We start from the raw sequence: 56,644 nt of genomic DNA, 5'->3' as shown, positions 1-56,644 counted from the left end.
GGTGACCCTCCAGCAGTGGGGCGGCACCCCGAGCTCGACGCGGTCGCGGGACACCGCCGCGTCGCGGCCACCGCTGGGCACCGCCGAGCTGCTGGCGATCGCGAACGACCCCGCCTGGCGCTTCTGACCCGGCTGGATCGCCCGGCGCCGCGCGCCCCGGTTCGCACGCAGGCCCGCAGCCGGTCGCCCGACTGCGGGCCGCGTCGGACTGAGCGGCCGGGCGCGTCGGGCCGGGCGGCCGGGCGGCGTGTTCAGCGGTTCGCCCGGCCTTCCAGGTACGCGAGTACGGCGAGCACCCGCCGGTGCACCGTGCCGTCGTCCGGTTCCAGACCGAGCTTGGCGAAGATCGAGCCGATGTGCTTGCTCACCGCCCTCTCCGTGACGACGAGTTCGGCGGCGATGGTGCCGTTCGCCTTGCCCTGGGCCATCAGTTCCAGCACCTCGCGTTCGCGCGGGGTGAGACTCTGCAGCGGTTCGGCGGACGACCTGCGGGTCAGCAACTGGGTCACGACCTCCGGGTCGAGGGCCGTGCCGCCCGCCGCCACCCGGTCGAGGGCCTCCAGGAACTGGTCGACCCGGCCCACCCGGTCCTTGAGGAGGTAGCCGATGCCCTGGGCGCCCTGGGCGAGCAGCTCGGCGGCGTAGGTCTCCTCGACGTACTGGGACAGGACGAGGATCGGCAGCTCGGGCAGCTCCGCGCGGGCCGCGACGGCGGCGCGCAGGCCCTCGTCCCGGAACGTCGGCGGCAGCCGTACGTCGAGGACGGCGGCGTCCGGCCGGTGCTTCAGCAGGGCGGGAAGGATCTCGGGCCCGGTGGCCGCGTCGGCCACCACCTCGTGGCCCGAACTGGTGAGCAGCAGGATCAGGCCCTCCCGCAGCAGGGCGTTGTCCTCGGCGATCACGATCCGCACGGCAGCTCCACTTCGATGTCCGTCGGCCCTCCGGTGGGGCTGCTGATGCGGGTGGTGCCGTCCAGCGCGGCGACCCGCCGCCTGATCCCCACCAGGCCGCTGCCGGCGCGTTCGTCCGCGCCGCCGTGTCCATCGTCCCCGATGACCACACGCAAGGTGTCGGGGCCCCGGCCGATCCGGACCGTGGCGGCCGTCGCGCCACTGTGCTTGCTGATGTTGGTGAGCGACTCGGCGACCACGAAGTACGCGGCCGCCTCGATGGCGGCCGGGAGCCGCCGCCCGTCCTCGACACCGTCGAGGTCCGCGGTGACGGGTACGGCGACATCGGCGGCCAGCGCCCGTACCGCACCCGCCAGTCCACGGTCCGTCAGGACGGGCGGATGGATGCCGCGGACCACGTGCCGCAGCTCCGCGAGGGCTGCCTCCGCGCCGTCCTGGGCCTCGTCGAGGCGGAGCCGGGCGGCGGCGGGGTCGCGGTCGAGGAGTTGCTTGGCGAGCCCGATGCGCATCGACAGGGCGACGATCCTGGCCTGGGCTCCGTCGTGCAGATCCCTTTCGATCCGGCGCAGTTCGGCGCCGTGCGCCTCGACGGCACCGGCCCGGCTCTCCGTCAGCTGCGCGATCCGGTCGCCGAGTTCGGCGGAGTGCGACGAGGTCAGCAGCGAATGGGACCAGCTCGCCGCGAGGTCCGCGAGCACGGGATGCCAGCGCAGTACCCAGCCCTGCCGCTCGGGAAGCGGTGTGCCGTACTCGTCGGCGGTGCGCCGGTCCAGGGCGTGGACGACGGTCAGTGCGGCCCCGTCCACGAAAAGACCGACCGGCCACAGGATCATGGTGAGATAGGCGAGTACGTTGCCGAGGAGCGCCTGGGCCGGCAGCCAGAGCGCGTCGCGCCAGGTCGCGGGGTCGGTGAGGACTCGGCGGACCCGCTCGGACAGTTCCCCGCCGTCCAGCGGAAGATACTGCGCCGGGCTGAACGGCACCCCGAGCCGCGCGGCGGACCGGCGGCGCTCGAAGTCCGCGAAGCGCCGCAGCAGTTTGGCGGCCTCCGGCAGGGCGGGCAGTCCGATGATCACGGCGGCGAACATCAGGACGGCGGCCACCAGGAACACGCACAGATAGGCGAGCAGTGCCACCGGAACGCCGATGAACAGATAGCGCGAGGCATCCCACGAACGCCGGATGGCGACTGTCAGCGGGGCGGGATCGGTGCTCATGTCAGATCACGTTACGGGGGGCCCGCCCGGCTGCGGAGTGGGGCCCGTCCCCGGCTCGTGGTGGAGCTGGCTGTACCCCCGTTCCGGGAGCGCGCACTCTCCCCCGCATCCCCGCTCGCTCCTAACGTTTATGCAGGTCAGGCGGTACGTCAGCAACAGCGGAGGTAACCAACGGTGGACACGGTCACGGCAGTGCGGGCGACAGCGCTGAGCCTGGAGTCGGTGAGCCGGCGCTACGGGCGGCGCGGCCGCGCCCGGGAGGTGGTGGCGCTCGACGCGGTTTGCGCGGTCCCGGCCGGGAGCTTCACCGCGGTGGTCGGCCCTTCCGGGTCCGGCAAGAGCACGTTCCTGCAGTGCGCGGCGGGGCTGGACCGTCCCACCTCGGGAACGGTACGGATCGGTGGCACCGACCTGGGGTCGCTGAGCGAGGCGGCACTGACCCGGCTCCGCCGGGACCGGGTGGGCTTCGTCTTCCAGTCGCACGCACTGAACCTGGTGCCGTCGCTGTCCATCGAGGAGAACGTCGTTCTGCCGCTGGTGCTCGCGGGAGCGGATCCGGGCGATGCCGGGGTGCTGGCCCGGGGGCAGGATCTGCTGGCGCGCGTGGGTCTTGCGGGGCGCGGCGCGGAGAGTCCGACCACGCTCTCGGGCGGCCAGCAGCAGCGGGTCGCGGTGGCCCGCGCGCTGGTGACCGAACCCGCGGTGATCTTCGCGGACGAGCCGACGGCTTCCCTGGACCCGGAGTCGGCGGCGCTGGTCCTCGGTCTGCTGCGGGACGCGGTCCGGATCGACGGCCGTACGGTCGTCATGGTCACCCATGATCCGGTGGCGGCGAGCTGGGCGGACACCGTGCTGACGATGGACGGCGGGCGGCTGCGATGAGCGCGAGGATCCGCAAGGCGGAGACCGTGCGGGCGCGATCCGGGGCGCGGCGCGCGTCGGCGTTCCTGGCCGGGCGCTCGGTGACGGCGCACCGGCGGGCCTGGGCCGCGGTGTTCGCGACGGCGGCGGCCACAGCGGCGCTGATCGGTGCATTCGCGCTGGTGCTCGGCTCGCTGCTGCTGGCGCGGCCGCCGGTGGAGCGGTACGCGGGCGCGGACGCGGTGGTGGCGGCCGACCAGAAGGTGTCGTACACCGCGAAGCCGTGGGGCAGTGAGCCGACGACGGTGACGGCATATCTGTCGGAACGGGCCCGGCTGGACCGGGCCGTGGTGGCGAAGGCCGCGGCGGCCGACGGGGTGGCGAAGGCGGTCGCGGACGACTCGGTGCCGCTGACGCTGGGTGGTGGCGCCGGTGCGGTCGGCCGTTCCTGGCCGTCGGCGGTGCTCACCGGGTACGAGCTGACCTCCGGCCGGGCGCCGCGGAGTGCGGACGAGGTGGTCGTCGACCGGGCGCTGGCAGCCGCCGGGGCCGAGGTCGGCTCGACCGTGAAACTCCAGGTGGAAGGCGCCGCGCGCCCGTACACCGTCAGCGGTGTCGCGGACGCGGGCAGTCGGGGCGAGGGAACCCCCGCCGTCTTCTTCACCGAAGCGCGGCTGACCGCGCTGGCCGGACACCCGGGCACGGTCGACGCGGTCGGGATCGTCGCGCGGGACGGCGTCTCCTCGGACGCGTTGCGGGACTCGTTGGCCGACGCGTTGCCCGACCGTACGGACACCGGGCGCGGCATCCGGGTCCTCACCGGCCCCGCACGCGGAGAGGCCGAGCACCTGGACGCGCTGGGCGGCCGCGGTGACCTGCTGGCGCTGCTCGGCTCGATCGCGGGCACGGTCCTCATGGTGGCGCTTCTCGTTCTTTCCACGACCGTCTCCCAGGCGGTCCACCAGCGCTCCGGTGAGCTGGCGCTGCTGCGGGCGGTCGGCGCGACGCCGCGGCAGCTCAGGTCGGCGGTCGGCCGGGAGGTGAGCCGGGTGGCCGGTGCGGCGGTGGTGCTCGGCGGGGCCGGGGCCGTACCGCTGGGGCTGCTGATGCGGTCGCTGCTGACGACGGATCCGCTGCCGCTGCCCGCGCCGCTGTGGCTGCCGCTCGCGGCAGCCGTGGCCGCCGCGGTGGTTGTCGCCGGGGCCGCGCGTCCGGTCTCGCTGCTCGCCGCCCGGTCGATCACCGGGATGCGGCCCGCCGCCGCGCTGAGTGCGGCGCGCGCCCCCGAGCCGGGTGAGCCGGGCCGGCTGCGGACCGGTGCGGGCGGGCTGCTGGCCGTGTCCGGGGTCGGCTCGGCGGTCGCGGCCATGGCGCAGGGCGGTCAGGCGGCCGCGGTGGCCGCGTCGGGTGCGGCGACGTCGCTGGTCATCGCGGTGGCGCTGCTCGGGCCGTGGATCGCACGGGCGTCGACGCGGGTGCTGGGTGCGCCGCTGCGACGTGCGGGCGGTGTCTCCGGGTTCCTGGCGGCGAAGTCGGCCGCCGCGCACAACCGGCGGCTGGGCGCGGCGATCACGCCGATCGTGCTGGTGGTCGCGTTCGTCTGCGTCCAGCTGACGGCGGGGGCGACGCTGGAACGGGCCGCCGACCGGCAGTCGGCGGCCGCGCTGCGGGCGGACTTGGTGGTGACGGCTCCGGCGGGACTGCCCGGGGACGCGGCTGCCGCGGTGCGCGGGGCGCCGGGTGTGGCGGCTGCGACAGGTGTGCTGCGGTCGTCGGTCATGCTCGCGCACCACGAGATGGGCGATCCGAAGCTGGACCGCTACCCGGTGCTGGGTGTGACGGCGGACGAGCTGTCCGGCACGGTCGATCCGGGCGTCGCATCGGGTGACCTGGCCGCCCTGACGGGGCGCTCCACGGTCGCCGTCGGCAGGGACCGGGCGGACGAGCTCGGCGTCGGCGTCGGCGACCGGGTGCGGCTGCGGCTCGGTGACGGTGCACAGACACGGCTGCGGGTGGTGGCGGTGTACGAACGGGCCCTGGGGCTCGGCGAGTTCATACTGCCCCGCGAGGCGCTGACCGGCCATGTGTCGGCGGCGCGCGATGCCCGGATCCTGGTCCGCTCGGAGGAAGGGTCGGCTGCGGCGTCGGTGCGCCGCGCGGTCGCCCCGTACGCCGGTGCGCAGGTCCGGGCCGCGACGGCGGACGACGTACGGATCGCGCCGTCGTCGTCGGAGGAGGACGACGCGCTGATCGTCATCGGGGTCGGGGTGATCGGCGGGTTCGCGCTGCTGGCGGTGGTGAGCACGCTGGCCCTGATCACGGTGGGCCGCCGCCGGGAGTTCCGCCTGCTGCGGCTGGTGGGTGCGGGGCGCAGGCAGGTGACGCGGATGCTGTTCCTGGAGACGGGGCTGGTGGCCGTGGCGGGCCTGACGATCGGCACGGCGGTGGCGGCGATCCCTCTGACGGCGTTCGCGGTGTCGGCGGCAGGGACGGCCCCGTACCTGGAGCCGGTGCGGTACGGGGTGCTGGCGGGGGCAGTGCTGGTGGCTGCGGTGGCGGGCGTCGTGATCCCGGGGGCGTCCGGTGGCCGCGTCAGGAGGCAATGAGGGTGCGGTGGGCGGCCCGGGGCCGCTGTGACCTCCTCTCAAGCGCCGGACGGGCTGAAGGATGTCCTCCACGGCTGGACGGGCTTGGTCTCAAGCCCGTCCAGCCATTGGGACGCCGCCGCCGCATGGCTACAGCACCCGCCCCGCCGCCCCCCGCAACGCGTCGAGGACCGGACGGATCAGGGGATGCCCCTCCGCCCCCTGCCGTACCGCGGCGAACACCCGCCGGGTCGGCGCGCTGCCCTCCACCGGGCGTACCACCACTCCCGCGAGTTCCATCCCCCGCAGCGCCGACCTGGGCACCAGTGCCACCCCGGCCCCCGCTCCGGCAAGTGCCACCACCGCGCGGAAGTCGTCCGAGGAGTGCTCCAGTCTCGGCTGGAAACCGGCGAATTCGCAGGAGAGCACAACCACGTCGTGGCACGGGTTGCCGGGGTACGGGCCGATCCACGGGTCCTTCTCCAGGTCCGCGATCGCCACCTGGTCCTGGCCGGCCAGCCGGTGCCCCACCGGCAGCACAGCGTCGAACGGCTCCGAGTACAGCGGCACCCGGGTCAGCCGCCGGTCGTCGTCACCGGGCGCGCCCCGGTATTCGACGGCGACCGCCACATCGACCTGCCGGTCGAGCACCATCGGCACGCTCGCGTCGCCCTCCGCGTCCTGCACCCGGACCCGGATGCCGGGCGCGGTAAGCGTCAGTTCAGCGATGGCGGGGGCGAGCACGAGCCCGATGCCGGTGGCGAACGCGGCGACCGTGACCGCACCGGCGTCTCCCGCCCCGTACGCGGCGAGCTCCGCCTCGGCCCGTTCCAGCTGGGCCAGCACCGCATTGGTGTGGGTCAGCAGGATCTCGCCGGCCGATGTGAGCCGTGCGCCACGGGCGCTGCGGTCGACCAGCCGGTGGCCGGTCTCCTGTTCCAGGGCGGCGAGCTGCTGGGAGACGGCGGACGGCGTCAGATAGAGCGCGGCGGCTGCCGCAGTCACGGTGCGGTGGTCGGCCACCGCACGGAGAATACGCAGCCGCCGTGCATCGATCATGTGATCCATTGTCCCAGGCCCCGAGGGGTGTACGGGACCTGGGACCGCTCCGCTCGGGGAGCTACTCGCCGAGCGCGGCCCGCGCCTCGACGAACGCGTCCACCGCACGGTTCACGTCGTCCGTGGAGTGCGCGGCCGACAGCTGGACGCGGATGCGCGCCGCGCCCTGCGGGACGACCGGGTAGGAGAACCCGATCACATACACACCGCGCTCCAGGAGCAGCTCCGCCATCCGGCCTGCCTTCGCCGCGTCCCCGATCATCACGGGGGCGATGGCGTGGTCGCCGGGCAGGATGTCGAAGCCTTCCTCGGTCATCCGCTTGCGGAAGAGCGCGGTGTTGGCGTTCAGCCGCTCGCGCAGGTCACCGGCGGACTCCAGCAGGTCGATGACCTTGAGCGAGGCCGCCGCGATGACCGGGGCGAGGGAGTTGGAGAAGAGGTACGGGCGGGACCGCTGGCGCAGCAGTGCGACGATCTCGGCGCGCGCCGCGACGTAGCCGCCGGAGGCACCGCCGAGCGCCTTGCCGAGCGTGCCGGTGATGATGTCGACGCGGTCCATGACGTCGTGCAGTTCGGGCGTGCCGCGGCCGCCGGGGCCCACGAAGCCGACGGCGTGCGAGTCGTCGACCATGACCATGGCGTCGTACCGGTCGGCCAGGTCGCAGATCTCGCGGAGCGGGGCGACGTACCCGTCCATGGAGAACACGCCGTCGGTGACGATGAGCCGGCGCCGCGCCCCGGACGCCTCCTTGAGCTGCTGCTCCAGGTCGTCCATGTCGCGGTTGGCGTAGCGGAACCGCTTGGCCTTGGAGAGGCGGATGCCGTCGATGATGGAAGCGTGGTTGAGGGCGTCGGAGATGACCGCGTCCTCCGGGCCGAGGACGGTCTCGAACACGCCGCCGTTGGCGTCGAAGCAGGAGGAGTAGAGGATCGTGTCCTCCTGGCCGAGGAACGACGAGAGCCGCTGCTCCAGCTCCTTGTGGACCTCCTGCGTGCCGCAGATGAAGCGGACCGAGGCCATCCCGTAGCCCCAGCGGTCCAGCGCCTCGTGGGCGGCGCTGATCACCTCGGGGTGGTCGGCGAGCCCCAGGTAGTTGTTGGCGCAGAAGTTGAGCACCTCACCGGGGCGGCCACCGGCGGTGACGGCGACGGACGCGGACTGCGGGGTGCCGATCACACGCTCGGGCTTGTGAAGTCCGGCGGCCTTGATCTCGTCGAGGGTCGTGCGCATGTCGTCGCGTACGGAGTCGAACATGAGGGGTGTCTCCTGGTGTGTACGGGCCGGTACGAGGTCGGTACGAGGTCGGTCAGACGGTCCAGTCGAGGATGATCTTGCCGCCGCGTCCGCTCGCCGCGTCGTCGAAGGCCGCCTCGAAGTCGCGGTAGCCGTACCGTCCGGTGACCACGGGGGCGAGGTCGAGGCCGCCCTCCAGCAGGACGGACATGGCGTACCAGGTCTCGTACATCTCGCGGCCGTAGATGCCCTTGATCGTGATCATCGAGGTGACGACGCTGGACCAGTCGACCGCGAACTCCTCGGACGGCAGTCCGAGCATGGCGATCCGTCCACCGTGCGTCATGTTCGCGATCATGTCGCGCATGGCCTCGGGGCGGCCGGACATCTCCAGGCCGATGTCGAAGCCCTCGCGCAGGCCGAGGTGGCGCTGGCCGTCGGCGATGGTCTCCTCGGCAACGTTGAGGGCGAGGCTGACGCCGACCTTCCGCGCGAGATCGAGCCGGGCCTCGCTGACGTCGGTGATGACGACGTTGCGGGCGCCCGCGTGCTTGGCGACGGCCGCGGCCATGATGCCGATCGGGCCGGCGCCGGTGATCAGGACGTCCTCGCCGACCAGCGGGAAGGACAGCGCGGTGTGCACGGCGTTGCCGAACGGGTCGAAGATCGCGGCGATGTCGAGGTCGACGGGGACCCGGTGCACCCACACGTTGGAGGCGGGCAGCGCGACGTACTCGGCGAACGCCCCGTCCCGGCCGACGCCGAGCCCGACGGTGGAGCGGCAGAGGTGGCGGCGTCCGGCCAGACAGTTGCGGCACTTCCCGCAGACCAGGTGGCCTTCGCCGCTGACCAGGTCGCCGACGGTGATGTCGACGACGTCGGCGCCGATCGCGGCGACCTCGCCGACGAACTCGTGGCCGAGGACGAGCGGCGTCTTCACGGCCTGCTGCGCCCAGCCGTCGTAGTTGCGGATGTGCAGGTCGGTTCCGCAGATGCCGGTGCGGAGGACCTTGATCAGCACGTCCGAGGGGCCGATCTCCGGCTCGGGAACGTCCATCAGCCAGAGTCCGGGCTCGGCCTTCTGCTTCACAAGTGCCTTCACGGCTGTGGCTCCCTGTACGTGGTGCGAGGTGAACGCCCCGGGCCGGGGCAGCCTCGAAGGCAGCCTGCGGCCCGGGGAAGATGAGAGGGACGACATGGGGGGCAGCACGCACGGTGACCGGCTGCCGCGCACCATCCTCCGCCGTCACGGAGAAATCTGCCGTACCCCGCGCCCCAGGTCCATCGAGGTTTCCTTAAGCGCAGCCGCAGCTCCGCTTCATGCCCGCCCCTGCAAAAGGGGCCGGCCGCCCTTCGGTACGGGCGACCGGCCCCTTGGAACCGCGGGTGCGATCAGTCGCCGATCTCCTGCGGCAGGGTGTCCCGGCCCGGCACCTCCTGGGGCGCGAGGACCCGGTCTTGGGCGCGAGGATCCGGTCGCCCCCCGGGTACGGCTTGGTCCATCCGGTGGACGCGTACCAGGTGATCCGGTTCAGCTGCGCCGGATTCACCTGGTCCTCGCGCGGGTGCGAGCCGCCCGTGGTCTCCGCCCGGATCGCGCTCCACGCCTCCCACTGCGCGGCGATCTCACGCAGATGCGCGGGCACCTGCGGCTGCTGTGCCCCGCTGTCGGCCGTCTTCGCGGCAGCCGCCGAGACCGGCTTCTTCAGCCCGTAGTCCAGCGGGATCCGGTTGGGCAAGGTGGTGTACGGGCTGAGGTCGGGCTTCTCCGTGAACAGGTCGGTCATGGGCTCGGCGGCCCGGTAGACCTGGTTCATCGGCTGCGCGCCGAGGATCTGCTCGATGGTCTTCACGACGTTGATCTGCGTGCAGTACGTGGAGGTGACGGCGCCCCGCTTGGCGTACGGGCTGATCACCCAGAGCGGTGCGCGTCCCCGCATCGGCAGAGGCCTGTCTGCGCACCGGCGGCACGCGCGGGGACGCGCACCGCGAGGCAGGATCGATGCCCGGCCCCGCCACCCGGCTGATGAGAGGTCATCTCATTTGGCACGCTGAGTGGGCTGTTGACCGCGATGGGGGTGGTTGAGCGGCCGGTGCCGGACGAGCTGTGGGAACTGTTCCAGCAGGTCGCGCCGCCTGGCGCCGACCCGGTCGGCGCCAGGCGGCCACCCTCGAGCAGCCCGCCCCCTTGCGCAGGATGTAGACGGTGCCGGCCAGCGTGACGCCGTCCGACGCCGGAAGCCGTACGGGATGGCGATGGCGTCGGCAGGCTGAGGCCAAGCAGACGATCACTTGAGGTCACGGCATGGACGATAGCCAGCGCCGCTGGCACGCAGGGCCCACCGCGAACAGCGGGCCCGTGGCCTGCCCGTGGGCGCGGCTGCAGTAGATGACGGACTCCGCGTCCGCTACGAATGCGGCGCCGCCAACCTCCGTTCGGACCTGGTCGAATTCGCCCGCGGCATCATCTGTACCCGAAGTCATTCCGAAGCCATCAGTTATTGGTTGTCGAGTTGTAGCGGCGGGTTCGGATCGGTGTCGTCGCTCATGAAGTCCTTCATGCCCTGCCACAGCGAGCGGGCCCGGTGGATGGTGACCCCCTGGACACCGGCCAGGACCTCCGCGCGCTCACCGAAGCCGACCGGGAGCGGCGGGAGGCCCAGCGTGGCCAGGGTGCGGATCAGGAGCTCCGACGGCTCGCCCGGGTCGCGCAGCAGCCGTGCCACCTCGCGGGCGTCGCCGCTGCCGGCCGCCGTAACGAACAGCTCCGCGTGCTGTTGCGCGATCTCCTGCGACGGCGTCGTTCTGGGCCCCGCCCATCGGTGCCGGGCGGCCGTTCTGCCCTCGCGGACGACGGTGAGGGCCCGGGAGTCGCTCCCTTCGCAGTGGGCGACCAGGGTGGTCAGTTGAGGAGCGCTGAACGCGGCCTCTGCGACCTTTGTCAGCCCGTCGAGGCGCAGCAGTGTCGCGCGGCGTCCGCGCTTGCCTGGCGTCTCCTGAGATGGGGCCGCCTCCATCAGTGTCCACCGTCCGGCCGGAGCGAGCCGGACGGTGGCCCCGCACAGCAGCAGCTCCTGCGAGGCGCGCTGCGGCGAGGTGGGCACGTACGCGATCTCTTGTGCCGCCTGTGGCTCTGCGGACTCCGGCAGCGGCACCGTAGGGGCGGGGACGGTGCCGTTGCGGGGGATGGAGGCGGCGAGCTGGGACCGGGCGTGGTCCCGGAAGTGCAGAAACGCTTGCAGGGGACTGACTGTGTAGTGCCAGGGGGACGAGGTGGCGTACCGCCCGATGGAGCGGTAGACGTCCAGAGATTCGGCCCAGCGTTCTTGCCGGTTCAGTTCCCACACCAGGTGGTTACGGATCAGGCGGGCATCGCGGTCCTCGGGCAGGCGGGATGTGGAGTACGCCAGCGCGGTGGCGATGATCTTGTCGATCCGTTCGGCGTCGAGAGGTTTCTCGCTGCCGTTCTTGCGTGGGCGTCTCTCCCTCCTGTCCGTCTCGATGTCGACTTCCGTGAGCGCCACGATCTCTAGGGCGCGAACGGGGGAATCCTGCGGGGCGTCGGCGGCGGCGCGGGATGCGTAGTCGAGCATCTCCTTGTGGCTGCCGTACCACTTGGCTGCGAGGAACTGCACGGCTTGGAGGTGGGTGGGCAAGTGGTGGGGCCCGCAGGTGAGCGCATGGACCAGGCAGTCGTCGAAGACATTGCGCGGCGCCTGGGTGCCCATGCAGTGGGTCAGGGCTGCGGACCACGGCACCGGGTCGCCGGGGCTGGCTGCGACGGCCGCTTCGATGGCTGGCAGTGCGTCGTTCAGCAGCGCGAGGAAGGCGCGGAACTGGTCCGGGGCCACGTCTTTCGCGTACGCGCTCGTGCGGACCTTCCATGCCTCGGCGATCCGGCGGAAGGCCTCGATGACGAGGGCGTCAGGGTCGTCGGGCGACTCGGCCTGCCAGGCGTTCAGCCACGCCGCGTCGTCGACGGCGATCTCGGCGAGGGCACGCACGAACTCGTCCCGCAGGATCCAGTTGGCCTTTTCGCGTGTGGCGGCGAGGAGTGCGCGGGCTGGCGCGTACGCGCCACGGCGTGCGGCGGTCAGGGCGCCGGTGGCGTGTGCGTCCGGTGCGTCGACCGCGACTGTGTGGTCCGGCGGCAGCCCGACTCCTGTCGCCTCCAGGTGCCGGACCATGCGTGCTGCCTTACCGAACATGTGCACCCCTCCATAGAACCCGCGTGTGCCCTTCATGATCGTTTCCGTGTCGCGCTCTTGGCAGGATCGGACGTCGACTCGTGTCCATAACGCCGTCGTGACGTGACCGCTACGGCGCTATGTCACGAAGTGTCATGCACCGGCGGCCTGTTCACGGGGTTGTCGGCCCTCTTCCGGGACGGATATGCGGGTGAGTCCTGGTGCGGGCATTCCCGGCGCCCTCTTCTCGGTCTTGCTGGTCACTCCACCAGGGTTCTGTTTCGACTGCCGGAGACCGCCGGGAACCTTCACCCGCCAGCTGGGCGCCGCTGCCAGCATGTCCATGAACGGGTGACGATCCGCGGGGTAGAGAGGGCGCCGGTCCCGACGGCCAGGTCGACCCGGTCCAGGGCCGTCGTGGACCCGAACCGCTTACTCAGCCCCCGCCCCACGACAGCCGCCGTGCCCGAGCCGTCCAACAGCCCTCACCTCATCCGCCGCCACCGTCATCGGGCGGCAACTTACGGACTGTCAACAACGGCGAGGAGACGCCCGGGCGAAGAACGCTCGTTCAGAGCTTCCGCAGAAACGCCCTGATGGCTGACGCGAGCTGCTGCGGCTGGTCCTCCGGGATGAGCGTGCGGCTGTCGGGGATCTCGATGAGCTCGCCCTTGGGGAGCAACTCGGCGAGCCTGCGTCCGTGCTCGGGCGGCATGACCTTGTCCTCGGCCGCCCAGACGACGAGCGCGGGCCGGTCGAAGTCACGCAACTTCTCGGCCCACCACAGCAGTTCGGTCCTGGGCGGCACCCCGAGCACGTATCTGCGCAGATCGCGGCGGATCTCCGCCGACGTCCACAGCGGCCGGAACCACGCGTCCATCACACGGTCCGGCACGGGCCGCTTGCTCATCCGTCCCCAGGTCATCGGCAGCCGCCGCATCGGCTTGAATCTGAGCAGGGCGAATGCGAGATTCAGCCCGCCCGGCACCTTGGCGGAGGCGTACAGCTGAGAGCCGGGCAGACCGGGCGGGAAGTTGTCGAACGCCTCGCAGGAGGTGATGACGAGCTTCCCGATCCGCTGATCACGCCCGTCGGCGACGAGAGCCTGAGCCCCGCCCCAGTCGTTCATGACGAGGGTGACATCGGTGAGGTCGAGCGCATCGAGGAACTCCGCGACCAGCCGGGCAACCCCGAGGACCGACAGGTCGGCGTCCGGCTTCATGGGTCTGCGGTGACCGCCGAGCGGCAGGGTCGGAACCACACACCGGTAGTCGGGGCGCAGATCGGCGACGACGTGCCGCCACAGCGAACCGTCCATGGCGACGCCATGCAGCAGGACGACGACGGGGCCGTCCCCGCCGGTGTCCTGGTACGCCACCGGACCTGCGGAGAGCTGGACTTCCGAGACGAGTGGCGGCGGCGCTGCATGGGTGTGTTCGGTCACGGGGTGTGCACTCTCCTCGGTTGCCTGCGGGCAGGGGGCGGCGCGCAGTCGACCCTACGCCGGTGGGATCGGTCAGTAGAGCAGGTCCAGCTCGGCACGGACCGATTTCCCCGGCGGTACGCGGTCCACCACCGCCCACCGGTCGGCCAGCGCCTCGACCAGGATCAGCCCGTGCCCGCTGCCGGAACCGGGCGGCGGCGCCACCAGCTCCCCCGGCCCCGGCGGGCGCAGCTCGCCCCGGGTGTCCGTGACCTCGATCCGCAGAACGCCCAGCGTGCGCCGGTCGCCCGGAGCGTGGACGAGCCTCAACTCGAAGTCCCGGCCCGGCACCCGGCCGTGCGTCACCGCGTTCGCCGCCAGCTCGGCGACGATCAGCGCAGTCGTCTCGGACGCGTCACCGCCGTAGGGGATGCCCCACTCGTTCAGTTGGTGCAGAGCAAGCTGCCGCGCGAGCCGGGCTCCTCGGGGCGTGGAACTGAGCCGCTGCGCAAACACACGTACGGTGAAAGGCGCTTGGGAGGTGGCGAGTGCTTCCATGCGCCCACCGTGACGGCCGGGAGGACGGTCCCACCAGGTCAAGAACTCGTACGCTGAGTCAGCGTACGAGTGCAGAGTGTGGACAGTACGCGTAACAGTCCGTGACCATGGGCGCGTTGTGGACCGGTACGGGCGGGCACGGGAGGTGGCCGGACATGATGGACGGCGCGGGTGGCACAGTCGGCACGACGGGCGCGGACGGGGAGCCGGAGCCCTCGGACACCCTGAAGGCGTTCGGCGAGGTGGTCAAGGTCTTCCGCAAACGGGCACGGCTCACGCAGGAGGAGTTCGCCCCGAGGGTGCGGTACTCGGTGCCGACGGTCGCCTCGATCGAACAGGGGCGCCGGTTCCCACCGCCCGCGTTCGTGGACCGGGCGGAGGAGGTGCTGGACGCGTTCGGCGTGATCACGGCTGCGGCGAAGCACTTGTCGCGGCGGCAGGGGCTGGCGAAATGGTTCCACCACTGGGCACAGCTTGAGGCGGATGCAGCCATTCTGTACACGTACGAATGCCGGTTGATTCCTGGTCTGCTGCAGACCGAGGCATACGCAAGAGCTCTGTTCAGGGACCAGCTTCCGCCGCTGGGTGACGAACAGATCGAGGCTCGGATGATTGCCCGGGTCGAACGGATGGCCCTTCTGACGGAGCGGCCAAACACCGCGTACAGCTTCATCCTCGAAGAGCACCTGTTCCTGCGCCGTGCAGGCGGAGTCGAGGTCACCCGAGAGCTCATCGACCACATTCTCCTGCTGGCTCAACTCCGCAACATCGAGGTGCAGATCATGCCGCTCGTGCAGGAGAGTCACGCGGGACTGCACGGACCTATGCAGCTCTTGGAGACCCCGGAACACAAGTGGTTCGGCTATGGCGAGGGACAGGAGAGCGGCCACTTCCATACCGATCCGGCAGTCGTCAGCACGCTCCAGATGCGATATGCCAGGATGCGTTCACAGGCTCTCTCCCTGGAGGACTCCATGGGCCTGTTGGAGCGGATGCGAGGAGCAGCATGAGCACCACAGACCTGGCATGGTTCAAGAGCAGTTACAGCAGCGGGTCGGGCGACTCCTGCGTAGAGGTCGCCACCTGCCCCGACACCGTCCACGTCCGGGACTCCAAGGTCGAAGAGAGCCCCCAGCTCGCCCTCTCCCCCGCCGCCTGGACCGGCTTCATCGCGTACGCCGTCCAGCGCTGATCGCGTACCGGAGTTGAGGGTGCCCGTCCGGCCGAAACGGAAGGCACTGCCGGACTGAACGCTTCCGTGGCCGTTGCCCAGATCACGTTTCGGCAGCGTGCCTGCGGGAGCGGCGCACCTTGATAGCGTCGCTCCCGCGATTGCGGACCGCTCCCCGCCGGGGTCGTCGCCGCGCCCGTACGGCCGGTCCATGACGGACGGCCGACGAGGGCGAGGCGGGCTGAGGCACGGGGACGTACGCGGCAAGGACGAAGAGGGCCGACGCATGAGCCTCGCGCAGTTGCATTACACCTCTGCCTCTGCGGGGGACGACGGGGTCGGCGCACGGTTCACTGCGATCGGCGGCGGCATACCCACGCCGGTGCTGACCGAGGCAGAAAAGCTGCTCGGTTACGAGCCTCCGGCCGGGGCGCCGTATCGTCCCACGAACGTCGAACTCCGTTCGTTTCCCGAGACGTTCAGCTTCAGCGAGCTCTCCGACGGCAGCCATCTGCTGAGTCGCACCGTGGCGCTCGGGGGTTCCGGCGCTGGTCACTTCCACGCGCACGCGGTGCATCTGCCAGCCGGCACGCGCCTGCCCGGCGACGCGCTGCCGATCACGGCGTGGCGGTCGCCGCGCTGGGCTTCGACCACGCCGGACAGCGGCACACCGGACCGCATATCCGCCCTGCCCGCGTCCGCCGCCTTCGGGCAGGAGGCGCTCAACGACTTCGCGGTCTCCCGCAGCCCCTGGCTCGCGACGGTCTTCGCCGATCTGCGCCGCGTGAGCGAGAAACCGTCGTCGGCGCAGCTCGTCCTCGTGGAGCGGCAGAGCGCGGACGTGGCCCGGTGGATCGCGCTGGCCGGAGCCGTACTCCCGCCGGAGCACGCCCAGCGGCTGACGTTCACCACGTACACCCGCCGCCCGGCGCACTCGCCGCACCAGGTCATCGGCGTGCTGCCGGACGACGCACCCGCGCTGACCGACCCGGGCTATCGCGTGCACACGTGCTCCGGCCGCGCTCCGGATGGTCCGGTGGACGACGCCTGGGCGGAGACCGTCGCCCGGGTCTGGCGCAGCCGCGCACCGGAACTGTTCCGGGCGGCGGCCGCGCTGCCGGGCGAACCCTTCGCCGCCGGACCACTCGCCTTCACCGCACTGCACGCAGGCATCGCACTCGGCCCGAACGGGCGTGCCGCAGCAGCCGATTGGGCCGGCGAGCGGCCGTACGCACTGAACGAACAGCAGATGCACCGGCTGACCACCGCGCTCACGGCACCGGCCGACGACCGCAGCGCCTCCGAATCGGCGTCCGTGGCCCGGCTGCTGGCAGCGCTCGAAGGACGGGCCCCTGCCGCCACCACGGCGCCGCTCGCCGCACTGCTGGTGACGGAGGCGGTACGGCGCAACGACGCCGCGCTGGCACTCCCGCCGCGCTCGGCGTTCGCCGAACCCGCCACGGTGAAGCTGCTGGCCGACGGACTCGGCCCGGACCTGCTCGCCGAACTCACCTCGGGAGCAACGGAGTCCACGGACGCGGTGACCATCGGGCGCCTGGTGCAGCTGCTCCGGATCGCCCGACTGCTCGACATGGACCTCACCGACCAACTCCCGTCTGTTGCACGGCACATGGCCGCGACGCTACTCGCGGCCCCAGCATCGGACAGTGTCCCCGCACTGCTCGACCTCCTGGACGAACAGTTCGACGTCCGCACGGCGCTCCTCGGCGAACTCGATCAACTCGCCCTGACCGCCCCCTCCGCCGCCGAGGAACTCCTCACTCGCGTCGCCCTCCCCTTCACCGGCGCGCAGGCACTGCCGCATCTGCGGATGTGCGCCGAGGCGCCCCGCGCGAAGAAGCAGGGTTCCGACCGCATCATGGCGCTGCACACGGTTCTGCGCGCCGCCGGGTTCTCGCCGTTCGCGGAGCCGCTGGTCCTGCGCACCGCCGTCGGGCTGATCTGGGGCGACGCCACCCCGACAGCGGGCGAAGCCCGGCTTCTGCTCGGCGAGTCCGGCTCGGACTCGCACCGGACGGCCGGTACGTGGTCCCACCTCGTCGACGCGGCACTCCACGCCCCCTCCGACGACGAGGAGGCGGCGGAACTCGCCCACGATCTGCTGCGCTGCTTCCCTCAGGAGATCGGCATACGGGTCCGCGGTGCGCTGCAACTACTGGAGTTCGCCCGCGACGTCAGGTCCGGCAAGTCGGCGTCCGGCTGGCCCGACCGTGCAAAGGCTCTGCGCGCCCGCGCCGAACCGGTGGAGCCCACTGTGCTGGAGCACGCCTACGGCGCCCTTGCCCACAGCCTGCTCGCGCGGGACCGGCCCGACGCGGAGCTGTACGCATTCGTGCACAGCGACGACGCGAACCTGATCGCCGCCTACGGCCGGGCAGCCCGCCACGTCGACATTCTGGCGCGGCTGCGCTCCGACCCGGCATACGTGGCCGACTGTTTCACCGTCTGGAGCGCCCACCCGCACGCGGGCCGGGCGTGGAGCGATACCCGGGCCGCACTGCTGGAGGAGGTGCTGCGTCCGGTGGTGCGCGGCCTGGCCGGCAGCGAGATCGCGGCAGTGGAGCGGGCTGTCGAGCACACCGGGAGCAGCCGCACGGCAGAGGCGTTCCGGGCCTGGAACCGGCCGGGCACGTTCGGAAGACGGCTGGGCAGCCGGCTGACGGCGCGGGTGCGGCGGTCCTAGGGATCAGGCAACGTTTGCCCTGTTGTGATGTGACGCGCCGTCCGGGGTCCTTCTCTGGACGGCAGGCGGCGGTCACCGTGTGCGGGTGGCGGAACGAGTACGCGTACGCGAACCGCGACTGCCTTCACGGTCGTAGAAGTCGAACGCCTGATGAACGTCTGGGCAGGCGCAGAATCCTAGCGAAGGGAGCGGAAGCTGGTGCGGAGCTCTTCTGTGAAGAGGCGGGGCTGCTCCCAGGCCGCGAAGTGGCCTCCCTTGGGCAGTCTGTTGTAGTGGATGAGGTTGGGGTATGCCTTCTCTGTCCAGCTCTTCGGGGCCTGGTAGATCTCGTCGGGGAAGACGCTCACGGCGACCGGGAGGGAGACGCCCTTGACGCCGAAGAAGGATGCCTTGTTCTCCCAGTAGAGACGGGCCGCGGAAATCGGCGTGCTCGTCAGCCAGTAGAGGGTGGTGTTGTCGAGGACGTCGTCCCGCGACAGGCCTTCGGTGTGCCCGGCGAAGACCCGGGAGATCAGCTTCAAGCTGGGTGTGTCGTGGTCGATCAGGAAGGCTGCCAAACCGACGGGCGAATCCGTCAGTCCGGTCAGCGTCTGGGGGCGCGTCCCCATCATCTGGGCGTAGGCGACATGATGCCTGTAGAAGGATTCCAGTTGCTCAATCGCGCACTTTTCCTCCGCTGAGCGACCGGACGGCACCGGGTTGCCGGCCTGGATCGCCTTGTCGACGGCGGGCGGAACCACGCCAGGCATGTTGGTGTGAATGCCGATCAGTCCCGCAGGCCTCTGCGCAGCCATGAAGTCTGAGATGAGTGCGCCCCAGTCGCCGCCCTGCGCCACATACCGCTTGTATCCGAGGCGCTTCATCAGTTCTGCCCAGGCACGTGCGATGCGCTGAGGGTTCCAGCCGGTCGTGGTCGGCTTGCCGGAGAATCCATATCCCGGCATCGACGGAATCACCAGGTGAAAGGCGTCCGATGCCTTCCCGCCATGTGCCGTGGGATTGGTGAGCGGCTCGATGATCTTCATCTGCTCGATGATCGAGCCGGGCCATCCGTGCGTGACGATCATCGGCAGAGCGTTCTTGTGCTGCGAGCGGACGTGGATGAAATGAATGTCCAGCCCGTCGATCTTGGTGATGAAGTTCGGCACGGCGTTCAGCTTCGCCTCGGCCTTGCGCCAGTCATAGTCCGATGCCCAGTAGCGCGCGAGCGCCTGAACCGTCGCGAGCTGCGTGCCCTGCGACTGGTCCGCGACGGTCTCCTTCTCAGGCCAGCGCGTGGCCAGGATGCGCCGGCGGAGTTCGACCAGATCCTTCTCCGGGAAATGGACAGCGAAGGGACGGATGGTCCCGTCCGGTGACGGAGTGGTGTTACCTCCCGCGGGGTCACCTCCCCTGTCGGCTGTCTGAGCCCAGGGGGTGAACACGCCGAAGGATCCGGCGACCGCTCCAGCCGTCACGGCGGCCGAGACGGAGAGGAATTTCCGCCGAGAGTGAGGCGAAACTATTTCTGACATGGTGAGCCTTCCGGGGTGTTCGACTTCCACCATGTACATGCGAGAAGCCGACGGTGAGAGTGCGATCTGGACGCTGCTGCCGGGGCCGATTGAGCAGGAAGGAGATCAGCGCCTGTCGGACCGGATTACGGCGTAATTGCTGAACGACATCTCGGAGGCGGGCGCTCCGCTCGGCAGAAACCATTTATTTCCGCCTCGCGCACTCATGTGTTTGCCGCGTCGCTGGACGAGGGCCTGTGCCGTCGGTCGGACTCGGTCATGCCTCGGAAATCTCGACCTTGAGCAGGCGGAGCGCCGGTTCTTCGGAAGCGACGGACATGTGGGGCCTCCTTGCCGCGCGAACGGGGAGGCGGGTTTCAGTACCGGGTTCACCTGCGCTTCTTCGCAGGTGAACGGGTCGCCCGACGAAGACTTGCCGCCCGTTCGTTCTACCAACGCCTTCATCATGGGGCCGGGCTGCTACCTCGGCAATCCGATACATGACCCAGAGTTACCGAAGGCGAGACGTCGAATTCCGAGCCTCGCCGTTTCAGCCGGGATGAGGCGCGGCGCGAAACGAACTTAACCTCACCATTTGAGGCGCAGGACACGAGAAGGTGTGGGCCGCCTGACTGCGGCGGTGTACCCGCCGTCCGTCGTGTCCTGGCTGATGGTGAAGCTGCGGGCCAATTCAGTTGGCAACAGTGCGCCCATGTCGTGAACTTGATCCCATGACATTCACAACTCAGGTGCCCCGCACAGCCATTGTCACCGGCGCAGCACGCGGCATCGGCGCCGCGGTGGCCAGGCAGCTGGCTCGCGACGGCCTCGCGGTCGGTGTGATCGACCTGGACGAGGCGGACTGCGCCGGCACCGTGCAGACCATCAAGGACGACGGCGGGTCGGCGACGGCGGTCGCCGCCGACGTCGCAGACGAAGCGGCGGTTACTGCCGCCGTCGCCCGGGTCGCCGCCGAGCTGGGCCCCCCGACGGTCCTGGTCAACAACGCCGGAGTCGGTCCCCGTGCCGACCTCGTGGAGATGACCACGGAGCAGTGGGACACGGTCCTGGGGGTCAATCTGCGCGGCCCGTTCCTCGCCACCCGGGCCGTCGCTCCGCACATGATCGCGGCCGGCTGGGGGCGGATCGTCACCATGTCGAGCATCTCCGCGGTCGGTGACGCCGCCCGTGTCGACTACGGCAGCGCGAAGGCAGGTCTGCTCGGCTTCACCAAATCGCTCGCCCTGCAGCTCGGCCGGCACGGCATCACCGCCAACGCGATCGCCCCGGGCTTCGTGGTGAGCGACATGACCAGGACCTCGGCCCGCCGACTGGGCCTCGGCTTCGAGGAGTTCCAGCACAACGCGGCGCAGTCCATTCCGGTCGGAAGAGTGGGTCAGCCGGAGGACATCGCCCATACGGCGTCCTACCTGGTGAGCCCCGGGGCGGGGTTCGTCTCCGGCCAGGTCATCTATGTGGCGGGCGGGCCGGTGGACTGAGCTCCTCTTAACCTCCGGTGTTCTGTGACGTCGAACCTGGACCACCTGCCATCGAAGTGGAGACCGGCTGAGATGTTGTCGGGGTGTTCATGCTTCTATGCGCAGCCAGGTGTTGCCTGCGCGGAGCCAGAGGAAACCGTCGCGGCCTTGGCCGCAGCGCAGGACGACTCGACCGGGCATCCGCAGCCGACGGCGGCTGGTTACTGCCCAGGTGGTGCCGTTGAGCTCGGCACGTACGAGTTCGACGGACCGCTTGTTGTGGTCTCGGCGGGTGAGTACTGCCCGGTTGCCGCGGACCGCGAATCCGTCCGGGTCGGGGACGGGGCTGCGGTAGCTGGCGACGTCGCCGGTGGACGGAGTGATCCGTGTCAGGAAGGTGCCGCCTCTGCTGCTGCCGGAGTACCAGACGAGCCACACCTGTTCGTTCTCGGTCGCGGCGGTGCAGCCTTCCAGTGGGTGGTCGGGCAGCCGGCCCTCGGGAGCCCAGGAGGTCTGGCCCTGGGTGTCCCAGCCCGCCAGGCCCGCTCCTGACTCGGGGTGGCCGCCGTAGATGCCCTCGTCGCCGTAAGCCGTCCAGATGCCTCCGTGGACGTCGGTGGTCAGGGCGGGAATGTCATCACCGACGCAGAACTCGGCCTCAGGTGTACCTGACGGGGAGAACACCACAGCGTTGGGTGCCCAGGGGCCCTCGGTCTCGTTCCGGAACGTACGGCCGCTGACCAGAAGGAATCGGGAATCCGGGAGGAGGGCCAGGTGGCTGGGCCGAATCCGAATGTCCTTCACGGGGGTGCGCCGTTCCTCCTGCGCTGTGACGGTGATCAATTCACCGGTGAACGGGATGTCCGGCCTCTGCCCGATCCACCCCTTGAGGTAACGGTTGCGATCAAGGTAGCGCCGGTGGACCAACAGGACCGCAAGCTGCCCGGCGGGCCCGACGCTCCACCAGAGGGCTCGGTGCCCCCGCACGGCATCGGCAACGGGAAGCCGCCACACGTGGTGTATCGCGGTATCGGAACGAGCAGTCATGGGGCGGAGATTCATTGACAGTCGCCTCTGGGACTCCGGGAGCTGAGCCGCCCGAAGACCGCTACCTTACCGACCCTCGGGCATTCTCCGGATGCCGAGGCGGCCTTTGCCTGATCATGTGCTCCGGCCAAGGTGCACTGATCAAGACGAAGGCCGTGAAGGTGGGTCTGCTGCCTGAAGCTGTCCCGGGGGAAGCGTTCGCGGAGGCCGGCTCCGGGAGGCCGTCATCCCGAAGGTTCGGCGGTGCGGCGGGCGGGCCGTGTGGCCCGCCCGTCCGTCCGATGAACCGTCAGGCGAGGGTGACCTCGACCGGGAGCTTCTTGATGCCGTTGACGAAGTTGGAGCGGACGCGTGGCACGTCACCCGCCAGGCGGATGTCGGCGAGGCGCGGGATGAGCTCCTCGAACATGATGCGGATCTCGGTGCGGGCGAGGAGGTTGCCCAGGCACAGGTGGGGGCTGCCCTTGCCGAAGGTGACGTGGTCGTTGTCGGCGCGGGTGACGTCGAAGTCGTAGGGGTTGCCGAAGACCTTCTCGTCGCGGTTGCCGGAGGCGTACCACATGACGACCTTGTCGCCCTCCTTGACCTGCTTGCCGCCGAGTTCGACGTCGCGGGTCGCGGTGCGACGGAAGTGGTAGACGGGCGATGCCCAGCGCAGGAACTCCTCCACCGCGTTCGGGATCAGAGAGGGATCGGCCTGGAGCCTGGCCAGTTGCTCGGGGTGCTGGATCAGCGCGAGCATGGAGTGCGAGATGGTGTGCCGGGTGGTCTCGTTGCCGGCTACCACCAGGAGCAGGAAGTAGTTGTCGAAGTCCTGCTCGGACAGGGGGACGCCGTCGCGCGGGGTCTCGTTGACGAGTTTGGAGACCAGGTCGGTGCCGGTGCCGCCGCGGCGCCGGCGGGCAAGTTCGCGGCCGTACTCGAAGACCTCGATGGATGCGGGCGAGCGGAAGGGGAGGTCGCGGTACTTCTCGCTCTCCGCGCTGTGCAGGAGGACGTCGGCATAGTCGGGGTCGGTGTTGCCGATGATCCGGTTGCCCCAGTCGATGAGCTGCTGGTTGTCCTCCGGCGGTACGTCCAGGAGGCGGGCCAGGACGTTGATGGGGAAGTCCGCGGAGACGTCGGCAACGAAGTCGAAGGTGCCCTTGGCCAGGGCTGCGTCAAGGGTCTTGGCCGTCAGGCCGCGCAGGAAGTCCGTGTACTGGTTGATGACACCCTGGCCGAACTGGCGCTGCAGGAGGCTGCGCATCGCGCGGTGGCGGACGCCGTCCAGTTCCAGGATCGAGGCGCGCTTCTTGATCTGGTCCTCGTCGACTTCCTCGAGGTTGACGAACTTCGTCGAGGTGAAGGTCTCGGCGTCGCGGTCGACCCTGGCGATGTCCTCGTGCCGGGTGACGGCCCAGAAGCCGGAGTTGGGGGCCTCCTCGGGCTGCCAGTGCACGGGGTCCTCGTGGCGCAGGGTGTGGAACATGCGCCATGGGGTGACGCCGTCCAGGAAGTTGTCGTTGTCGGCGAGGTCGACCTCGTCGAGGGGCATGGGGTCGAAGGGGTTCGGCATGCGGTGCTCCTGTGGGCGGTGCGGATCGATCAGAGGTGGTAGGAGTACTCGGTGAACTCCCAGTCGGTGACATGGCGGTTGAAGCGGTCGAGCTCGTCACGCTTGTAGGCGAGGAAGGATTCGGTGAAGTCCTTGCCGAGGATCTCGATGAGGGCCTCGTCGGCCTCCAGTGCGTCGAGCGCGGCGGGCAGGCTCATCGGCAGCATCTGGGACTTCTGCGGGTCGTAGCCGTAGCCCTCCAGCGGGGCCGGCGGCTCCTGGCCTTCCCGTACGCCGAGCAGTACGGCGGCGGAGAGGGCGGCGATCGCCAGATACGGGTTGGCACTGGCGTCGCCGAGCCGCACCTCCAGACGGGCGCCGGAACCGCGCTCGGGCGGGATGCGGACCATGGCACTGCGGTTGTCCAGACCCCAGTCGATCAGCCAGGGGGCGAGGGTGCCCGGTCCGAACCGTTTGTACGAGTTCACGGTCGGGTTCAGCAGCGCGGCCAGGGCCGGGGCGTGAGCCAGGATGCCGGCGATGGCGTGGCGCCCGGTGTCCGACAGCCCGAAGGCTCCGGACGGGTCGTCGAAGACATTGCGGCCCTGGGCGTCCTCGCCCGAGAAGTGGAGATGGAAGCCCGAGCCGCCCGCGTCGTTGAAGGGCTTGGCCATGAAGGTCGCGAGCTTCCCCTCCTTACGGGCCAGTTCCTTGACGGCCGACTTGAAGAGGAAGGAGCGGTCGGCGGCGTCCATGGCCTCGGAGTGCGTCAGGTTGATCTCGAACTGCCCGGCGTCGAACTCGTGGTTCCCCGTGACGACACCGATTCCGAGGTCACGCAACTGCCGCAGTGTGCGCAGCAGATGGTTGTCGGCATCGGCACGCAGCCCGGCGGTGTAGATGACACCCGTGGTGGCCTGCGCGTAGCGGCGCCAGCCACTCGGCGTTCCCGGGGCCCCGTCGAGCAGGAAGTACTCCAGCTCGGGGCCGACGACGGGGTGCAGTCCGGCCTCCGCGCATCGGGCCAGGACAGCGCGCAGCAGGTCGCGCGGTGACTCGGGGCTGGGCGCGCCGGTGGCGGGGTCGGTGGTGTCGCCGAGGCACCAGGCGACGCCGGGCTCCCACGGGAGGACGTGGACCGCGTCCAGGTCGGGTCGTACGGCGATGTCCGGCAGCCCGGCATCCAGTCCGCCCGGCACGGCGACGACGTCACCCTGAGGACTGGTGTGGTACACGGCACGACAGAAGGCGAGTCCGTGTTCGCAGGCCGAGGGCAGGTGGTCCAGGAGGACGTCGCGGGCACGGTCGGTGCCGATGAGGTCGGGGTAGGTCACCCGGACCACGTCGATGCCGTCGGCGGCGAGCCGATCCATGTGCCGGCGGACTTCTGGGGTGTCTTGAGCGCTCACCGATGTCTCCTCGGCGGATGTGAACGGGCGTGATGGCCGACGGCCCGATGTCCTGCCGGTCCGATGACGGCCTGGCGGGGGCTCTGGGCTTGGGACCAGAAGCGGGGGCGGCGCCCGAGCTTGTCGTTTGGCGGCAAACGGTATGGACCGCTGTCACCTTCCCGCAAGGGCCTGGACCAAAGAATTTATCCATCCGGATAGGTGTTGACCAGGGCCCGACCCCTTCCTATCTTGTTTGAAGCCAAACGAGTAGGGGGCTCTTCGGACCCCTTTGGCCGAGGGCCCGGCCGCGGGCCGGGCCCTCCTCCCCCGCCATCTGCGCCCCGATGCCCCTCACATCCAGGAGGACCGGCCATGAAGGTCGTCGTCGACATGAACAAATGCCAGGACCACGGCCAGTGCGTCTTCGCGGCCCCCGACGTCTTCCGGCTCGACGACAACGGGCGCTTGGCCTACGTCTCCGACCCGGACGACGCGCTGCGCGACGAGGTCGAGGAAGCCGCGGACGTCTGTCCGCTGCAGGCCATCCGGATCGAGGACTGACATGACCACGGAACGCATCGTCGTGGTCGGCGCCTCCATGGCCGGCCTGCGCGCGGCCGAACAGCTGCGCGCAGCCGGCTGGACCGGAACGATCACGGTCATCGGGGACGAGCCTCACATGCCGTACAACCGGCCCCCGCTCTCCAAGGAGGTGCTCGCCGGCAAGGCGCCCTTCGAGTCCCTCGCCTTCACCCCGCGGGCGAGCGCCGCCGACGTGGAGTGGCGGCTCGGCACCTCCGTCACCGCCGGCCGCCTCGCCGAGCGCGTCGTCGTCCTGGACGACGGCACGGAACTGGCCTTCGCCGGCCTGGTCGTGGCCACCGGCATGCGATCCCGACGGCTGCGCTGCGACGGCCCCTGCGGACCTGACAGCGGCCGCCATACGGTACGCACGCTCGCCGACGCCCAGGGGCTGCGGGACGAGCTGATCCGGCCCGGCGTACGCGTGGTCGTGGTCGGCGCCGGTTTCATCGGCTGCGAGGTCGCCGCGACCGCCGTCGGCCTCGGCGTCACCGAAGTGACCGTCGTCGACCCCGAACCGCTGCCGATGCTGCGCCCCCTGGGCGAACTACTGGCGCGCGCGCTGCACAAGCGGCACGAGGAGCGCGGGGTGCGCTTCGCACTCGGCACCGGCGTCTTGGGCTTCGAGGGCGAGGACCGGGTCACCGGAGTCGTCCTGAGCGACGGGACGGTCCTTGCGGCCGACGTCGTCGTGGAGTCCGTCGGCTCGGTCGCCAACACCGAGTGGCTCGACGGCAACGGCCTGGACCTGAGCGACGGTGTGCTGACGGACGAGCAGCTGCGCGTCGGCGAATTCCCGTACGTCGTCGCGGTCGGCGATGTCGCCCGCTTCCCCAACGCCCGCTACGACGGCGTCCCCCGCCGCGTCGAGCACTGGTCGATCCCCGGCGACACCGCCAAGCACGCCGCGAAGAGCCTCGTCGCCCATCTCACCGGGGCCGACGCCGAGGCGGGCCCCTTCGCGCCGCTTCCCACCTTCTGGAGCGACCAGCACGAGTTCAGGCTGCAGTCCTTCGGCGCCCCGGTACTCGGCATCGGCGATGTCCGGGTCCTCGACGGCGACCCGGACGGCGACGTCCTGGTCGGCTACCACACCGACGGCCGCCTGGTCGGCGTCGTCGCCCTCGGCGGCCATGCCGCCACCACCGGCGCCGCCCGCTGCCGCGCCCAGCTGCTCAAGCAGCCTGCCCTCACCTCGTAAGGAACATCTGTCATGGCCAGTGTCCGTGGTTACTTCCACCCCAAGACGGCGACCGGCGACTCGTCGCTGATCCCCTCGCCGCCCTGGCGCTACTCCGGCGACCTGCTCACCGTCGAGTACCGCACCGATCCCGCCCGTGTGCGCGAACTGCTCCCGGCACCACTGGAGTTGGCGGAAGAGGACCCGGGTGCCGTCGCGCTGATCTGGGCCGACTGGCAGTCCTGCTCGACCAGCGGGCAGGAGCTGCTCGACCCGGTGCTCTCCCAGTACAAGGAGGCCTTCGCGGTCGTCCGCTGCTCCTACAAGGGACGGACGTACTCCCGCTGCGTCTACATCTGGGTCGACAAGGACTTCGCGATAGCCCGCGGACTGCACCAGGGCTACCCGAAGAAGCTCGGCTCCATCCACCAGACGCGCCCGCACCCGTACGGGCCTGCCCCGCGGATCGAGGCGGGCGCCCGCTTCGGCGCCACGCTCGCCGCGGCCGACCGGCGGCTCGCCCAGGCCGTGGTCACCCTGCGGGAGCCGTCCGGGACCAACGGCTTCGTCAACGGCCATCCGATGGCCCACCACCGCTGGCTGCCCTCCATCGAGAAGGGCAAGGGGCTCGCGCTCGACGAGCTGATCGAGACCGGTGCGGCGTCCTTCGAGGCCGGGCAGCCCTGGACCGGTGACGCCGATCTCGAACTGTTCGAGGCCCCCACCGAGGAGCTGGCCCGCCTGGTGATCCGGGAACCGATCGCCGCGTACTACCGCCAGGTCGGCGTCGTCTGGGACGGCGGCACGCTGCTGGAGTCCGGCACCTCGGCAGCCGAGTAACGGCCTCCCCCGCGATAGGGAGCGGGCTCCCGACGCCCTGCGACTCCGCTTGCGGCGTTGTCGTCAGTCACCGACGCTCCGCGTCGACTCCCTCCTCCGCCTTGCAATCGAAGCCGCATGACGCCGCTCGCTGATCCACCCCCTATCGCGGGGGAGGCCGTAACCCCTCTATGCCCCAGACCACTTGGAGACCGGACATGACCGAACACACCCTCACCGTGGCCGGGGTCGCCGTCGACACCCGGCACTGGATCGGCGGCGAGCGCATCGCCTCCTCCGAGACCTTCACCGATGTATCGCCCATCGACGGCAGCGCCCTCGGCGAGATCTCCCGGGGCACCGCGACGGAGGCCGCAGCCGCTGTCGCCGCCGCGAAGGCCGCCTTCCCCGGCTGGGCCGCCACGGCGCGCGCCGAGCGGGCCCGCATCCTGCACGCCATCGCCGACGGTGTCGACAAGCGCATCGAGGATCTGGCGATCGTCGAGACCCACGACAACGCGGCTCTGCTGCGCTCGCACCGCCGCGGTGTGATGCCGCGCGTGGCGCACAACTTCCGCTTCTTCGCCGACTGGCTGCTTAAGCTGGAGCACGAGGAATTCGAGACACGCGGCCACACCAACCAGGTCAGCTGGGACCCGGCCGGCCCCTGCGTGCTGATCACCCCGTGGAACGCCCCACTGATGCTGGCCACCTGGAAGATCGCCCCCGCGCTCGCCGCCGGGAACACGGTGATCCTCAAGCCTGCCGAGTGGACCCCGCTCACGGCATCACTCCTCGCGGACATCGCCGCCGAGGCGGGCCTGCCGGCCGGTGTGCTCAACGTCGTGCAGGGCTATGGCGCCGAGGCGGGGAACGCGCTCGTCTCCCATCCCGATGTACGCCGGATCAGCTTCACCGGTTCCGTACCGACCGCGAAGGCCATCGGCGCCGCGTCCGCCGCGAACCTCGTGCCCACCAGCTTCGAACTCGGCGGCAAGTCACCCCTGTTGGTCTTCGCCGACGCCGACCTCGACCTCGCGGTCGACCTCGCCGTGGAGCAGTACGACAACGCCGGACAGGTCTGCCTGGCCGCGACCCGCATCCTCGTCGAGGAGTCGATCGCCGACGAGTTCACCAAGCGGTTCGCCCAGAAGGCCGCCACCCTCAAGCAGGGCGACCCACGCGACGAGGCCACCGACCTCGGCCCCAACATCCACCCCCGCCAACTGGAGAAGATCGACGGCTTCGTGCAGCGGGCGCTGGCGGCCGGTGCACGCGCGGTCATCGGCGGTGCACCCAACACGGACCTCGGCGGCCTCTACTACCGACCGACCCTGCTCACCCACGTCGCCCAGGACAGCGAGATCGTCCAGGAGGAGGTCTTCGGCCCGGTCCTGACCCTCCAGACCTTCGCAACCGAGCAGGAGGCGGTCGCGCTCGCCAACGACACCCGCTTCGGTCTCGCCGCGACCCTTGCCACCGGCGATCACGAGCGCGCCGAGCGCGTCACTGCGCAGCTCGTCGCGGGCACGGTCTGGGTCAACTGCTTCTTCGTACGAGATCTGCAGGCGCCGTTCGGCGGCTCCCGCCAGTCCGGAGTCGGCCGCGAGGGCGGCACCTGGAGCTTCGACTTCTACTGCGACCTCAAGAACACCGTCACCGCACCCAAGGGATGGCGGAACCATGGGTGAGATCGTCGGGGCGGGCCTGCTCGCCCATGTCCCCACCATCGTGCTGCCGGAGGCCGACCGGCTCGACCTCAACGAGGGCAAGGAGATCACCCTCGTCACCGGCCTGCAGCAGCTGCGCCGCGAAGTCTTCGAGCGCGACACCTACGACACGGTCGTCGTCCTCGACTCGCACTGGGCCACCACGGTCGAGTTCGTCGTCACCGCCCAGCAGCGCCGCGCCGGGCTCTTCACCTCCGAGGAACTGCCGCGCGGCATGTGCCGAATGCCGTACGACTTCCCCGGCGACCCCGAACTCGCCCGCAACATCGAGAAGTTCGCCGACAAGCACGGCACCTGGATCACCGCAATCGACGACGACTACCTGCCGATCTACTACGCCACCATCAACCTCTGGAAGTTCCTCGGCGAGGGCCTTCCCGACAAGAAGTGGGTGACCATCGGGGTCTGCCAGACCGGCGACATGGAAGACCACCTGCGGCTGGGCCGGGCACTGGCCGACGGCATCGCGGCCACGCCCGGCCGCCGGGTCCTCCTCATCGCCTCCGGCGCGCTCTCTCATACCTTCTGGCCACTGCGCGAACTGCGCGACCACGAGGCGAGCGACACCGCCCACATCTTCACTGCCGAGGCCCGCGAGGCCGACCACGAGCGCATCGCCTGGTTCAAGGAGGGCCGCCACGACAAGGTCCTCGACACCATGAACGAGTTCTGGAAGTACAAGCCCGAGGCGAAGTTCTTCCACTACCTGATGATGGCCGGCGCGCTCGGTGAGAGCGCGTGCACGGCCAAGGGCCGCCAGTACGGCGAGTACGAGAACTCCATCGGCACCGGCCAGGTCCACCTCTGGTTCGATCGCCCCGCCGACGGCTGGACCGGCACCGGCCTGCCCGTATCTCCCTCCCCGCGCACCCCGCACAGCCGCTCCTAGAAAGGCCCGCCATGCCCGAGTACCGCCGCATCCTCCTCGCCGGAGCCGCCGTCGAGACCCTCCGTGACGGAGACGAACTCGTCGCCGGAGACGGCCGCCGCGTCAAGATCGACGACGCCCAGCACCTGCCGCCGGTCGTGCCGTCGAAGGTTGTCGCCGTCCACCTCAACCACCGAAGCCGCGTCGACGAGTTCCAGATCGACCTCACCCCGACCCCGACCTACTTCCACAAGCCGACCTCCGCCCTCAACTCCCACAAGGGCGCCGTCGTCCGCCCCGAGGGCTGCACATGGCTCAACTACGAGGGCGAGGTCGCCATCGTCATCGGCAGGACGGCGCGCAACATCTCCCCGGCCCAGGCGGGCGACTACATCGCGGGCTACACCGTCGCCAACGACTACGGCCTGCACGACTTCCGCGACACCGATGCCGGCTCCATGCTCCGCGTCAAGGGTTCCGACACCCTCTGCCCCCTCGGACCGGGTCTCGTCACCGACTGGGACTTCCACGGCAAATACCTGCGCACCTACGTCAACGGTGAGGTCGTCCAGGACGGCTCGACCGACGAGATGGAGTGGGACATGCACTACCTCGTCGCCGACATCGCCCGCACCATCACCCTCCACCCCGGCGACGTCCTGCTGTCCGGCACCCCGGCCAACTCCCGCCCCGTACAGCCTGGCGACGTCGTCGAGGTGGAAGTCGAGGGCCTCGGCCGGCTCACCAACCACATCGTCTCCGGACCCACCCCCATCCGCACCGACGTCGGCGCCCAGCCCACCGAGTCCGAGGAAGTGCTGTCCACCGCGCTCGGCGGCGACTGGGAGTTCCGCGGCGTCCGCCCGCCCAAGCGCTGACAGCGCCGCACGACCGCGCCGCACCAGGCCTGACGCGAGAGGTCGCACGGTGCGGCGCGCCCGTACGGACAGCTCTTCACCGCGCGCCCGGGCCCTTGCCCACGCGTGCACCCCCATCCACAACCGGCAGGTAGGGTCCCCGACATGACCAAATCCGCCGAGACCACCGAAGACGAGGGCGAAGGCAAGCGAGCCAAGTCCCGCAAGCGGGTGAACTACGGAGCGGGCCGCGAAGCCCTGCTCAGCGCCGCCGTGCGGGTGGTGGCCCGCGGTGGTCTGCGCAAACTCACTTACCGCGCGGTCGCGGAGGAGGCCGGGGTCACCCACGGCCTGGTCGTCCACCACTTCGGCTCGCGTGACGCCCTCATCGAGGAGGCGCTGACCCACGCCGTGCGCACCAGCCTGAGCACCAGCGCGCTGGAGCCCGGCACCGGCAAGGTGACGGACTTCTCGACCGGGCTGTCGGAGATGGTCACCGCTGATCCGGACATCCAGGTGTTCCAGTACGAGCTGCTCCTCGAATCCCGCCGCAGGCCCGAGCTGCTGCCCCCGCTGCGTGCGCTGTACGACGAGTACTTCGAGGCCACCCAGCGCGAGCTCACCCGCATACTGCCGGGCGGTGCGAACCCGGCGCTGATGCGGTTGGTCTTCGCCGCTCTGGACGGCCTTGTCCTGCACCAGCTCGTGTTCGACGAGCCGGCGGTCACCGACGCCGCCGTGGAGGAGCTGAGGGTTCTCCTGCGGCTGCTCGACGCCGACGGGGGTACCGAGGGGGATCTCTGACCCTTACCGACACCTCGCGAGGCCCTGGACGCTCGGCGTCCAGGGCCTCGTTTGATTCCGCACCGGAGCCGTCGCCGTACGCGAGGAGGCGCGCACCGCAAGTGAGGAGCGGTGCGTTTCAGGTGCTCGCTCGCCTCGCTTCGCCGATGCCGCGTCGATTTCGGCGCGGTGAGGAGCCGGCAGTGCGGCGGGAATCCTTTTCAACCCCTTGCCAAACGGATAGTTCACGCCCAGGATGAGGCAACTCGTTTGGCCTGAAACAAACCACCCCCTCCTCATTCCCGGCAGGTGATCCGAGTGGACAGTCAAACGGTCGCAAGGCAACAGACCGTGCAGGACGCGCCCACCACAGGCAAGCTCAAGCCCAACGCCCTCGGCGTCCTGGGCATCCTCTTCTTCGTCCTCTCCGCGCAGGCCCCGCTGACCGGCATCGCCGGAGCCGCCCCCATCTCGGTCGGCCTCGGCAACGGAGCGGGCGTACCTGCCGCGTACGTCGTCGCCGGTCTGATGATCCTGCTGTTCTCGGTCGGCTTCGTCGCCATGGGCCGCCATGTCGTGGACACGGGCGCCTTCTACACGTACATCGGCAAGGGCCTGGGCCGGACCACCGGATCCGGCAGCGCGGGCGTGGCCCTGTTCGCCTACTGCACCATCCAGGCCGCCATGTACGGGCTGTACGGGGAGCTGGTGAGCGGTCTGGTCTCGCACTACGCGGGCCTGGACACGCCGTGGTGGGTCTGGGCGTTCGCCACGATGGTGGTCGTCCAGGCGCTCGGCGCCGCCGGCATCGAGATGGGCGCCAAGATCCTCGCGGTCTTCGTCCTGGCGGAGTTCAGCATCCTGTTCGTCTTCGCGCTGGTCACCCTGTTCAAGGGCGGCGGGCCCGAAGGGCTCGGCTTCACCCAGAGCTTCTCGCCGGCAGCTGCCCTGCAGGGGGCTCCCGGAGTGGCCATGATGTTCGCCGTGGCATCGATGTTCGGCTTCGAGGCCACTGCGATCTACGGCGAGGAGGCCCGCGAACCGCGCAAGACCGTCCCCCGGGCCACCTACCTGTCGGTCGCCGTCGTCACCGGCTTCTTCGCCTTCACCTCCTGGATGCTCATCTCCTCCTACGGCGCTTCGCACGCCACCGCAGCCGCCGGAAAGGCACTGGAGAGCGGCGACGCCACGGCGTTCGTCTTCAATCCCGTCGCCGACCAGTTCGGCGGATGGGCTTACCACGTACTGCCGATCCTGCTCGCGACCTCGCTCTTCGCGGGCATCCTCGCCTTCCACAACTCGGCCAACCGCTACCTGTTCTCGCTCAGCCGTGAGGGGCTGCTGCCCCGCACGCTGTGTGCGCTCAACCAGCGCCGTTCCCCCTGGGCGGCCGGCAGCGTGCAGACCGCGATCGCGCTGGTGCTGGTCGCCCCGTTCGCGCTGCTGGGCAAGGACCCCGTGCTGACGCTCTTCTCCTGGTTCAGCGGAGTGGCCGTCCTCGGGATGATGCTCCTGTATTTCCTGACCTCGGTTTCGGTGATCGTCTTCTTCCGACGCGAGCGCCTCGACACCCGCCCCTGGAACACCCTGATCGCCCCGGCCCTCGGCGCGCTCGGCCTCGCGGGCGCCATCTGGCTGATCCTCGCCAACTTCACGACGCTCATCGGCGGTGACCCCGGCACGGCCACCTGGCTCGCGCTCAGCGTCCCGGTGGTCCTGGTCCTGGGCGCCGTGGCGGCACGGGTGGTGCGCGGCAAGGCGGCTGCGACCGCCTGATCTTCCCTCTCCCTGCGGCGCGCTCCCGGCGAACGGCCCCGGGCGCGCCGCGGGGGTGTCACCCCTGAACGGCCGACGTCCCCTCCCACCACACCGGAAGGTGCTGATCGACGAGGTCACAGCGCTGGTGCCGCCCGGTCCCGCATGACGCGCTTCAGTACGCCCACATCAGTCGGCGGAGTGGGCCACCTGGTCCAGGAAGCCGTCGACGAGGCGGCCGGCATTGGCGCGAGCGACGGCTTCCATGGCGCGGCTGCGTACGAGCAGTTCGTCCGGGTCGATTCCGTGCCGTACGCACTGCTCCGCGCCGCCGAGGTCGACCCACCCTCGCACCATCGCCGTGGTGACCTCGGGGTGGAACTGCACGCCCAGCGCTCGCCCCGCCCGGAAAGCCTGCGTGCACACGGTGTTGCGGGCCAGCGCGACGGCGCCGGGCGGCAGGACGCAGCGGTCGTAGTGCCACTGGAACCACGGCCCCGGCGGCACCAGATCGGGAACCTCGGTCTCGATCTCCGTCCATCCGATCTCGGGCCGCGGGGAGGCTTCCACCGAGCCACTGAGGGCGGTGGCGAGCGCCTGGGCACCGAAGCAGACGCCGAGGACCGGGATACCGAGGTGGTGGGCCTTGCGCAGCAGCGCGAGCTCGCCGCCGATCCAGCTGCCGATGGCCACGTCGTCGTAGACCGACCAGGGGGCACCGAGCGACACGATCAGGTCCCAGCCATCGGCGTCGGGGAAGTCGAACTCCACATTCGGCGCGTGATGGCGGGACTCGGGCACGATCGTCACAGTGGTGAGTTCGTATCCGTGCTCGACGAGGCGGTCCCCGACCCGCCCGGGCTCCGTCACGTGGTCGTGCTTGATGACGAGTGCTCGCACGATGGGTGCTCCCTTCCTCTGTCCATGGACCCGCCGGATCAACCCGGCCAGGCCAATCGTATGGATCCAAATGATACGTGGAACCCGCCTCCCGGGAACCCTTGTGAGGGGCCGCCCGCCGTCATATCGTTTGAGCCCAAATGTATTGGCTGACCTGGAGGCCACCCATGCTGGATGTCACCCATGAGGAGTGGCTGCGCCGAGCCGAGGAGCTGGACCTGTCCGGGGTTCACCACATCGACGGCGCCGACGAACCCGGTGGCGGTGGGAGCTACACCGTCGTATCTCCACGCAACGGCCAGGTGCTGACCCAGATCGCCGACGGAGGCCACGCGGAGGTGGACGCGGCCGTGGCCGCCGCCCGCCGGGCCTTCGACTCCGGCCCCTGGCCGCACCTGGCGCCCGCCGACCGCGGCCGGGCGCTGCTGCGGATCGCCGATCTGCTGGAGGAGCAGCGTGACCAGCTCGCGCTCACCATCAGTCTGGAAATGGGCAAGCCCATCACGGACGCGTATGCCATCGAGCTGCGCGCCGCGATCAATACCTTCCGCTGGTACGGACAGTTGGCCGACAAGGTGACCGACGAGTCCCCCCACACCGCCCCGAACGCGCTCGCGCTCGTCACCCGGGAGCCTGCGGGCGTCGTCGGCGCGGTGGTGCCGTGGAACTTCCCCCTGACACTCGCCTCCTGGAAGGTCGCGCCCGCACTCGCGGCCGGTTGCACCGTCGTACTGAAGCCCTCCGAGAACTCCCCGCTGTCCGCCCTGCTGTTGGGCCGCCTCGCAACCGAGGCCGGGCTGCCGCCGGGCGTCCTGAACGTCGTCACCGGCGACGGCCCCACCGCCGGGCGGGCGATCGGCCTGCACCCCGACGTGGACGTACTGGCCTTCACCGGGTCGACCGCCGTGGGACGGCACTTCCTGCGCTACGCCGCCGACTCCAATCTCAAGCGTGTCTGGCTGGAGTTGGGCGGCAAGTCACCCAACATCATCCTCCCGGACGCCCCCGACCTGGAGAAGGCCGCGGCCGCCGCCGCCTGGGGCATCTTCTTCAACCAGGGCGAGATGTGCACGGCACCCTCACGACTGCTCGTCCACTCCTCCATCGCCGAGCGCGTCACCGAGGCCATCGTGGAGCACGCACGGAAACTGCGAGTCGGTGACCCCCTCGACCCCGCCACCGAGATGGGCGCGCTGGTCGGCGAGGGACACCTGGAGCGCGTACTGGACCACATCGGGACCGGCCTCCACGAGGGCGCCCGGCTGCGGACCGGCGGTGACCGCACACGGGCCGAGTCCGGGGGCAGCTTCCTGCGGCCCACCGTCTTCGACCGGGTGGACCCGCGCATGCGGTTGGCCCGGGAGGAGATCTTCGGCCCGGTGCTTTCCGTCCTCACCTTCGAGGACCTCGACGAGGCCGTCGCGCTCGCCAACGCCACCGAGTACGGTCTCGCGGCCGGGCTGTGGACGTCCGACCTGTCCACCGCGCACCAGGTCTCCCGCGCCCTGAAGGCCGGGACGGTCTGGGTCAACTGCTACGAGGAGGGCGACCTGACCGTGCCCTTCGGCGGGATGAAGCAGTCCGGCAACGGCCGCGACAAGTCCGCGCACGCTCTGGAGAAGTACACCGACCTCAAGACCACCTGGATCCAGCTGTGAGACCGCTCATCGCCATTCCGGCCCGTTTCTCCGCGTCCACCTCCGCCCTGCGGTACGCCGCCGAGGTCAACGCCCGGGCGCTGGTCGACGCGGTGTGGCGGGCGGGCGGCGAACCCGCAACCATCCACCCACACGCACCCGGAGGCACCGCCGACCCTGCCGAGGTGGCCGCTCGGCTCACCCGCTTCGACGGCGTCCTGCTCCCCGGCGGCGGCGACCTCGCCCCGCACCGCTACAGCGACGGCAAGGCCCACGACAGCGTCTACGACGTGGACGACGAACAGGACGGCTTCGACCTGGAAGTCGCCCGCCAGGCCCTGGACGCGGGCCTGCCGACGCTCGCGGTCTGCCGCGGCCTGCAGGTCGTCAACGTCGCCCTGGGCGGCACCCTGGAGCAGGACATGGGCGGCCCGCAGCGCGAGCACCGCCACGTCGTGCACCCGGTGGCGATCCAGCGCGGCTCGCTCCTGGCGCAGGCCACCGGGGCCGAGAAGGTGGAGGCCTCTTGCTACCACCACCAGCGGGTGGACCGTACCGGTGTCGGCCTCACGGTCGCCGCCCGCGCCGTCGACGGGACCGTGGAAGCCCTCGAACTCCCGGGCCTGCACGGCTGGTTCGCCGCCGTGCAGTGGCACCCCGAGGACACCGCTCACGAGGACCCGGCCCAGCAAGGGCTCTTCGACGCCCTCGTCAGCGCCGCCCGCGGCCGCCGCTGACATCGCGCCACCCGTCCCGGCCGCGGCAGGCGTGTCCGTCGCCGGCGCCCGACGGCTGGCCGCCGAGGCGGTCACGGGCCCCACCATGAGGCCGTCCCGCGGCCCCGGCTTCAGACTTGGTTCACGAGCCTTGGTTCACGCCTTGGGGCGGCGTCCGCTGCGGCGCGGCGCGGGTTCGGTGCCGTCCAGCAGGGCGAGGCGACGCTCCTCGCCCTGCTCCTCCACCTGGAGCACGACCCGGCGCAGCCCCTCCGCGACACTGCGGCACTCCTCGTCGCTGAGCCGCCCGGTGACAAATGCCTCCTCCTCGTTGAACTGGGGAAACACGCGTTGCATGAGCTCCTCGCCCTCGTCCGTGAGGCTGAGCAGCACCAGCCTCCCGTCGGTGGGATGACCGGACCGCCGCACCAGCCCCCGCGCCTCCAGAGTGCGCGAAACCCCGGTGAGGGTCCCCTTGGAGATGCCCGCTTCCTCCGCCACGTGTCGTGTCTCGGACTCGCCCCAGATCCACACCACCCACAGCACGACGAACGCCGTCCAGGTCAGCTCGGACCCGCGCAGCACCGAGTTCTCCAGGTGCTGCCGGACCGCGGAGGCCGCGCGGTAGATATTGGCCACCACGGCCATCTGCTCGTGCCGGACCGGGATGCCCCCCAGCTTCGCGCCTGCCAGCTTCTCGGCTTCGGTGATGGATCGTTGGCCGGGCACGGGCACACTCCTTCGACGCCATCGCGGCGCCTTGGATCGACTTATCGTTCGGGATCAAATTGTACGGAGTTCCGGGCGACAGGGCATTTCCTGATGATGTGCCTCGAAACCAGTGGTGGACTCCACTGCTTTGGCCGCATTACGGGAACGCGCTGCTTCATCAGCTCGCCCTCCGCCGTGCGGCAGGCGTCGACCCGCTGGACGCCGTGCGCGAGGCCGTTCCACTCCACGAACCGCCGGGCGAACTCCAGGGCCGCCGCGGTCGGTTCATGCGGCTAGCCGGTGCGGTGACGATCTACCGCAATGGCAGCAGGATCGGCCGCGAGGCTCTCGCCCCCGAACCGTCCCCGTCCTAGGGCCTGTTCTGAGTTCCCCGTCGTCCGCGCGCAGCGCGGGCGCAGCGGTGGTCGGTGCGTGCGATCGGCGTGCGGTGTCGCAGGTCATGTGGCGGAGCCACCTGTCCTGCGGCGCCGTGCGGCGAGCGTGCGTGCCGGGCGTCGGGACGCAGGCGGGGAACTCAGAACAGGCCCTGAGCGTCCGCCTCCGGCCGGGCAGGTGGCACGGACCGCCCAAGGCGCCGGGTACCGTGGGACCGACCGATCTCGTGGACCTCCTTGCGGGCTGCGTGACCCCGTAGGAACAGATGAGGAACCGATGACGACGAACCGCGGACGCAAAGACGTCATCCGCGACCGGATGGCTGCCACCGGCGAGTCGTACAACGTCGCCGCCCGCAATCTGAAGGCGATGAAGGACATGGGCGCCACCCGTGACGCCGTCCTCACGCAGCGCTGGCGCCCGGCGGACTCGCTCGACGTTCCGTGCCCCTGCGGCGGGACCTGCGAGCCCGGCGAGACCTGCGACCACTGCCATGCCCGGCACCGGCATGTGGCGCGCTACCCCGGCAGCGTCACGGAGGTGGAGGCCTGGGCCGACCGGTACGACTGCATGGGGTGCTCGTCCTCGTACACGCTGACCGTCGTCCTGCACGGCCGCCCCTGGGGTGTCGCCGAGACGGTGGTCCAGGGCGGGGCGGCCGAGCCGGTGGTCAGGGCGCGGGTGTTTCCCGGCGTCGCCCACCCGCTGCTGCGCCCCGAGAGCCCCGAGGACGACTGACCGGCTGTGGGAGCAGGCGTACCCCGCCCTTGGCGAGGACCGGAGCGGTGGGTAGCGGGAGCGGTCAGCTGGTGAGCTGACGGGGTACGCGGCCGGAGGCGCGGAGCTCCTGCAGCTCGGGAATGTGGTTGTAGAGGGTGCCCGGGCTCACCCCGAGGAGCTTGGCGATCGAGGTGATCGAGTGCTCGGGGTTGGGCAGCATGTCGCGGGCCGCCCGGGATGATGTCGGGGTTCACGACGGTGGGTCGGCCGCCGACCTTGCCACGGGCGCGGGCGGCGGCAAGGCCTTCGTGAGTGCCGGCGACGATGAGTTCGCGGATGAACTCGGCCAGCGCGGCGAAGACATGGAGGACGAGCCGGCCGGCCGCTGGAGTCAGCTGCCGCACGCGCAGTCGGCGGCCTTCGCCTCGGCCGGGGTCTGGGCGGGGTCGAGTGCCTGTTCGTCGGGGGTGTCGCAGGCGGTGGTGCCGCAGCAGGCGTCGGGAGCGGTGGCGGTGGTCTTGTCGACGGTGTCGGCGTCGGCCTTGACGACGTAGACCTCCCAGGGCTCCTTGCCAGGGCCGTGGACCCACACCTTGTCCTGGAGTGCGTAGCAGCAGGAGGTGTCGTTTTCCTCGAAGGTGGCGAGTCCCGCCGCCTTCAGGCGGCCGGTGGCGGCAGCGACCTCGTCGGTGGTGGTGACCTCGACGCCGAGGTGGTCCAGGCGGGTGTCCTCGCCGCTCTCGCCCTCGATGAGGACGAGCTTGAGCGGGGGCTCGGTGATGGTGAAGTTCGCGTAGCCCGGGCGGCGCTTGGCCGGCTCGGTGCCGAAGAGCTTGGAGTAGAAGGCGATGGAGCCTTCGAGGTCGGCGACGCGAAGCGCGAGCTGAACACGGGACATGGCTGTCTCCCCGATCCGGATCATTTGTATCGACGGACGTCGATACAGCCGAGGTTGCCACCGCGATTAGATGACTGTCAACATAGACCTATGTCGAATCTCGAACTGCCGGTGCTCGGGCAGGACAACCAGGTGGCGTGCTGCACGCCGATGGTCCGCGAGCCGCTGGGGGAGGACGCCGCCCTCGACCTGGCGAAGATGTTCAAGGCGCTGTCGGACCCAGTCCGGCTGCGGCTGCTGTCGCTGATTGCCTCGCATGAGGGCGGCGAGGCATGTGTCTGCGACCTGACCGGCCCGTTCGACGTGTCCCAGCCGACGATCTCCCACCACCTGAAGGTGCTGCGCGAGGCCGGCCTGGTCGGCTCCGAGCGGCGCGGGACCTGGGTCTACTACTGGGTCCTGCCCGCCGCCCTGGCCCGGTTGTCCTCCCTCCTGCAGACCCCGGCCGGCACCGCGGCGGTGAGGGCGGGATGACAGCGATACCCCTGGCCCGCCGCGCGGCCGCCGAGCTGGTCGGCAGCGCCGCCCTGGTGGCGATCGTGGTCGGCTCCGGCATCCAGGCCACCGAGCTGTCCCACGACGTCGGCGTACAGCTGCTGGCCAACTCCCTGGCCACGGTCTTCGGGCTGGGCGTGCTGATCGCCCTGCTCGGCCCCGTCTCCGGCGCCCACTTCAACCCGGCCGTCACCCTGGCCGCCTGGTGGACCGGCCGCCGGGCAGGCGACGGCCCGAGCCCGCGCGAGGTGGCGGCCTACCTGCCCGCGCAGATCGCCGGTGCGATCGGCGGCGCGGTGCTCGCGGACGCGATGTTCGCCAAGCCCCTCGTGCATTGGTCCGGCCATGACCGCTCCGCCCCGCACTTGTGGCTGGGCGAGGTGGTCGCCACCGCCGGCCTGATCCTGCTGATCTTCGGCCTGGCCCGTGCCCAGCGAGCCCACTTCACGCCGGCCGCCGTCGCCTCCTACATCGGCGCGGCGTACTGGTTCACCTCCTCCACCAGCTTCGCCAACCCAGCTGTGACGATCGGCCGGGCGTTCACCGACACCTTCGCAGGAATCGCCCCCGCATCGGTCCCGGCGTTCGTCGCCGCCCAGCTGGTCGGTCTGGCCGTCGGCGTTGCCTTGGTGGCCGTCCTGTTCGGTCGGCCCGACGCGGCGGCCGCCGATGACGTGGTTGTCCCGCACGGCAAGCACGAGCACCACCCCGCCGCCTCCGGCCGCTGACCCCGGCCGCGCGCCGCGAACACACCGTTCCTGAGCAGCGAGCAGGAGTGAGTCCTGCGCACTGAACCGTCCTTGTGCGCCACTCACCGGCAAGCAGTTACCGACCCCCGCACCACGCAAGAGAGAAGAACCCACCCGTGAGCACCCCGGCAGTTCCGTCCGTGCTGTTCGTCTGCGTCCACAACGCCGGTCGCTCCCAGATGGCCGCCGCCTTCCTCACCCGCCTCGGTGGGGAGAAGGTCCAGGTCCGCTCGGCCGGCTCCGTCCCGGCCGACACCGTGAACCCGGCCGCGGTCGAGGCGATGAGCGAGGTCGGCATCGACATCTCCGCCGAGACCCCGAAGGTGCTGACCGTCGAGGCCGTCCAGGCCTCCGACGTGGTGATCACCATGGGCTGCGGAGACGCCTGCCCCTACTTCCCCGGCAAGCGGTACCTGGACTGGAAGCTGGACGACCCGGCCGGCCAGGGCGTCGAGGCCGTGCGCCCGATCCGCGAAGAGATCGAGGCGCGCATCCGCGGCCTGCTCGCCGAGCTCGGCATCCAGGCCGCCACGTGAGCGCGGCCACGGTGAGCATTGCCGCGATGCTGCCCCAGCACGCCGACAGGTGTTGGCGATCTACCGGCTGGGCATCGACGGCGGCGACGCCACCTTCGAGACCACCGCGCCGACCTTCGCTGGCACCTTATTCGCCGTTCGTATGGAGTTCGCCTGTTTCGTTGTGGCACAGTCGGCGTGACCAGGATCGGATCCGGCCGGCGTGAGGTGGCCTGTAACGCTGAAGGTGCCGTCGCGGCTCGATCGAGGCGTTGCGTCGGCCGGTGGGCCCCGAAGGGCGGCACACAACCCTGCGAAACAACGAAACGAGGACGGTATGCCACCGGCAGCGACGCAGGCCGCGATTCGTGCACAGTTGCTACGGCACTTCACCGCCACACTCCGGGCAGTACCCGCCGAACTGGCGCTGACGCTGCGACATCCGGACCTTCCCAAGGCGGCGTTTCACCACGGTGTCACTCTGTCCTGGGACCAAAGCGACCCCGACAACGTCCTGGAATTCTTCGACATCAGGTACTGGGTGCTCGGAACCACACCTGATACCTCCGATCGGTACTTCGACCTGGTGATGCGCGCCTGGGATGATCAAGGCTGGGCGACGCGAAACGATCGGGATTCGCGCCCGCGCAACGGCTACACACAGACACCCGACGGGTACGGACTCGCCATCACACAGAGCCTGAACGGATACCTCAGCATTGCCGGGGCGACACCTCCCTTCGCACCCGACTCGGCCGTAGGAGACCCACTCCCGACCCGGATCGACCGCCCATCCGAACCGCCGAACTGAGCACCGCACTCCACCGGACGGACCCGTCGGTTCCAGCGCCGGCGCCATCCATGCCGCAGGGGTGCTCAGCAGTGATCGGCTACACCACTCGACGCGTCCCCATCCCGTTTCAGGGTTTTGCCGTCGGAGTACGTCTGCGGCGCCTTGAAGGTCAACTGGTCGGCGTCGTCGGGCAGCTGTCCGACGGCGACGGTGCAGCCTGAAGCTGCAGGACAACCAGTTGCGGCGCATGGTGGTGCCATGGACGAGCACCCTCCTGTGGTCGTGCTTCCGCCCTCGCCGGACGGTGGGCGGCAGGTGACGATCCACGGCGAGCGCGTAGGCACCGCCTACAGCCTCTTCGACGTGCTCGAGTTCCTCCACCGCGCCGGCTTGCCCACCGAGGATCGCGCGATCGACGACCCCGAGCTGATCGAGTGGCGCGGCGGCGGACCATACGACTGGAACAACACCGCATAGTGGTCACCACACTGGCGTGGGCCCGACATCTGCCATCGCTGGGGACGTCGGCCACCCGTGTGCCTGTCGGCCTGCCTCCCGAGGAGTCGGACTCCAGATCTGTCCGGTTCCCGGCTCCTCCCTCGAGAACGAAGCAACGGGAGCGTTCGACGGAGCACGACAGCACACAGGCCGGTCACCGCACGACGACTTCGGCCGGCGCGTCCGGATGAGCGCCGACCAGTTCTCCTCACTGGTCGACGACGCCAGGGCCGGGAAGCTGGACGGCATCGCGCTGCCCGGAACCCGCTGCCGATCGCCGGGCGTCCCACCCGCCCAGCGCCTTGGTTGTTGACCTTTTCAAGCCACGATGACGGAGCTGCCGGCTCGGTCGAGGGCGGTGCGCAGTTCGGTCGGGCACGGCTTGTCGGTGATGAGGGAGTCGAAGCCGTTCAGCTCGCATACGCGGTGGGCGGCTGTGCGGCCGAACTTGCTCGAGTCGGCGAGTACGTAACGGTGGGAGGCGTTGGCGAGCATGGCTCGCTTGGTGGCGACTTCGTCGAGGTGGAAGTCGGTGAGCCCGTAGGGGGCGATGCCGCCGGATCCCAGGAAGACGGCGTCCGCGCGCAGGTTGCTGAAGAATTCCACCGCTTGCGCGTTGGAGCAGGCGAGGTCGCCGGCTCGGATCCGGCCGCCGCTGACCAGGACCTCGACTCGGGGGCGTGTGCTGACTTCCGCGGCCACGAGGAGCGAGGGGGTGGCGATGACCCCGGCGTGGTCGGCGGGCAGCGCGCGGGCGACTTCCAAAGCGGTGGTGCCGACGTCGATGACAACGGTCTGGTTAAGCTGGATGAGTGCTGCTGCCGCGCGGCCGATGGTTTCCTTCTCCGAGGCGAGGGCGCCGCTGCGTTCGCTGAAGGGTGCCTCTTCTCCGACCGGCGCCTGAGGGCTGGTGGCGCCGCCGTGAACCCGGGAGAGCTGGCCACGCCGCTCGAGCAGGGCGAGGTCCCTGCGGACCGTTTCGTGGGAGACGCCCAGCAGTGTCGTCAGATCGTCAGTGGTGACGAACGTGAGCCGGGCGATTTCGGCGGCGATTCTGCGATGGCGCTCGGCGGCGAGCACGACCTGCCTCCTTGGGAAGGGTGACCGTTTTTGTGGATCTGTGACTGCATTCTACGGTCCAGGCAGCCGCGATCAGGTCGTCGCGCCTGCTCCTGCTGGTCTCCCCCTTCCCCTCTGCCGCTGCCTGTGGGGCCTGGGTGAGTGCGCCAGGCCTGCCCGGTGCGTTACGCGAAGACCAACCCTTGACGTCGAGCAGGCAAAGGTCCACACTTCCAGTAACTCGCGGTCAATAACCCACAAGAACGGTCAAGAGCCGGGTTGTCGACTGCCACCGGTACGGCCGCGCGCACCATCGCGGCCCCACCGCCCCAAACAACAGACAGGCCCCCAGCAGACCCCCGCGCGGGGCGTGCCTGCATGCCGACCCGTTCGGTTCCTCCACGTCCACTGGCTCTCGCATCCACGGCGGGCCACTCTGAAGCAGGAAAAAGAGGCATGGCATACGACGACGCAGGTCCCCAGGGATCGAGAACAGACGGCGCGGGCACCGGTGAGCCCAAGCAGCACATGGCGCGGGAGCTCGGCTGGTATGCCTCGTTCTCCGTGGCATTCGGCTTCGTCTCCATCGCCACCGGCATCTTCACCACCTACGGCTCGGTGCTCGCGACGTCCGGCCCGCGCGGCATCTGGGCCTGGCCGATCTCCGTGATCGGCCAGCTGTCCATCGCCCTCGTCTTCGGCGCTCTCGCGGCGCGCATCCCGATCAGCGGCTACTCGTACCAGTGGGTGTCACGCATCGTGGGCCCGGTATGGGGCTGGATCATGGGATGGATCTCGTTCGCCTTCCTGGGTGTGGTCCTGATCGCCGTGGACTACACGATCGCCTCCACCATTCTTCCGGAGCTGTTCCGCTACGTCGGCACCACGCAGAACGCCTGGCTGATCACAGCCGTTGTCGTGCTGCTGCAGTCTGTTCTGGTCGCCGCCTCGACGCGCACCACCCACCGGGTCAACAATGTGGCCGTGACGGTGCAGCTCGTCGGCATGATCGCCCTGACCGTGCTGCTGTTCGCCGTGGGCGCCTTCACGGGCAAGCTGGATTTCTCTCACCTGTTCGCGGCCGGGCCCGTCCCGGAGAGCGGCTACTACGCCCTGGGCGGGGCCACCAAGGCCGGACCGTTCGCTCTGGCGTTCCTGCTGGGCGCGTTCACCATCGTCGGATTCGAGTCGGCGGCCAACCTGGCCGAGGAGACCAAGGATCCGGCTCGTGTCATCCCCAAGGCGATGATTCAGGCGGTGCTCTCCCTGGGCGTGCTGGGCTTCCTGTTCCTGGTCGCGATCACTGCCGCAGCCGGCCGGATCGACGGTGTCCCGGAGTCGGCAACGCCGGTGGCCACTGTGATCACCGCCGTGCTGGGTTCAGTCGTCGGGAAGATCCTGCTCGTGCTGGTCGTCGTTTCGATCTTCTCCTGCGGGCTGGTGATCACCCTGAGCGGCACCCGCCTGGTGTATGCGATGTCGCGGGACGAGCGCTTCCCCGGCTGGCGGCTGCTGAAGCGGATCGACCGGCGCACGGCGACACCGCTGAACGCCTCGGTGTTCATGATGCTGATCGCACAGATCATCCTCGCGGTCTTCTCCCGCTCCACGGACGCGCTGTTCCAGCTGTTCTCCGCCGGCACCCTGCTGCCCGCCCTCATCTACGCCGGAACCGTCGCGATGTACGCCGCCAAGCGCCGCTCCCTGCCCGCGTCCCAGGGGTTCTCACTGGGCCGCTGGGAGATCCCGGTCCTCGTCGTCGCCGGCGTCTGGCTGGCGTACGAACTGCTGATCTTCCGGGACGCCTCCTTCCGCGCCCCATGGATCTACGTACTGGTCCTGTTCGCGATCGGTGCCGTCTACTTCACCGGCCTGATCATCCGACGGGGCCGCGACGGACTGACCATGCCCGACATGGCCGACGTCGACCGGGCGCTGGACGCCGCCGACACCGCGGGCCAGAATCCTGCCGACGCCACCACGGCCGGGAGCGCACGATGACCGCGATTCTCTCCATCGACCAGGGCACCTCGGGCACGAAGGCCATCGTCGTCGACGCCGAAGAGGGAACCGTCGCCATCGCGGAGGAAACCGTCCGCCCCACCTATCTCGCCGGAGGAGGCGTCGAGCAGAACCCGCACGAGCTGCTCGACTCCGTCCTCAACGCCGGCCGCCGCGCCGTGAGCGCGGCCGGCCGGCCGATCGCCGGCGTGGCCCTGGCCAATCAGGGCGAGACGGTCCTGGCCTGGGACCCGGCCACCGGAACGCCCCTGACGCAGGCGATCGTGTGGCAGGACAGGCGCGCGGAAAGCGTCTGCAGCGAGCTGACCGAGCACGCCCAGAGCATCGCCCGGCGCACCGGTCTCGTCCTCGACCCGTACTTCTCCGCGCCCAAGATGGCCTGGCTGCGCCGCAACCTCACCCGCGACGGGGTGGTGACGACCACCGACACCTGGCTGGTGCATCACCTGACGGGCGAGTTCGTCACCGACGCCTCCACCGCCAGCCGCTCGCTGATCCTCGACCTGGACACCGCTGCCTGGGACCCCGAGCTCGCCGACCTGTTCGGTCTCGGCGGGGAGCGGCTGCCCCGCATTGCCGCATGCGACGAAATCGTGGGCACCACCCGCGCGTTCGGCCAGGAGGTGCCGGTGGCCGGGCTGATCGTCGACCAGCAGGCGGCCCTGGTCGCGGAGGGCTGTCTGGAGCCGGGCACCGCGAAGTGCACCTACGGCACCGGCGCGTTCCTGCTGGCGAACACCGGTCTGAACCCGGTGCGCTCCAGCGCGGGCCTGACCACATCGGTGGCCTGGCAGGCGGCCGGACAGACCCCGTACTGCGTGGACGGCCAGGTCTACACCGTCGCCTCCGCAGTGCGCTGGCTGCAGGACCTCGGCCTCATCCAGTCCGCGACCGACCTGGACGCAGTGGTGGCAGCCGATAGCGAGGGTGTGCTGTGCGTGCCCGCCTTCGCCGGGCTCGCCGCCCCCTGGTGGGCGTCACAGGCCACCGCGTCCTTCTCCGGCATGACCCTGGCCACCCGCCGCGAACACCTCATTCTGGCCGTGCTCCAGGGAATCGCCGCACAGGTCGCCGAGCTGGGCGCGCTGGTCGCAAAGGACCTCGGCCAGCCCCTGAGCCGACTGCGCGCGGACGGCGGACTGACCAACTCCGCCGCCCTCATGCAGGCCCAGGCCGACATCGCCCAGATCCCCGTCGACATCTACCCCCACGCCCACGCCACCCCACTGGGCGCAGCCGCCCTGGCCCGCTGCGCCCTCGACCCCGCACTCAGTCTCAAAGAGGCCGTCGGCGACTGGCAGCCGACCACCGTTTACGAACCCCGCTGGTCCGCCGACCGGGCCGAGGAGTTCCGCACCACATGGGCGAAGGCCGCCACGGCCTGCGCCACCGAGGGAGATCACTCATGACCGCCACCCCGCACCGTCCCCACAACGGCGTCTTCGACGTCGCGGTGATCGGCGGAGGCATCGTCGGCGCGGCGATCGCACGCGAACTGTCCGGCTGCGAGGTCTCCGTCGCGCTGATCGAGGCCCGCGACGACGTGGGCGACGGCACGAGCAAGGCCAACACCGCGATCCTGCACACCGGCTTCGACGCCAAACCCGGCACGCTCGAATCCCGGCTGGTCGCCCGCGGCTACCACCTGCTGAGTGCCTACGCCAAAGCAACCGGAATCCCCGTCGAACACACCGGCGCCGTGCTGGTGGCCTGGAACGACGAAGAGCTTCAGGCCCTGCCCGGCCTGAAGGACAAGGCCGAGGCCAACGGCTACGAGCACTGCCGCATCATCGACGCCGACGAGGTCTACCGCGCGCTTCCCGACCTCGGAGAAGGCGTGCTCGGTGGCCTGACCGTTCCCGACGAATCCATCATCTGCACCTGGACCACCAACCTCGCGCTGGCCACCGACGCCCAGCAACGCGGCACCACGATCCTGCTCAAGCACGCCGTGACCGGCATCGACCAGGGGGACGAGGCGACCACCCTGCACACGGCGGGCGGTGACGTACGGGCCCGCTGGGTCGTCAACGCCGCCGGCCTCGGGGCCGACCACATCGACCGGCTCTTCGGCCATGACCGCTTCACCGTCACGCCCCGCCGTGGAGAGCTGTTCGTCTTCGACAAGCTCACCCGCCCCATGGTCGACAAAATCGTCCTGCCGGTGCCGTCCTCCCGCGGCAAGGGCGTGCTGATCTCCCCGACCATCTACGGCAACGTCATGCTCGGCCCGACCGCCGAGGATCTCACCGACCGCACCGACACCGGCACCTCCGAAGACGGCTACGAGTTCCTCCTCACCAAGGGTGAGCGCCTCATGCCGCGGCTGCTGGCCGAGGAAGTCACCGCCAGCTACGCAGGCCTGAGAGCGGCGATCGACCACCCCGACTACCTCATCGAAGCCACCCCGCACCAGCGCTACCTGCTCGTCGGCGGCATCCGCTCCACCGGCCTGACCGCCGGCATCGCCATCGCCGAACACGCCCGCACGCTCCTCGAGGAAGCCGGCCTGGCCCTGCGCACCCGCAGCGACCTGCCCGAGCCCCCGCAGATGCCCAACATCGGCGAAGCCTCCCTGCGCCCCTACCAGGACGCCGACCTCATCGCCCGCGACCCCGCCTACGGCACCATCGTCTGCTTCTGCGAACGAGTCACCGAAGGTGAGATCCGCGACGCCTGCCACGCCCCCGTACCTGCCCACAACCTGGAAGGACTGCGTCGGCGCACCCGCGCCATGAACGGCCGCTGCCAGGGCTTCTTCTGCGGCGCAGCCGTCGCGGCCCTGCGCGAACAGCACCACACCCACGACGGCTGCAGCCGCCAGCACAAGGACCCCCGATGACCCACCAGCCGCCCCTGATCACGCCCGACGTCCTCATCATCGGCGGCGGACCCGCAGGTCTGACCGCCGCCGCCGAGCTGGCCGGCCGACGGGCCGGCCACGTCCTCGTCGTCGACCGGGAGCAGGCCGCCGGCGGAATTCCCCGGCACAGCGACCACACCGGTTACGGTCTGCGCGACCTGCACCGCGTGATGTCCGGCCCCGCCTATGCCCGCCACCTCGTCCAGCAGGCCACCCAGGCCGGAGCGGAGATCCGCACCCGGACCATGGTCACCGGCTGGGCCGACGACGACACCGTCGACGTCACCAGCCCCGACGGCCGCTACCAGATCCGCGCGCGGTCCATCGTGCTGGCCACCGGCGCCCGCGAACGGCCGCGCACCGCACGCCGCATCCCCGGCGACCGCCCGCACGGCGTCTACACCACCGGTCAGCTGCAGAACCTCGTCCACCTCCACCACCAGCCTGTCGGCAAGCGGGCCGTCATCGTCGGCGGAGAACTTGTCAGCTGGTCCGCGGCCGTCACCCTGCGCGAAGCGGGATGCACTCCCGCCCTCATGGTCAGCCAGTACCCGAAGGCGGAGTCCTACGCCGCCTTCAACGCGGCCGGACGCACCGTCCTGCGCGTCCCCGTCGCCACCCGCAGCCGCGTCACCCGTGTCATCGGCAAGGGCCGCTGCCAGGCCGTCGAAATCGAACACCTCGACACCGGCCAGCGCCGCACCATCGAATGCGACACCGTGGTCTTCACCGGCGACTGGATCCCCGACCACGAACTCGCCCGCGCCGCAGGCATCACCCTCGACGAGGGCACCCTCGGCCCCCTCACCGACACCGCCCTGCGCACCAGCCGCCCCGGCGTCTTCGCCGCCGGAAACGTGCTGCACCCCGTCGACACCGCCGACGTCGCCGCCCTCGACGGCAAGCATGTCGCCCAGCAGATCATCAACCACCTGAACAGCGAACGGCAGCCGGCCGAGGGCGTCCGTCTGATCGCCGACGCTCCTTTCCGGTGGGTCGCCCCCCAGATCCTGCGACCCGGTGACCCGGCGCCCGCACGAGGCCGCCTGCTGCTGTGGGCCGACGAGTTCGTCCGCTTCCCCAAGGTGACCGTCCGCCAGGACGGACGGACCGTCACCCGCCGCACCCTCGCCTGGCCCGCCGCACCCGGCCGCGTCTTCCGCATCCCCTCCAGCGTGCTCGACGGTGTGTCACCCACCGGCGGCCCGGTCCACATCGGCCTGCAATAGCCACTACCGCAGCCGGCCCTCGAGACAGGCTGCCGCGCTCATGCTTGTCCCACCCTGACGGACAAAACCGCACGAGCGCGGCAGCCCCTTCACCACTGTGAGACCGAACGGCAGGGTGGCCTGGCACACCCGCCGGTTAACCGGTGGAGGTCCCAGGCGGGTGATGGCATGGTGTGCCGCATGCCGTCGCACCATGCCGAGCAACTGCTGCGTGAATTGCATGCCTCCCTCGGCCTCCGCAAGCGTCCCGAGGACATAGCCCAGCTGATCCAGGACCTGTTCGCCGGCCTCCAGGTCGGGCTCGATCCCGCTACCGCAGCAACGCTGGAGAAGGCCTCTGCGCATTCGCTGCGCAGGCTGTGGCACGGGTACACCTCCATGCTCGAGGACTTCGCCCGGCCCGTCGGCGCTCAGCGTCAACTCGCCCGCGCCGCGACGCTGTTCACGTCCCTACCCGAGTTCTCCGAGGGCGCCGGGGAGGATCCCGCGGAGATCGAATCGGCGATCCGCCGGGCCGGCGAGGAGATCTGCCGGCAGTACGGGGAGAACGACTTCGGACTGGACCGGCTGAACCGGGCCGAGCGCGCCGAAGCAGGGATCGGCGAGATCTCCAAGCGCCAGTACAACAAGCGCTTCCGGCTGCTGCGGCGGATGGAGGCCAAACTGGCCCGACTGCTCCACGAGCAGCGCCGACGCGAGGTCACCATGACCGGCAAGGGCGCGCTCGCGCACGCCCTGCCGTACGAGTTGTTCGCCGCCGATCCGGACACCGCGGCCTTCGTCGCGTACGTCACCGCCCGCGCGAACATGCGCAGCATCTTCACCAACGGCATGCAGCGCCGCCCGTACGACGAGGTCACCGACGCTCTCTTCCAGCGGCTGCGCGCGGCGCCCGAGCAGGCGAACTGGTACGCGGTGGCGCACGCGCACCCCACCGCCGAGGTGCTGGGACACCTGTCCGACCAGGAGCTGGTCCGGCTGCTGGTCCGCTGGAACCGCTTCCTGCGCGAGGTGGCCGAGCTTTTGGAGGACGCCTGGAACCGCTCCGGCTTCGAACCCGCGAGCATGATCGTGCGGCGCGGCGACGACTCCTCCACCTGGAACCAGGCGGCACAGGCCTGGGGAACCGCCCGGGCGCACTGGTTCGCCCTGATGACCGAACTGGGCCGGGAGGAGGTCCTGGACCGCGTGTGCCCGGGCAAGGTACCCAGGCTGATGGCGGCGGACGTGGCCTACTGGCACCGCCGGAGCGGCGGCGGGCTGCACCCCGACACGTACGTGTGGGCGGAACTGCCGCGGCCGTGGGAGGTCCTGCGAGGCGAGAAGGAATGCACCCGCTCGCTCGTCGAAGCGGCCTGCGCCCGGCACGGTGTGGACCCGGTGGCCGGCGGCTGGACCGCACCCCGCCCGGCTGCGGAACCCGTCCGCTTCCACCGCACACCCGAGCTGGTGCACGGCGTGGCCGTCACCGACCCGCTGATGGCGAGCGCCCTTCGGTCCGCCGGAGTCTTCTCGGGCCAGGGCAAGCGCGCCGCCACCGAGGAATGGCTGTGACGCCCCTGCCGCCCCGAGCCGAAAATCAGTTGCCCAGGATGGCCATGCATGAGGAGAATCGGGGCGGCGGCGAGGAAGCTCTGCGGAGGAGCGCCCGGCTCGCTCTCCGGGTGGACGTAGGTTCGAATCCTGCCCTTGCCGCCGTCTCACCACTCCGTCGGCTCGGCGGCATACGCCGGACTGGGGCTCCTGCCCGACCTGGGCATCCAGGTCTCACAGCTGTATGTGGCCCGCAGCCAGTCAGGACAGGCCATCGACGCCCTCCACGGCCGCCCGGTGACAGCCCCCAGGCCCGGACGCCCGGCCGTCGACCCGAAGTTCATCCTCTGGCACGGTCACCAGGTCTTCAAACGCCCAGGCGCACAAGTCGTTCAGCGCCACGAGAGCCCCGGAAACCATCGGTATCCGGGGCTCAAGGCTTCTCAGGGCTCGGTCACCTACGGCGTCCGCTCCGGTCAGCCCTCGTCGGAGTCCGGGATCAGCCGCAGCGAGATCGAGTTGATGCAGTACCGCTGATCCGTCGGCGTCGGGTAGCCCTCGCCCTCGAAGACATGGCCCAGATGCGAGCCGCAGCGGGCGCAGCGCACCTCGGTGCGGACCATGCCGTGGCTGCGGTCCTGGATCAGATCGACCGCGTCGGTGCCCTTCGGGTCGTAGAAGGACGGCCAGCCGCAGTGCGACTCGAACTTCGTGTCCGAGCGGAACAGCTCGGCGCCGCAGGCCCGGCAGGAGTAGACGCCGGCCGTCTTGGTGTCGGTGTACTCACCGACGAAGGCCGGTTCGGTGCCGGCCTGGCGCAGGACCGCGTACTCGGCGGGCGTCAGCTCCGCGCGCCATTCCTCGTCCGGCTTCTCGATGTCGTACGACACGGTCGCTCCCTCAGCTCGACAGGTGATCCAGGATCTGCGGGCCGAGGTCTGTGACGTCGCCCGCCCCCATGGTCAGAACGAGGTCGCCGGGCTTCGCCATTCCCGCGATGACCTCGGGAACCGCCGTCTTGTCGTGGACGGCAGTGACGTCGGCGCCGGCCGCCTTCGCCGCGTCGATGATCAGGGCACTGGTGATGCCCGGGATCGGGTCCTCGCGGGCCGGGTAGATGTCCAGGACCACGGAGGCGTCGGCAAGGGCGAGGGCCTGGCCCATCTCCGTACCGAGCTCCTGGGTGCGGGAGAAGAGGTGGGGCTGGAAGACGACCAGGAGGCGCGAGTCGGCGGCGGCGCCGCGCATCGCTTCGAGGTCGGCGGTCATCTCGGTCGGGTGGTGTGCGTACGAGTCGATGACCTGGACGCCCGCCGCCTCGCCCTTGAGCTGGAGGCGGCGCTTGACGCCGGTGTACGTGCCGAGGGCGGAGGCCAGGTTGTGGGCCGGGATGCCGAGCGCGACACCGGCGACGAGAGCGGCGACCGCGTTGAGGGCGTAGTGGCGGCCGGGGACGGAGACCGTGAAGGTGAGGTACTTGCCGTTCAGGACGACGGTGACTTCGCTGGTCAGACCGCGCGGGGTGATCTTGTAAACCCGTACGTCGGCCGTCTCGGACTCGCCGTACGTGACGATGTTGAGCGAGGCCAGGTCGCGTACCCGTCGCGTCAGCTCGACCGCGCCGGACTGGTCGGCGGAGACGACCAGGGTGCCGCCGGGGACGATCTTCCCGACGAACGTCTCGAAGGAGTCGTAGATCTCTTCCATCGAGGCGTAATTCGCGTGGTGGTCCAGCTCGGCGTTGAGGACGATCGCGACCTCGGGGTCGTACTTCTGGAAGCTGCGGTCGCTCTCGTCGGCCTCGGCGACGAAGATGTCGCCCTCGCCGTGCCTGGCGTTCGTGCCGGGGCCCGCGAGGTCGCCCCCGATGGCGTACGACGGGTCGAGGCCCAGCTCGGACAGGGCGACGGCCAGCATCGACGTGGTGGTCGTCTTGCCGTGGGTGCCCGTGACGGCGATCGCACGCAGGCCCTGCATCAGCGAGGCGAGCGCGTCGGAGCGGTGCACGACGGGGATCGACAGCTCGGCGGCGCGCAGCAGCTCCGGGTTGTCGGAGCGGATGGCGCTGGAGACGACCACGCACGACGCGTCGTCCGCCAGGTGGGCGGCGGCGTGCCCGATGTGGACGGTCGCCCCCAGCGCCCGCAGTGCCTCGGCCGTGCCCGACTCCTTGGCGTCGCTGCCCGCGACCTTCGCGCCGCGCCGGGCGAGGATCTGCGCGAGGCCCGACATTCCGGCGCCGCCGATGCCGATGAAGTGCGGCCGTTCCATGGCGGCAGGAATACCGGGTGCCATGCGTGTGTCTCCCCAGAAGTCGTTGTGAGTCGCCCCCAGCCTATTCGCTGTGCGCGAAGAGCTTGAGCACTGGTACGCCGACCTTGTGCCGGGCCCGGGAGGCCCAGTCGCGGTGGAAGAACTCCTCCACGTAGTGCGGTGCGGTCAGCACGATGACCTCGTCCGCCCCCGCCTCGTCGACGACGGACTTCAGCTTGTCCAGGGGGTGCTCCTCAACCACCTGTCCGACAGCCTCCGAGCCTGCCTGGCGCAGGGCGGCGAGCGATACCTCGAGCGCCAGTTCGGCGGGTTGCCTGGCGTCCTTGCCCTCCGGCTCCTCGAGTTCGCGGGCGGCTTCCTTCAGCTCGCCGATCGCCACGTCGTCGATGGCGCGCAGCAGGACGTCGGCCTGGTCTCCGCGCGGCTGCATCAGTACGACGAACGAGGTCTCTTCCTCCCCGTGCAGGGTGGTGACGAACTCGACGTCCTCGGAAGTGAGGGGCTTCTCGATCATCAAAACGCTGGTGAACACCTCGGGCGCCCTTCTGCTCCATCGGGCCTCGACGGCCTCTGCTGAAACCATCCTTCCCCGTGGTCGCACGGGGTCTGCGTGAGTAATTGTGCCCATCGGAAGCTAACCGGAACGGGAAATTCCGCCGATTGTCAGATCCGACGGTACCGAGTGAAGAGGAATCCGGCTTCCTCCAGCATCGAAGCGAGGGTGAATCGCTCCGGCACCGCCACCGAGGGGCCGCCCGTGATCCGCTGGGCGTCGCCGGCGGTCAGCATGGGCGAGAGGGTGAGACAGAGCTCGTCCAGCACCCCGGCGGCCACGAACTGACCGAGCAGCCGGGGCCCGCCCTCCGCCAGTTGCCGCCTCAGCCCGAGGTCCGCGAGCTCCCGCACGACCCTGGTGGGGTCCACCCGGGAGCCCTCCCCCGCGATCACCACCTCGGCGCCCGCGCTGCGGGCCGCCTCGACCCGGTCCGGCGGCGCACCGGCCCCGGTGACCACGAGGGTCGGGACGAGCGGCGACACGAAGAGCGGGAGCGAGAAATCCAGGTCCAAGCTCCCGCTGACGACGGCGATCGCCGGCGCGGGTCCCTGGCCGGCCGCCGCCCGCCGCGCGGCGAAGGCGTCCCGGGCCCTGGCGGGTCGGTACCCCTCCATCCGTACGGTCTCCGCACCCACCACGACCACATCGGCCAGAGCGCGGAGCGTGCCGAAGATCCGCATGTCCGTGTCGCACGAGATCGGCTGCGAGCGTCCGTCGTGCTGCGCGGCGCCGTCGAGTGTGGAGACCATGTTGGCGCGCAGCCAGGGGCTGTCGCCCGCCGGGTACGCATAGGCGTCGGCGAGCTCGTCCAGACTCCACTCCCCTCCTTCGGCAGCCGGTGTCGGGTCGGTCACAGGGAAGAGGCGTCGCATCCGTGCAGTCTCGCACGGCGCTTAAGCTTGAGAGCTGTGTCGTCATCCACCGCCGTGCCGGGGCAGAGCCCCATAGCCGAAACGGCCCCGCTGTCCCTGTGCGCCCTTGAGCCGCACGTCCCCGCCGACCGTCTGGTCGCCGAGATGGTGCCGCCGCCGCGCTTCGACTCGGTGCGCTTCGACACGTACGTCCCCGATCCCGACCAGCCCAGCCAGACCGACGCGGTGAAGGTGCTCGACGAGTTCGCGCACGGGCTCGGCGGGGCGCACGCGACGGGTGCGGGCAGGAAGGGGAGCGCGCGAAGCGGATCCTCGGAGGGATGGTGGCGGTTCGGCAGGAAGGCGGCACCGGTCGCCGGGCCGCGCGGTGTCTATCTCGACGGCGGGTACGGCGTCGGCAAGACGCATCTCCTCGCCTCGCTCTGGCACGCCACGCCCGCCGCTCCCTCACTCAAGGCGTTCGGCACCTTCGTCGAGCTGACCAACCTGGTGGGCGCGCTGGGCTTCCAGCAGACCGTGCAGACGCTCAGCGGGCACCGGCTCCTGTGCATCGACGAGTTCGAGCTCGACGACCCGGGTGACACCGTTCTCGTGTCGTCGCTGCTCAGCAGGCTGGTCGAGGCGGGTGTCGCGCTCGCCGCCACCTCCAACACCCTGCCCGGCAAGCTCGGCGAGGGGCGCTTCGCCGCCGCCGACTTCCTGCGGGAGATCCAGGGGCTGTCCTCGCACTTCCGGCCGCTGCGGATCGACGGCGAGGACTACCGGCACCGCGGGCTTCCCGAGGCACCGGCGCCGTACTCCGACGAGCAGGTCACGAAGGTCGCGTACGCCACCGAGGGCGCCAGCCTGGACGACTTCCCGTCGCTGCTCGACCATCTGGCCCGCGTCCATCCGAGCCGGTACGGCGCGCTGACGGACGGCATCCGCGCGGTGTGCCTCACCGACGTGCAGGCGGTGCCGGACCAGTCGACGGCGCTGCGGCTCGTCGTGCTCGCCGACCGGCTGTACGACCGGGAGGTCCCGGTGCTCGCGTCGGGGCTCCCGTTCGACCGGCTGTTCAGCGACGAGATGCTGAACGGGGGGTACCGGAAGAAGTACTTCCGGGCGATCTCCCGCCTGACGGCGCTGGCGCGCGACGCAAAGGGACTGGTGGCGCAGTAGGTTCGGGTGCGGTAACTCCACCCATCCGAAGGGATCCAGCATGGCAACCACGCGTCAGGCGCACACGGTCTGGGAAGGCAACCTGATCGAGGGCGAGGGCGTTGTCACCTTCGACTCCTCCGGCATCGGGGACTACGCGGTCTCGTGGCCGTCCCGCGCGGAGAAGGCGAACGGCAAGACCAGCCCGGAGGAGCTCATCGCGGCGGCGCACTCCAGCTGCTTCTCGATGGCCCTGTCCAACGGTCTGACCACGGCCGGCAACGCGCCGACCCGGTTGAACACCCAGGCCGAGGTCACCTTCCAGCCCGGCACCGGCATCACCGGCATCCACCTCACCGTGCAGGGCGAGGTGCCCGGTCTCGACGAGGCAGGCTTCATCAAGGCCGCCGAGGACGCCAAGGCGAACTGCCCGGTCAGCCAGGCCCTCACGGGCACGACGATCACGCTGACCGCGTCGCTCGTCTGACCGCACGGACGGCCCCGCGGGTGCTCCCACGGGGCCCTGCGGGCCCATGACACGCACGAGGCTCAGACCGACCGGCACATGGGAGGCGGCGTCGCGACCAGGCGCGCACCCTGGTCAGCCTGGGCGGCGGCGACTACGAAGCGGCCTACCG

The 56,644-nt window shown here is 70.3% G+C and carries 52 protein-coding genes, 1 tRNA gene and 3 pseudogenes (1 of these 56 cut by a window edge); 33 read left to right on the top strand and 23 right to left on the bottom strand.

Going from position 1 to position 56,644, the window contains the following annotated elements; all coding sequences use genetic code 11:
- On the top strand, positions 1-127 hold the 3' portion of the coding sequence (locus AB0915_RS09035) for a hypothetical protein (protein ID WP_366690441.1). 689 nt of this gene lie to the left of the window's left edge; only the last 127 of its 816 coding nucleotides appear in the window; its start codon lies beyond the left edge, outside the window; it ends in the stop codon at positions 125-127.
- 124 nt (positions 128-251) lie between these two features.
- Here the strand turns inward: AB0915_RS09035 and AB0915_RS09030 are convergent, their stop codons facing one another.
- Together AB0915_RS09030 and AB0915_RS09025 are read right to left on the bottom strand one after the other, a co-directional pair.
- Positions 252-911, bottom strand: coding sequence for a response regulator transcription factor (locus AB0915_RS09030; protein WP_366690440.1), 660 nt, complete (start codon positions 909-911; stop codon positions 252-254).
- Positions 899-2,128 (bottom strand): sensor histidine kinase, encoded by a 1,230-nt coding sequence (locus tag AB0915_RS09025; RefSeq protein WP_366690439.1) that lies wholly within the window; start codon positions 2,126-2,128, stop codon positions 899-901. The genes AB0915_RS09030 and AB0915_RS09025 overlap by 13 nt, the downstream gene beginning before the upstream one ends.
- A 174-nt stretch (positions 2,129-2,302) precedes the next feature.
- On the opposite strand from AB0915_RS09025, the gene AB0915_RS09020 reads away from it, so the two are divergent.
- Both AB0915_RS09020 and AB0915_RS09015 read left to right on the top strand, forming a co-directional pair.
- Complete coding sequence (locus AB0915_RS09020) at positions 2,303-3,010, top strand: ABC transporter ATP-binding protein (RefSeq protein WP_366690438.1); 708 nt, start codon at positions 2,303-2,305, stop codon at positions 3,008-3,010.
- The gene (locus AB0915_RS09015) at positions 3,007-5,595 is read left to right on the top strand and encodes an ABC transporter permease (protein WP_366690437.1); all 2,589 of its coding nucleotides are present in this window, start codon (positions 3,007-3,009) and stop codon (positions 5,593-5,595) included. Before AB0915_RS09020 ends, AB0915_RS09015 begins: the two co-directional genes overlap by 4 nt.
- 129 nt (positions 5,596-5,724) lie before the next feature.
- Here AB0915_RS09015 and AB0915_RS09010 read toward each other — a convergent pair whose 3' ends face one another.
- From AB0915_RS09010 to AB0915_RS08980, 7 genes are all read right to left on the bottom strand, one after another.
- Positions 5,725-6,633, bottom strand: coding sequence for a LysR family transcriptional regulator (locus AB0915_RS09010; RefSeq protein WP_366690436.1), 909 nt, complete (start codon positions 6,631-6,633; stop codon positions 5,725-5,727).
- A 61-nt stretch (positions 6,634-6,694) separates the two neighbouring features.
- Positions 6,695-7,888, bottom strand: a complete 1,194-nt coding sequence (locus AB0915_RS09005) for a glycine C-acetyltransferase (protein ID WP_366690435.1) — start codon at positions 7,886-7,888, stop codon at positions 6,695-6,697.
- 52 nt (positions 7,889-7,940) lie between these two features.
- Positions 7,941-8,969 carry an L-threonine 3-dehydrogenase gene (tdh, locus tag AB0915_RS09000; RefSeq protein WP_366690434.1) on the bottom strand — a complete coding sequence of 343 codons (1,029 nt, stop codon included), beginning with the start codon at positions 8,967-8,969 and terminating at the stop codon, positions 7,941-7,943.
- A 193-nt stretch (positions 8,970-9,162) separates the two neighbouring features.
- Positions 9,163-9,807: a hypothetical protein gene (locus AB0915_RS08995; protein WP_366690433.1), complete on the bottom strand. Its 645-nt coding sequence runs from the start codon at positions 9,805-9,807 to the stop codon at positions 9,163-9,165.
- A gap of 558 nt (positions 9,808-10,365) precedes the next feature.
- Positions 10,366-12,075, bottom strand: a complete 1,710-nt coding sequence (locus AB0915_RS08990) for a hypothetical protein (RefSeq protein WP_366690432.1) — start codon at positions 12,073-12,075, stop codon at positions 10,366-10,368.
- A 550-nt stretch (positions 12,076-12,625) separates the two neighbouring features.
- The gene (locus AB0915_RS08985) at positions 12,626-13,498 is read right to left on the bottom strand and encodes an alpha/beta hydrolase (RefSeq protein ID WP_366690431.1); all 873 of its coding nucleotides are present in this window, start codon (positions 13,496-13,498) and stop codon (positions 12,626-12,628) included.
- A gap of 72 nt (positions 13,499-13,570) precedes the next feature.
- The gene (locus AB0915_RS08980) at positions 13,571-14,035 is read right to left on the bottom strand and encodes an ATP-binding protein (RefSeq protein ID WP_366690430.1); all 465 of its coding nucleotides are present in this window, start codon (positions 14,033-14,035) and stop codon (positions 13,571-13,573) included.
- Between the two features lie 155 nt (positions 14,036-14,190).
- Here AB0915_RS08980 and AB0915_RS08975 point away from each other — a divergent pair, with 155 nt between their 5' ends.
- The 3 genes from AB0915_RS08975 (at position 14,191) to AB0915_RS08965 (ending at position 17,910) form a co-directional block, all read left to right on the top strand.
- Positions 14,191-15,045, top strand: coding sequence for a helix-turn-helix transcriptional regulator (locus AB0915_RS08975; RefSeq protein WP_366690465.1), 855 nt, complete (start codon positions 14,191-14,193; stop codon positions 15,043-15,045).
- The gene (locus AB0915_RS08970; protein ID WP_366690429.1) at positions 15,042-15,227 is read left to right on the top strand and encodes a DUF397 domain-containing protein; all 186 of its coding nucleotides are present in this window, start codon (positions 15,042-15,044) and stop codon (positions 15,225-15,227) included. Before AB0915_RS08975 ends, AB0915_RS08970 begins: the two co-directional genes overlap by 4 nt.
- A gap of 265 nt (positions 15,228-15,492) precedes the next feature.
- A complete protein-coding gene (locus AB0915_RS08965; RefSeq protein WP_366690464.1) occupies positions 15,493-17,910 on the top strand; it encodes a GTPase-associated protein 1-related protein in 2,418 nt (805 codons plus the stop codon).
- 176 nt (positions 17,911-18,086) lie between these two features.
- On the opposite strand, the gene AB0915_RS08960 is transcribed toward AB0915_RS08965, so the two are convergent.
- Complete coding sequence (locus AB0915_RS08960; RefSeq protein WP_366690428.1) at positions 18,087-19,334, bottom strand: epoxide hydrolase family protein; 1,248 nt, start codon at positions 19,332-19,334, stop codon at positions 18,087-18,089.
- 800 nt (positions 19,335-20,134) lie between these two features.
- Between AB0915_RS08960 and AB0915_RS08955 the strand changes: the two genes are divergently transcribed.
- A complete protein-coding gene (locus AB0915_RS08955) occupies positions 20,135-20,902 on the top strand; it encodes an SDR family NAD(P)-dependent oxidoreductase (protein WP_366690427.1) in 768 nt (255 codons plus the stop codon).
- 87 nt (positions 20,903-20,989) lie between these two features.
- Here AB0915_RS08955 and AB0915_RS08950 read toward each other — a convergent pair whose 3' ends face one another.
- The 3 genes from AB0915_RS08950 to AB0915_RS08940 form a co-directional block, all read right to left on the bottom strand.
- On the bottom strand, positions 20,990-21,928 hold the full coding sequence (locus tag AB0915_RS08950) for a hypothetical protein (RefSeq protein WP_366690426.1): 939 nt from the start codon (positions 21,926-21,928) through the stop codon (positions 20,990-20,992).
- A gap of 289 nt (positions 21,929-22,217) precedes the next feature.
- Positions 22,218-23,486, bottom strand: coding sequence for a cytochrome P450 (locus AB0915_RS08945; protein ID WP_366690425.1), 1,269 nt, complete (start codon positions 23,484-23,486; stop codon positions 22,218-22,220).
- Between the two features lie 29 nt (positions 23,487-23,515).
- Positions 23,516-24,874 carry a glutamine synthetase family protein gene (locus AB0915_RS08940; protein WP_366690424.1) on the bottom strand — a complete coding sequence of 453 codons (1,359 nt, stop codon included), beginning with the start codon at positions 24,872-24,874 and terminating at the stop codon, positions 23,516-23,518.
- 354 nt (positions 24,875-25,228) lie between these two features.
- Between AB0915_RS08940 and AB0915_RS08935 the strand changes: the two genes are divergently transcribed.
- The 8 genes from AB0915_RS08935 to AB0915_RS08900 all read left to right on the top strand — a co-directional run bounded on the left by AB0915_RS08935 (position 25,229) and on the right by AB0915_RS08900 (position 33,451).
- Positions 25,229-25,417, top strand: coding sequence for a ferredoxin (locus AB0915_RS08935; protein ID WP_366690423.1), 189 nt, complete (start codon positions 25,229-25,231; stop codon positions 25,415-25,417).
- A gap of 1 nt (position 25,418) precedes the next feature.
- Entirely contained in the window at positions 25,419-26,639 is a 1,221-nt protein-coding gene (locus AB0915_RS08930; RefSeq protein WP_366690422.1) for an FAD-dependent oxidoreductase, read from the top strand.
- A gap of 12 nt (positions 26,640-26,651) precedes the next feature.
- The gene (locus AB0915_RS08925) at positions 26,652-27,458 is read left to right on the top strand and encodes an acetoacetate decarboxylase family protein (protein WP_366690421.1); all 807 of its coding nucleotides are present in this window, start codon (positions 26,652-26,654) and stop codon (positions 27,456-27,458) included.
- Between the two features lie 197 nt (positions 27,459-27,655).
- Positions 27,656-29,128 carry an aldehyde dehydrogenase gene (locus tag AB0915_RS08920; protein ID WP_366690420.1) on the top strand — a complete coding sequence of 491 codons (1,473 nt, stop codon included), beginning with the start codon at positions 27,656-27,658 and terminating at the stop codon, positions 29,126-29,128.
- Entirely contained in the window at positions 29,121-30,056 is a 936-nt protein-coding gene (locus tag AB0915_RS08915) for a 3,4-dihydroxyphenylacetate 2,3-dioxygenase (RefSeq protein WP_366690419.1), read from the top strand. Before AB0915_RS08920 ends, AB0915_RS08915 begins: the two co-directional genes overlap by 8 nt.
- Positions 30,057-30,067: 11 nt before the next feature.
- Positions 30,068-30,913: a fumarylacetoacetate hydrolase family protein gene (locus AB0915_RS08910; RefSeq protein ID WP_366690418.1), complete on the top strand. Its 846-nt coding sequence runs from the start codon at positions 30,068-30,070 to the stop codon at positions 30,911-30,913.
- 144 nt (positions 30,914-31,057) lie between these two features.
- Positions 31,058-31,696: a TetR family transcriptional regulator gene (locus AB0915_RS08905; protein ID WP_366690417.1), complete on the top strand. Its 639-nt coding sequence runs from the start codon at positions 31,058-31,060 to the stop codon at positions 31,694-31,696.
- A gap of 297 nt (positions 31,697-31,993) precedes the next feature.
- Positions 31,994-33,451, top strand: coding sequence for an APC family permease (locus AB0915_RS08900; protein WP_366690416.1), 1,458 nt, complete (start codon positions 31,994-31,996; stop codon positions 33,449-33,451).
- Positions 33,452-33,619: 168 nt separating this feature from the next.
- On the opposite strand, the gene AB0915_RS08895 is transcribed toward AB0915_RS08900, so the two are convergent.
- Entirely contained in the window at positions 33,620-34,330 is a 711-nt protein-coding gene (locus AB0915_RS08895) for a type 1 glutamine amidotransferase (RefSeq protein WP_366690415.1), read from the bottom strand.
- Positions 34,331-34,497: 167 nt separating this feature from the next.
- On the opposite strand from AB0915_RS08895, the gene AB0915_RS08890 reads away from it, so the two are divergent.
- A complete protein-coding gene (locus tag AB0915_RS08890; RefSeq protein WP_366690414.1) occupies positions 34,498-35,988 on the top strand; it encodes an aldehyde dehydrogenase in 1,491 nt (496 codons plus the stop codon).
- Positions 35,985-36,704 (top strand): gamma-glutamyl-gamma-aminobutyrate hydrolase family protein, encoded by a 720-nt coding sequence (locus AB0915_RS08885; RefSeq protein ID WP_366690413.1) that lies wholly within the window; start codon positions 35,985-35,987, stop codon positions 36,702-36,704. The genes AB0915_RS08890 and AB0915_RS08885 overlap by 4 nt, the downstream gene beginning before the upstream one ends.
- A gap of 135 nt (positions 36,705-36,839) precedes the next feature.
- Here AB0915_RS08885 and AB0915_RS08880 read toward each other — a convergent pair whose 3' ends face one another.
- Positions 36,840-37,412 (bottom strand): MarR family transcriptional regulator, encoded by a 573-nt coding sequence (locus AB0915_RS08880; protein ID WP_366690412.1) that lies wholly within the window; start codon positions 37,410-37,412, stop codon positions 36,840-36,842.
- Positions 37,413-37,510: 98 nt separating this feature from the next.
- Between AB0915_RS08880 and AB0915_RS08875 the strand changes: the two genes are divergently transcribed.
- Complete coding sequence (locus tag AB0915_RS08875; RefSeq protein ID WP_366690411.1) at positions 37,511-37,768, top strand: hypothetical protein; 258 nt, start codon at positions 37,511-37,513, stop codon at positions 37,766-37,768.
- 298 nt (positions 37,769-38,066) lie between these two features.
- Complete coding sequence (locus tag AB0915_RS08870; protein WP_366690410.1) at positions 38,067-38,528, top strand: hypothetical protein; 462 nt, start codon at positions 38,067-38,069, stop codon at positions 38,526-38,528.
- Between the two features lie 64 nt (positions 38,529-38,592).
- Here the strand turns inward: AB0915_RS08870 and AB0915_RS08865 are convergent, their stop codons facing one another.
- The 3 genes and pseudogenes from AB0915_RS08865 to AB0915_RS08855 form a co-directional block, all read right to left on the bottom strand.
- Positions 38,593-38,730: an HTH domain-containing protein gene (locus AB0915_RS08865; RefSeq protein ID WP_366690467.1), complete on the bottom strand. Its 138-nt coding sequence runs from the start codon at positions 38,728-38,730 to the stop codon at positions 38,593-38,595.
- Between the two features lie 109 nt (positions 38,731-38,839).
- Positions 38,840-38,914 (bottom strand): annotated as a pseudogene (locus AB0915_RS08860) (hypothetical protein); the annotation flags it as partial.
- Entirely contained in the window at positions 38,902-39,408 is a 507-nt protein-coding gene (locus tag AB0915_RS08855) for an ArsI/CadI family heavy metal resistance metalloenzyme (protein ID WP_366690409.1), read from the bottom strand. The pseudogene AB0915_RS08860 and the gene AB0915_RS08855, both read right to left, overlap by 13 nt.
- A 90-nt stretch (positions 39,409-39,498) precedes the next feature.
- On the opposite strand from AB0915_RS08855, the gene AB0915_RS08850 reads away from it, so the two are divergent.
- The 5 genes and pseudogenes from AB0915_RS08850 to AB0915_RS08830 all read left to right on the top strand — a co-directional run bounded on the left by AB0915_RS08850 (position 39,499) and on the right by AB0915_RS08830 (position 42,437).
- Entirely contained in the window at positions 39,499-39,882 is a 384-nt protein-coding gene (locus AB0915_RS08850; RefSeq protein ID WP_366690408.1) for a metalloregulator ArsR/SmtB family transcription factor, read from the top strand.
- Positions 39,879-40,631 (top strand): MIP/aquaporin family protein, encoded by a 753-nt coding sequence (locus tag AB0915_RS08845; protein ID WP_366690407.1) that lies wholly within the window; start codon positions 39,879-39,881, stop codon positions 40,629-40,631. The genes AB0915_RS08850 and AB0915_RS08845 overlap by 4 nt, the downstream gene beginning before the upstream one ends.
- Before the next feature lie 137 nt (positions 40,632-40,768).
- Complete coding sequence (locus AB0915_RS08840; RefSeq protein WP_366690406.1) at positions 40,769-41,188, top strand: arsenate reductase ArsC; 420 nt, start codon at positions 40,769-40,771, stop codon at positions 41,186-41,188.
- A 26-nt stretch (positions 41,189-41,214) separates the two neighbouring features.
- Positions 41,215-41,309 (top strand): annotated as a pseudogene (locus AB0915_RS08835) (N-acetyltransferase); the annotation flags it as partial.
- A gap of 909 nt (positions 41,310-42,218) precedes the next feature.
- Positions 42,219-42,437: a hypothetical protein gene (locus AB0915_RS08830; RefSeq protein WP_366690405.1), complete on the top strand. Its 219-nt coding sequence runs from the start codon at positions 42,219-42,221 to the stop codon at positions 42,435-42,437.
- A 339-nt stretch (positions 42,438-42,776) separates the two neighbouring features.
- Here the strand turns inward: AB0915_RS08830 and AB0915_RS08825 are convergent, their stop codons facing one another.
- The gene (locus AB0915_RS08825; protein ID WP_366690404.1) at positions 42,777-43,538 is read right to left on the bottom strand and encodes a DeoR/GlpR family DNA-binding transcription regulator; all 762 of its coding nucleotides are present in this window, start codon (positions 43,536-43,538) and stop codon (positions 42,777-42,779) included.
- 435 nt (positions 43,539-43,973) lie between these two features.
- On the opposite strand from AB0915_RS08825, the gene AB0915_RS08820 reads away from it, so the two are divergent.
- The 7 genes and pseudogenes from AB0915_RS08820 to AB0915_RS08790 form a co-directional block, all read left to right on the top strand.
- On the top strand, positions 43,974-45,518 hold the full coding sequence (locus tag AB0915_RS08820; RefSeq protein ID WP_366690403.1) for an amino acid permease: 1,545 nt from the start codon (positions 43,974-43,976) through the stop codon (positions 45,516-45,518).
- Entirely contained in the window at positions 45,515-46,948 is a 1,434-nt protein-coding gene (locus AB0915_RS08815) for an FGGY family carbohydrate kinase (RefSeq protein ID WP_366690402.1), read from the top strand. Before AB0915_RS08820 ends, AB0915_RS08815 begins: the two co-directional genes overlap by 4 nt.
- On the top strand, positions 46,945-48,381 hold the full coding sequence (locus AB0915_RS08810; protein WP_366690401.1) for an NAD(P)/FAD-dependent oxidoreductase: 1,437 nt from the start codon (positions 46,945-46,947) through the stop codon (positions 48,379-48,381). The genes AB0915_RS08815 and AB0915_RS08810 overlap by 4 nt, the downstream gene beginning before the upstream one ends.
- Positions 48,378-49,631 (top strand): NAD(P)/FAD-dependent oxidoreductase, encoded by a 1,254-nt coding sequence (locus AB0915_RS08805; protein ID WP_366690400.1) that lies wholly within the window; start codon positions 48,378-48,380, stop codon positions 49,629-49,631. The genes AB0915_RS08810 and AB0915_RS08805 overlap by 4 nt, the downstream gene beginning before the upstream one ends.
- Positions 49,632-49,811: 180 nt before the next feature.
- The gene (locus tag AB0915_RS08800; RefSeq protein WP_366690399.1) at positions 49,812-51,185 is read left to right on the top strand and encodes a hypothetical protein; all 1,374 of its coding nucleotides are present in this window, start codon (positions 49,812-49,814) and stop codon (positions 51,183-51,185) included.
- 68 nt (positions 51,186-51,253) lie between these two features.
- Positions 51,254-51,326: transfer RNA gene (locus AB0915_RS08795), tRNA-OTHER, on the top strand.
- Between the two features lie 39 nt (positions 51,327-51,365).
- Positions 51,366-51,542, top strand: a pseudogene (locus tag AB0915_RS08790) (restriction endonuclease); the annotation flags it as partial.
- 98 nt (positions 51,543-51,640) lie between these two features.
- On the opposite strand, the gene msrB reads toward AB0915_RS08790, so the two are convergent.
- The 4 genes from msrB to AB0915_RS08770 all read right to left on the bottom strand — a co-directional run bounded on the left by msrB (position 51,641) and on the right by AB0915_RS08770 (position 54,866).
- Positions 51,641-52,054 carry a peptide-methionine (R)-S-oxide reductase MsrB gene (gene msrB, locus AB0915_RS08785; RefSeq protein ID WP_366690398.1) on the bottom strand — a complete coding sequence of 138 codons (414 nt, stop codon included), beginning with the start codon at positions 52,052-52,054 and terminating at the stop codon, positions 51,641-51,643.
- 10 nt (positions 52,055-52,064) lie between these two features.
- Positions 52,065-53,459, bottom strand: coding sequence for a UDP-N-acetylmuramate--L-alanine ligase (gene murC / locus AB0915_RS08780; RefSeq protein ID WP_366690397.1), 1,395 nt, complete (start codon positions 53,457-53,459; stop codon positions 52,065-52,067).
- A 40-nt stretch (positions 53,460-53,499) separates the two neighbouring features.
- A complete protein-coding gene (locus tag AB0915_RS08775; RefSeq protein ID WP_366136952.1) occupies positions 53,500-53,952 on the bottom strand; it encodes an indole-3-glycerol phosphate synthase in 453 nt (150 codons plus the stop codon).
- Positions 53,953-54,101: 149 nt separating this feature from the next.
- The gene (locus AB0915_RS08770) at positions 54,102-54,866 is read right to left on the bottom strand and encodes a pyrimidine reductase family protein (RefSeq protein WP_366690396.1); all 765 of its coding nucleotides are present in this window, start codon (positions 54,864-54,866) and stop codon (positions 54,102-54,104) included.
- A 36-nt stretch (positions 54,867-54,902) separates the two neighbouring features.
- Between AB0915_RS08770 and zapE the strand changes: the two genes are divergently transcribed.
- Positions 54,903-56,027, top strand: coding sequence for a cell division protein ZapE (zapE, locus tag AB0915_RS08765; RefSeq protein ID WP_358856396.1), 1,125 nt, complete (start codon positions 54,903-54,905; stop codon positions 56,025-56,027).
- Positions 56,028-56,067: 40 nt separating this feature from the next.
- The gene (locus AB0915_RS08760) at positions 56,068-56,493 is read left to right on the top strand and encodes an OsmC family protein (protein ID WP_345514065.1); all 426 of its coding nucleotides are present in this window, start codon (positions 56,068-56,070) and stop codon (positions 56,491-56,493) included.
- The last annotated feature ends 151 nt before the right edge of the window (positions 56,494-56,644 follow it).

The sequence above is a fragment of the Streptomyces sp. NPDC048411 genome (assembly GCF_040704695.1).
Taxonomy (GTDB): Bacteria; Actinomycetota; Actinomycetes; order Streptomycetales; family Streptomycetaceae; genus Streptomyces.
This window is presented reverse-complemented; position numbering and strand designations above follow the sequence as displayed.

Bases quoted from the DNA above. Each gene is read 5' to 3' on its own strand.
- AB0915_RS08870 (WP_366690410.1), top strand. From the start codon at position 38,067: ATGACGACGAACCGCGGACGCAAAGACGTCATCCGCGACCGGATGGCT.
- AB0915_RS08975 (WP_366690465.1), top strand. From the start codon at position 14,191: ATGATGGACGGCGCGGGTGGCACAGTCGGCACGACGGGCGCGGACGGG.
- AB0915_RS08800 (WP_366690399.1), top strand. From the start codon at position 49,812: ATGCCGTCGCACCATGCCGAGCAACTGCTGCGTGAATTGCATGCCTCC.
- AB0915_RS09005 (WP_366690435.1), bottom strand. From the start codon at position 7,888: ATGTTCGACTCCGTACGCGACGACATGCGCACGACCCTCGACGAGATC.
- AB0915_RS08915 (WP_366690419.1), top strand. From the start codon at position 29,121: ATGGGTGAGATCGTCGGGGCGGGCCTGCTCGCCCATGTCCCCACCATC.
- AB0915_RS08775 (WP_366136952.1), bottom strand. From the start codon at position 53,952: ATGATCGAGAAGCCCCTCACTTCCGAGGACGTCGAGTTCGTCACCACC.
- AB0915_RS08995 (WP_366690433.1), bottom strand. From the start codon at position 9,807: ATGCGGGGACGCGCACCGCTCTGGGTGATCAGCCCGTACGCCAAGCGG.
- AB0915_RS08965 (WP_366690464.1), top strand. From the start codon at position 15,493: ATGAGCCTCGCGCAGTTGCATTACACCTCTGCCTCTGCGGGGGACGAC.
- AB0915_RS08990 (WP_366690432.1), bottom strand. From the start codon at position 12,075: ATGTTCGGTAAGGCAGCACGCATGGTCCGGCACCTGGAGGCGACAGGA.
- AB0915_RS08925 (WP_366690421.1), top strand. From the start codon at position 26,652: ATGGCCAGTGTCCGTGGTTACTTCCACCCCAAGACGGCGACCGGCGAC.
- AB0915_RS08890 (WP_366690414.1), top strand. From the start codon at position 34,498: ATGCTGGATGTCACCCATGAGGAGTGGCTGCGCCGAGCCGAGGAGCTG.
- AB0915_RS08820 (WP_366690403.1), top strand. From the start codon at position 43,974: ATGGCATACGACGACGCAGGTCCCCAGGGATCGAGAACAGACGGCGCG.
- AB0915_RS08855 (WP_366690409.1), bottom strand. From the start codon at position 39,408: ATGTCCCGTGTTCAGCTCGCGCTTCGCGTCGCCGACCTCGAAGGCTCC.
- AB0915_RS08955 (WP_366690427.1), top strand. From the start codon at position 20,135: ATGACATTCACAACTCAGGTGCCCCGCACAGCCATTGTCACCGGCGCA.
- AB0915_RS08845 (WP_366690407.1), top strand. From the start codon at position 39,879: ATGACAGCGATACCCCTGGCCCGCCGCGCGGCCGCCGAGCTGGTCGGC.
- AB0915_RS08930 (WP_366690422.1), top strand. From the start codon at position 25,419: ATGACCACGGAACGCATCGTCGTGGTCGGCGCCTCCATGGCCGGCCTG.
- AB0915_RS08945 (WP_366690425.1), bottom strand. From the start codon at position 23,486: ATGCCGAACCCCTTCGACCCCATGCCCCTCGACGAGGTCGACCTCGCC.
- AB0915_RS09015 (WP_366690437.1), top strand. From the start codon at position 3,007: ATGAGCGCGAGGATCCGCAAGGCGGAGACCGTGCGGGCGCGATCCGGG.
- AB0915_RS08910 (WP_366690418.1), top strand. From the start codon at position 30,068: ATGCCCGAGTACCGCCGCATCCTCCTCGCCGGAGCCGCCGTCGAGACC.
- AB0915_RS08905 (WP_366690417.1), top strand. From the start codon at position 31,058: ATGACCAAATCCGCCGAGACCACCGAAGACGAGGGCGAAGGCAAGCGA.
- AB0915_RS08760 (WP_345514065.1), top strand. From the start codon at position 56,068: ATGGCAACCACGCGTCAGGCGCACACGGTCTGGGAAGGCAACCTGATC.
- AB0915_RS08850 (WP_366690408.1), top strand. From the start codon at position 39,499: ATGTCGAATCTCGAACTGCCGGTGCTCGGGCAGGACAACCAGGTGGCG.
- murC (WP_366690397.1), bottom strand. From the start codon at position 53,459: ATGGCACCCGGTATTCCTGCCGCCATGGAACGGCCGCACTTCATCGGC.
- AB0915_RS08805 (WP_366690400.1), top strand. From the start codon at position 48,378: ATGACCCACCAGCCGCCCCTGATCACGCCCGACGTCCTCATCATCGGC.
- AB0915_RS08830 (WP_366690405.1), top strand. From the start codon at position 42,219: ATGGACGAGCACCCTCCTGTGGTCGTGCTTCCGCCCTCGCCGGACGGT.
- AB0915_RS08935 (WP_366690423.1), top strand. From the start codon at position 25,229: ATGAAGGTCGTCGTCGACATGAACAAATGCCAGGACCACGGCCAGTGC.
- AB0915_RS08865 (WP_366690467.1), bottom strand. From the start codon at position 38,730: ATGCTGCCCAACCCCGAGCACTCGATCACCTCGATCGCCAAGCTCCTC.
- AB0915_RS08815 (WP_366690402.1), top strand. From the start codon at position 45,515: ATGACCGCGATTCTCTCCATCGACCAGGGCACCTCGGGCACGAAGGCC.
- AB0915_RS08920 (WP_366690420.1), top strand. From the start codon at position 27,656: ATGACCGAACACACCCTCACCGTGGCCGGGGTCGCCGTCGACACCCGG.
- AB0915_RS08770 (WP_366690396.1), bottom strand. From the start codon at position 54,866: ATGCGACGCCTCTTCCCTGTGACCGACCCGACACCGGCTGCCGAAGGA.
- AB0915_RS08970 (WP_366690429.1), top strand. From the start codon at position 15,042: ATGAGCACCACAGACCTGGCATGGTTCAAGAGCAGTTACAGCAGCGGG.
- AB0915_RS08950 (WP_366690426.1), bottom strand. From the start codon at position 21,928: ATGACTGCTCGTTCCGATACCGCGATACACCACGTGTGGCGGCTTCCC.
- AB0915_RS08980 (WP_366690430.1), bottom strand. From the start codon at position 14,035: ATGGAAGCACTCGCCACCTCCCAAGCGCCTTTCACCGTACGTGTGTTT.
- AB0915_RS09025 (WP_366690439.1), bottom strand. From the start codon at position 2,128: ATGAGCACCGATCCCGCCCCGCTGACAGTCGCCATCCGGCGTTCGTGG.
- AB0915_RS09010 (WP_366690436.1), bottom strand. From the start codon at position 6,633: ATGATCGATGCACGGCGGCTGCGTATTCTCCGTGCGGTGGCCGACCAC.
- AB0915_RS08810 (WP_366690401.1), top strand. From the start codon at position 46,945: ATGACCGCCACCCCGCACCGTCCCCACAACGGCGTCTTCGACGTCGCG.